The 52828-nt window shown below is 59.0% G+C and carries 62 protein-coding genes, 4 tRNA genes and 1 pseudogene (1 of these 67 only partly in view); 35 read left to right on the top strand and 32 right to left on the bottom strand.

Annotated features, from left to right (window positions below; all coding sequences use genetic code 11):
- Positions 1-419 carry the beginning of an NAD(P)H-quinone oxidoreductase gene (locus HMPREF2875_RS04995; RefSeq protein ID WP_070670870.1) on the bottom strand. It extends 538 nt beyond the left edge of the window, so only the first 419 of its 957 coding nucleotides appear in the window; it begins with the start codon at positions 417-419; its stop codon lies off the left edge, out of view.
- Between the two features lie 15 nt (positions 420-434).
- Complete coding sequence (locus HMPREF2875_RS04990) at positions 435-1331, bottom strand: NAD(P)/FAD-dependent oxidoreductase (RefSeq protein ID WP_070670869.1); 897 nt, start codon at positions 1329-1331, stop codon at positions 435-437.
- Positions 1332-1556: 225 nt separating this feature from the next.
- On the opposite strand from HMPREF2875_RS04990, the gene HMPREF2875_RS04985 reads away from it, so the two are divergent.
- Positions 1557-3278 carry a SulP family inorganic anion transporter gene (locus tag HMPREF2875_RS04985; RefSeq protein WP_070670864.1) on the top strand — a complete coding sequence of 574 codons (1722 nt, stop codon included), beginning with the start codon at positions 1557-1559 and terminating at the stop codon, positions 3276-3278.
- Positions 3279-3397: 119 nt separating this feature from the next.
- A tRNA-Ser gene (locus HMPREF2875_RS04980) sits at positions 3398-3485 on the top strand.
- Here the strand turns inward: HMPREF2875_RS04980 and HMPREF2875_RS04975 are convergent.
- The 5 genes from HMPREF2875_RS04975 to HMPREF2875_RS13470 form a co-directional block, all read right to left on the bottom strand.
- Entirely contained in the window at positions 3464-3784 is a 321-nt protein-coding gene (locus tag HMPREF2875_RS04975; RefSeq protein ID WP_083311856.1) for a hypothetical protein, read from the bottom strand. The genes HMPREF2875_RS04980 and HMPREF2875_RS04975 overlap by 22 nt on opposite strands.
- 35 nt (positions 3785-3819) lie before the next feature.
- Positions 3820-4074, bottom strand: a complete 255-nt coding sequence (locus tag HMPREF2875_RS04970) for a type II toxin-antitoxin system Phd/YefM family antitoxin (RefSeq protein ID WP_371327555.1) — start codon at positions 4072-4074, stop codon at positions 3820-3822.
- Positions 4075-4131: 57 nt separating this feature from the next.
- A complete protein-coding gene (locus tag HMPREF2875_RS04965) occupies positions 4132-4887 on the bottom strand; it encodes an NAD-dependent deacylase (protein WP_070670860.1) in 756 nt (251 codons plus the stop codon).
- Between the two features lie 4 nt (positions 4888-4891).
- A complete protein-coding gene (locus HMPREF2875_RS04960; RefSeq protein ID WP_070670950.1) occupies positions 4892-5623 on the bottom strand; it encodes a DUF1648 domain-containing protein in 732 nt (243 codons plus the stop codon).
- A gap of 78 nt (positions 5624-5701) precedes the next feature.
- Positions 5702-5842, bottom strand: a complete 141-nt coding sequence (locus tag HMPREF2875_RS13470; RefSeq protein ID WP_181815321.1) for a rhodanese-like domain-containing protein — start codon at positions 5840-5842, stop codon at positions 5702-5704.
- A 254-nt stretch (positions 5843-6096) separates the two neighbouring features.
- Here HMPREF2875_RS13470 and HMPREF2875_RS04955 point away from each other — a divergent pair, with 254 nt between their 5' ends.
- On the top strand, positions 6097-6411 hold the full coding sequence (locus tag HMPREF2875_RS04955) for a DUF4288 domain-containing protein (RefSeq protein ID WP_070670858.1): 315 nt from the start codon (positions 6097-6099) through the stop codon (positions 6409-6411).
- Here the strand turns inward: HMPREF2875_RS04955 and HMPREF2875_RS14130 are convergent.
- Positions 6408-6515: a type II toxin-antitoxin system RelE family toxin gene (locus tag HMPREF2875_RS14130; protein ID WP_343215974.1), complete on the bottom strand. Its 108-nt coding sequence runs from the start codon at positions 6513-6515 to the stop codon at positions 6408-6410. The genes HMPREF2875_RS04955 and HMPREF2875_RS14130 overlap by 4 nt on opposite strands.
- A gap of 139 nt (positions 6516-6654) precedes the next feature.
- Entirely contained in the window at positions 6655-7737 is a 1083-nt protein-coding gene (locus tag HMPREF2875_RS04945; protein ID WP_246817033.1) for a ThiF family adenylyltransferase, read from the bottom strand.
- A 132-nt stretch (positions 7738-7869) separates the two neighbouring features.
- Here HMPREF2875_RS04945 and HMPREF2875_RS04940 point away from each other — a divergent pair, with 132 nt between their 5' ends.
- Entirely contained in the window at positions 7870-8415 is a 546-nt protein-coding gene (locus HMPREF2875_RS04940) for a recombinase family protein (protein WP_070670857.1), read from the top strand.
- On the opposite strand, the gene HMPREF2875_RS04935 is transcribed toward HMPREF2875_RS04940, so the two are convergent.
- Complete coding sequence (locus tag HMPREF2875_RS04935) at positions 8412-8693, bottom strand: hypothetical protein (RefSeq protein WP_141754577.1); 282 nt, start codon at positions 8691-8693, stop codon at positions 8412-8414. The genes HMPREF2875_RS04940 and HMPREF2875_RS04935 overlap by 4 nt on opposite strands.
- A gap of 115 nt (positions 8694-8808) precedes the next feature.
- Between HMPREF2875_RS04935 and HMPREF2875_RS04930 the strand changes: the two genes are divergently transcribed.
- Positions 8809-9207, top strand: a complete 399-nt coding sequence (locus tag HMPREF2875_RS04930) for a hypothetical protein (RefSeq protein WP_070670853.1) — start codon at positions 8809-8811, stop codon at positions 9205-9207.
- Positions 9208-9947: 740 nt separating this feature from the next.
- Positions 9948-10121, top strand: coding sequence for a hypothetical protein (locus tag HMPREF2875_RS13910; protein WP_239187147.1), 174 nt, complete (start codon positions 9948-9950; stop codon positions 10119-10121).
- A 383-nt stretch (positions 10122-10504) separates the two neighbouring features.
- On the opposite strand, the gene HMPREF2875_RS04920 is transcribed toward HMPREF2875_RS13910, so the two are convergent.
- From HMPREF2875_RS04920 to HMPREF2875_RS04910, 3 genes are read right to left on the bottom strand one after another with little or no spacing between them, the layout of a single operon-like run.
- Complete coding sequence (locus HMPREF2875_RS04920; protein ID WP_070670849.1) at positions 10505-10924, bottom strand: molybdenum cofactor biosynthesis protein MoaE; 420 nt, start codon at positions 10922-10924, stop codon at positions 10505-10507.
- Positions 10914-11384 carry a MogA/MoaB family molybdenum cofactor biosynthesis protein gene (locus HMPREF2875_RS04915; RefSeq protein ID WP_070670846.1) on the bottom strand — a complete coding sequence of 157 codons (471 nt, stop codon included), beginning with the start codon at positions 11382-11384 and terminating at the stop codon, positions 10914-10916. Before HMPREF2875_RS04915 ends, HMPREF2875_RS04920 begins: the two co-directional genes overlap by 11 nt.
- Complete coding sequence (locus HMPREF2875_RS04910; RefSeq protein ID WP_070670844.1) at positions 11381-12532, bottom strand: molybdopterin molybdotransferase MoeA; 1152 nt, start codon at positions 12530-12532, stop codon at positions 11381-11383. The genes HMPREF2875_RS04915 and HMPREF2875_RS04910 overlap by 4 nt, the downstream gene beginning before the upstream one ends.
- Positions 12533-12572: 40 nt before the next feature.
- Here HMPREF2875_RS04910 and HMPREF2875_RS04905 point away from each other — a divergent pair, with 40 nt between their 5' ends.
- The gene (locus HMPREF2875_RS04905; protein WP_039673307.1) at positions 12573-12827 is read left to right on the top strand and encodes a MoaD/ThiS family protein; all 255 of its coding nucleotides are present in this window, start codon (positions 12573-12575) and stop codon (positions 12825-12827) included.
- Here the strand turns inward: HMPREF2875_RS04905 and HMPREF2875_RS04900 are convergent.
- From HMPREF2875_RS04900 to HMPREF2875_RS04885, 4 genes are read right to left on the bottom strand one after another with little or no spacing between them, the layout of a single operon-like run.
- On the bottom strand, positions 12824-13195 hold the full coding sequence (locus tag HMPREF2875_RS04900) for a phage holin family protein (protein ID WP_070670841.1): 372 nt from the start codon (positions 13193-13195) through the stop codon (positions 12824-12826). The two genes, HMPREF2875_RS04905 and HMPREF2875_RS04900, sit on opposite strands and share 4 nt — an antisense overlap.
- A gap of 21 nt (positions 13196-13216) precedes the next feature.
- The gene (hisC, locus tag HMPREF2875_RS04895) at positions 13217-14275 is read right to left on the bottom strand and encodes a histidinol-phosphate transaminase (protein WP_070670838.1); all 1059 of its coding nucleotides are present in this window, start codon (positions 14273-14275) and stop codon (positions 13217-13219) included.
- A 10-nt stretch (positions 14276-14285) separates the two neighbouring features.
- Complete coding sequence (locus tag HMPREF2875_RS04890) at positions 14286-15959, bottom strand: alpha-keto acid decarboxylase family protein (RefSeq protein ID WP_070670835.1); 1674 nt, start codon at positions 15957-15959, stop codon at positions 14286-14288.
- Between the two features lie 26 nt (positions 15960-15985).
- Positions 15986-17383 carry an amino acid permease gene (locus tag HMPREF2875_RS04885; RefSeq protein ID WP_083311855.1) on the bottom strand — a complete coding sequence of 466 codons (1398 nt, stop codon included), beginning with the start codon at positions 17381-17383 and terminating at the stop codon, positions 15986-15988.
- A 113-nt stretch (positions 17384-17496) separates the two neighbouring features.
- Here HMPREF2875_RS04885 and HMPREF2875_RS04880 point away from each other — a divergent pair, with 113 nt between their 5' ends.
- The 3 genes from HMPREF2875_RS04880 to HMPREF2875_RS04870 all read left to right on the top strand — a co-directional run bounded on the left by HMPREF2875_RS04880 (position 17497) and on the right by HMPREF2875_RS04870 (position 19714).
- Positions 17497-18651 carry a PucR family transcriptional regulator gene (locus HMPREF2875_RS04880; RefSeq protein ID WP_070670833.1) on the top strand — a complete coding sequence of 385 codons (1155 nt, stop codon included), beginning with the start codon at positions 17497-17499 and terminating at the stop codon, positions 18649-18651.
- Positions 18652-18696: 45 nt separating this feature from the next.
- Positions 18697-18785 (top strand) — tRNA-Ser (locus tag HMPREF2875_RS04875).
- A gap of 581 nt (positions 18786-19366) precedes the next feature.
- Positions 19367-19714, top strand: coding sequence for a hypothetical protein (locus HMPREF2875_RS04870; protein ID WP_141754576.1), 348 nt, complete (start codon positions 19367-19369; stop codon positions 19712-19714).
- Positions 19715-19777: 63 nt separating this feature from the next.
- Here the strand turns inward: HMPREF2875_RS04870 and HMPREF2875_RS04865 are convergent, their stop codons facing one another.
- From HMPREF2875_RS04865 to HMPREF2875_RS04855, 3 genes are read right to left on the bottom strand one after another with little or no spacing between them, the layout of a single operon-like run.
- Entirely contained in the window at positions 19778-20140 is a 363-nt protein-coding gene (locus tag HMPREF2875_RS04865) for a DoxX family protein (RefSeq protein WP_070670830.1), read from the bottom strand.
- Positions 20137-20712 carry a TetR/AcrR family transcriptional regulator gene (locus HMPREF2875_RS04860; protein ID WP_070670828.1) on the bottom strand — a complete coding sequence of 192 codons (576 nt, stop codon included), beginning with the start codon at positions 20710-20712 and terminating at the stop codon, positions 20137-20139. Before HMPREF2875_RS04860 ends, HMPREF2875_RS04865 begins: the two co-directional genes overlap by 4 nt.
- A 56-nt stretch (positions 20713-20768) precedes the next feature.
- A complete protein-coding gene (locus HMPREF2875_RS04855; RefSeq protein WP_070670826.1) occupies positions 20769-21158 on the bottom strand; it encodes an NUDIX hydrolase in 390 nt (129 codons plus the stop codon).
- Positions 21159-21350: 192 nt separating this feature from the next.
- Between HMPREF2875_RS04855 and HMPREF2875_RS04850 the strand changes: the two genes are divergently transcribed.
- From HMPREF2875_RS04850 to HMPREF2875_RS04805, 10 genes are all read left to right on the top strand, one after another.
- Entirely contained in the window at positions 21351-23891 is a 2541-nt protein-coding gene (locus HMPREF2875_RS04850; protein WP_046648871.1) for a YhgE/Pip domain-containing protein, read from the top strand.
- The gene (locus tag HMPREF2875_RS04845) at positions 23891-25939 is read left to right on the top strand and encodes a YhgE/Pip domain-containing protein (RefSeq protein ID WP_046648870.1); all 2049 of its coding nucleotides are present in this window, start codon (positions 23891-23893) and stop codon (positions 25937-25939) included. Before HMPREF2875_RS04850 ends, HMPREF2875_RS04845 begins: the two co-directional genes overlap by 1 nt.
- Before the next feature lie 92 nt (positions 25940-26031).
- A complete protein-coding gene (locus HMPREF2875_RS04840; RefSeq protein WP_046648869.1) occupies positions 26032-27396 on the top strand; it encodes a TrkH family potassium uptake protein in 1365 nt (454 codons plus the stop codon).
- Between the two features lies 1 nt (position 27397).
- Positions 27398-28081, top strand: coding sequence for a potassium channel family protein (locus HMPREF2875_RS04835; protein ID WP_070670824.1), 684 nt, complete (start codon positions 27398-27400; stop codon positions 28079-28081).
- Between the two features lie 60 nt (positions 28082-28141).
- Positions 28142-28504, top strand: coding sequence for a YidH family protein (locus HMPREF2875_RS04830; RefSeq protein WP_070670822.1), 363 nt, complete (start codon positions 28142-28144; stop codon positions 28502-28504).
- Complete coding sequence (locus HMPREF2875_RS04825; protein ID WP_070670820.1) at positions 28501-28800, top strand: DUF202 domain-containing protein; 300 nt, start codon at positions 28501-28503, stop codon at positions 28798-28800. Before HMPREF2875_RS04830 ends, HMPREF2875_RS04825 begins: the two co-directional genes overlap by 4 nt.
- 237 nt (positions 28801-29037) lie before the next feature.
- Positions 29038-30612 carry an SLC13 family permease gene (locus tag HMPREF2875_RS04820; protein WP_010188388.1) on the top strand — a complete coding sequence of 525 codons (1575 nt, stop codon included), beginning with the start codon at positions 29038-29040 and terminating at the stop codon, positions 30610-30612.
- 42 nt (positions 30613-30654) lie between these two features.
- Positions 30655-31722, top strand: coding sequence for a GTP-binding protein (locus HMPREF2875_RS04815; RefSeq protein WP_070670818.1), 1068 nt, complete (start codon positions 30655-30657; stop codon positions 31720-31722).
- A gap of 164 nt (positions 31723-31886) precedes the next feature.
- Positions 31887-31959, top strand: a tRNA-Arg gene (locus HMPREF2875_RS04810).
- Between the two features lie 146 nt (positions 31960-32105).
- On the top strand, positions 32106-33236 hold the full coding sequence (locus tag HMPREF2875_RS04805) for a tyrosine-type recombinase/integrase (RefSeq protein WP_083311854.1): 1131 nt from the start codon (positions 32106-32108) through the stop codon (positions 33234-33236).
- 581 nt (positions 33237-33817) lie between these two features.
- On the opposite strand, the gene HMPREF2875_RS04800 is transcribed toward HMPREF2875_RS04805, so the two are convergent.
- On the bottom strand, positions 33818-34837 hold the full coding sequence (locus HMPREF2875_RS04800; protein ID WP_070670814.1) for an AAA family ATPase: 1020 nt from the start codon (positions 34835-34837) through the stop codon (positions 33818-33820).
- Positions 34838-34933: 96 nt separating this feature from the next.
- On the bottom strand, positions 34934-35524 hold the full coding sequence (locus tag HMPREF2875_RS04795; RefSeq protein ID WP_070670811.1) for a hypothetical protein: 591 nt from the start codon (positions 35522-35524) through the stop codon (positions 34934-34936).
- Positions 35525-36426: 902 nt separating this feature from the next.
- Here HMPREF2875_RS04795 and HMPREF2875_RS04790 point away from each other — a divergent pair.
- Both HMPREF2875_RS04790 and HMPREF2875_RS13695 read left to right on the top strand, forming a co-directional pair.
- Entirely contained in the window at positions 36427-36978 is a 552-nt protein-coding gene (locus tag HMPREF2875_RS04790; protein WP_070670809.1) for a recombinase family protein, read from the top strand.
- 68 nt (positions 36979-37046) lie between these two features.
- Entirely contained in the window at positions 37047-37217 is a 171-nt protein-coding gene (locus HMPREF2875_RS13695) for a hypothetical protein (RefSeq protein WP_158407802.1), read from the top strand.
- A 219-nt stretch (positions 37218-37436) separates the two neighbouring features.
- Here HMPREF2875_RS13695 and HMPREF2875_RS04785 read toward each other — a convergent pair whose 3' ends face one another.
- From HMPREF2875_RS04785 to HMPREF2875_RS04750, 7 genes and pseudogenes are all read right to left on the bottom strand, one after another.
- Positions 37437-37676, bottom strand: coding sequence for a hypothetical protein (locus HMPREF2875_RS04785; RefSeq protein WP_070670807.1), 240 nt, complete (start codon positions 37674-37676; stop codon positions 37437-37439).
- A gap of 970 nt (positions 37677-38646) precedes the next feature.
- Positions 38647-39468, bottom strand: a pseudogene (locus HMPREF2875_RS13690) (tyrosine-type recombinase/integrase).
- Between the two features lie 601 nt (positions 39469-40069).
- Positions 40070-40300: a hypothetical protein gene (locus tag HMPREF2875_RS04770; protein WP_070670805.1), complete on the bottom strand. Its 231-nt coding sequence runs from the start codon at positions 40298-40300 to the stop codon at positions 40070-40072.
- Complete coding sequence (locus HMPREF2875_RS04765; RefSeq protein WP_083311852.1) at positions 40269-41225, bottom strand: LAPAL motif-containing putative phage structural protein; 957 nt, start codon at positions 41223-41225, stop codon at positions 40269-40271. The genes HMPREF2875_RS04770 and HMPREF2875_RS04765 overlap by 32 nt, the downstream gene beginning before the upstream one ends.
- A gap of 298 nt (positions 41226-41523) precedes the next feature.
- The gene (gene rhuM, locus HMPREF2875_RS04760) at positions 41524-42576 is read right to left on the bottom strand and encodes a RhuM family protein (RefSeq protein WP_070670803.1); all 1053 of its coding nucleotides are present in this window, start codon (positions 42574-42576) and stop codon (positions 41524-41526) included.
- 103 nt (positions 42577-42679) lie between these two features.
- On the bottom strand, positions 42680-43099 hold the full coding sequence (locus tag HMPREF2875_RS04755; protein WP_070670800.1) for an ImmA/IrrE family metallo-endopeptidase: 420 nt from the start codon (positions 43097-43099) through the stop codon (positions 42680-42682).
- A 21-nt stretch (positions 43100-43120) separates the two neighbouring features.
- Positions 43121-43618: a hypothetical protein gene (locus HMPREF2875_RS04750; RefSeq protein ID WP_083311851.1), complete on the bottom strand. Its 498-nt coding sequence runs from the start codon at positions 43616-43618 to the stop codon at positions 43121-43123.
- 151 nt (positions 43619-43769) lie between these two features.
- Between HMPREF2875_RS04750 and HMPREF2875_RS04745 the strand changes: the two genes are divergently transcribed.
- Positions 43770-44009: a hypothetical protein gene (locus HMPREF2875_RS04745; protein WP_070670796.1), complete on the top strand. Its 240-nt coding sequence runs from the start codon at positions 43770-43772 to the stop codon at positions 44007-44009.
- Between the two features lie 173 nt (positions 44010-44182).
- Here the strand turns inward: HMPREF2875_RS04745 and HMPREF2875_RS04740 are convergent, their stop codons facing one another.
- Positions 44183-44524 carry a hypothetical protein gene (locus HMPREF2875_RS04740; protein WP_070670794.1) on the bottom strand — a complete coding sequence of 114 codons (342 nt, stop codon included), beginning with the start codon at positions 44522-44524 and terminating at the stop codon, positions 44183-44185.
- Positions 44525-44670: 146 nt separating this feature from the next.
- Here HMPREF2875_RS04740 and HMPREF2875_RS04735 point away from each other — a divergent pair, with 146 nt between their 5' ends.
- The 3 genes from HMPREF2875_RS04735 to HMPREF2875_RS13685 are packed head-to-tail and all read left to right on the top strand — an operon-like array spanning position 44671 to position 45527.
- A complete protein-coding gene (locus HMPREF2875_RS04735) occupies positions 44671-45003 on the top strand; it encodes a hypothetical protein (protein ID WP_070670792.1) in 333 nt (110 codons plus the stop codon).
- Positions 45000-45323: a hypothetical protein gene (locus tag HMPREF2875_RS04730; protein ID WP_070670790.1), complete on the top strand. Its 324-nt coding sequence runs from the start codon at positions 45000-45002 to the stop codon at positions 45321-45323. The genes HMPREF2875_RS04735 and HMPREF2875_RS04730 overlap by 4 nt, the downstream gene beginning before the upstream one ends.
- A 60-nt stretch (positions 45324-45383) precedes the next feature.
- Positions 45384-45527, top strand: coding sequence for a hypothetical protein (locus tag HMPREF2875_RS13685; protein WP_168165565.1), 144 nt, complete (start codon positions 45384-45386; stop codon positions 45525-45527).
- On the opposite strand, the gene HMPREF2875_RS04725 is transcribed toward HMPREF2875_RS13685, so the two are convergent.
- On the bottom strand, positions 45524-45772 hold the full coding sequence (locus tag HMPREF2875_RS04725) for a hypothetical protein (protein WP_070670788.1): 249 nt from the start codon (positions 45770-45772) through the stop codon (positions 45524-45526). The two genes, HMPREF2875_RS13685 and HMPREF2875_RS04725, sit on opposite strands and share 4 nt — an antisense overlap.
- 223 nt (positions 45773-45995) lie before the next feature.
- Here HMPREF2875_RS04725 and HMPREF2875_RS04720 point away from each other — a divergent pair, with 223 nt between their 5' ends.
- The 5 genes from HMPREF2875_RS04720 (at position 45996) to HMPREF2875_RS04700 (ending at position 49598) form a co-directional block, all read left to right on the top strand.
- Complete coding sequence (locus HMPREF2875_RS04720) at positions 45996-46697, top strand: type 1 glutamine amidotransferase domain-containing protein (RefSeq protein WP_070670786.1); 702 nt, start codon at positions 45996-45998, stop codon at positions 46695-46697.
- 51 nt (positions 46698-46748) lie between these two features.
- On the top strand, positions 46749-47228 hold the full coding sequence (locus HMPREF2875_RS04715) for a hypothetical protein (RefSeq protein ID WP_070670940.1): 480 nt from the start codon (positions 46749-46751) through the stop codon (positions 47226-47228).
- Between the two features lie 116 nt (positions 47229-47344).
- Positions 47345-48250: a DUF418 domain-containing protein gene (locus HMPREF2875_RS04710; protein WP_070670784.1), complete on the top strand. Its 906-nt coding sequence runs from the start codon at positions 47345-47347 to the stop codon at positions 48248-48250.
- A complete protein-coding gene (locus tag HMPREF2875_RS04705; RefSeq protein WP_070670781.1) occupies positions 48250-49398 on the top strand; it encodes a trypsin-like serine protease in 1149 nt (382 codons plus the stop codon). The genes HMPREF2875_RS04710 and HMPREF2875_RS04705 overlap by 1 nt, the downstream gene beginning before the upstream one ends.
- Before the next feature lie 11 nt (positions 49399-49409).
- Positions 49410-49598, top strand: coding sequence for a hypothetical protein (locus HMPREF2875_RS04700; protein ID WP_070670779.1), 189 nt, complete (start codon positions 49410-49412; stop codon positions 49596-49598).
- Positions 49599-50002: 404 nt separating this feature from the next.
- Here the strand turns inward: HMPREF2875_RS04700 and HMPREF2875_RS04695 are convergent, their stop codons facing one another.
- Positions 50003-51031 carry a prephenate dehydrogenase gene (locus HMPREF2875_RS04695; RefSeq protein ID WP_070670776.1) on the bottom strand — a complete coding sequence of 343 codons (1029 nt, stop codon included), beginning with the start codon at positions 51029-51031 and terminating at the stop codon, positions 50003-50005.
- Positions 51032-51070: 39 nt separating this feature from the next.
- Between HMPREF2875_RS04695 and HMPREF2875_RS04690 the strand changes: the two genes are divergently transcribed.
- From HMPREF2875_RS04690 to HMPREF2875_RS04675, 4 genes are all read left to right on the top strand, one after another.
- Complete coding sequence (locus HMPREF2875_RS04690; RefSeq protein WP_070670774.1) at positions 51071-51574, top strand: tRNA adenosine deaminase-associated protein; 504 nt, start codon at positions 51071-51073, stop codon at positions 51572-51574.
- 34 nt (positions 51575-51608) lie between these two features.
- On the top strand, positions 51609-52052 hold the full coding sequence (locus tag HMPREF2875_RS04685; protein WP_070670938.1) for a nucleoside deaminase: 444 nt from the start codon (positions 51609-51611) through the stop codon (positions 52050-52052).
- Positions 52053-52144: 92 nt separating this feature from the next.
- Entirely contained in the window at positions 52145-52342 is a 198-nt protein-coding gene (locus HMPREF2875_RS04680; protein ID WP_070538445.1) for a CsbD family protein, read from the top strand.
- Between the two features lie 91 nt (positions 52343-52433).
- A tRNA-Ser gene (locus HMPREF2875_RS04675) sits at positions 52434-52524 on the top strand.
- The last annotated feature ends 304 nt before the right edge of the window (positions 52525-52828 follow it).

Raw genomic sequence — 52828 nt, 5'->3', positions numbered from 1 at the left:
GTCTGGCCTTGAGTAAGACCAGCTTCCATAGCGATGTTGGACCAGACCGTGCAGGCCACCTCGATGACGGATGCGGCCTCGGCAAAGGAATAGCCGGTGGGGATGGGCAGCAGCTGGCCTTGGGGCACGGCCACGTACTCGGCGTAGCCGCCGCCGGCGAGCAGCGCGCCGACCTTGGAGCCCACCTCGACGTCGGTGGTGCCTGCGTCGACGACTTCGCCTGCGACTTCGAGGCCGATAGTTTCCGAAGCACTCGGTGGTGGCGGGTAGTGCCCGCGGGCCTGCAGCAGGTCGGCGCGGTTTACGCCGGCGGCTTTGACCTTAACGAGGACTTCGCCGTCGTGGAGTTGAGGTTTGTCGGTGTCTCCCAGCTCCAGCGAGCTCGGGTCTTCCGGATTGGTCTGAATGATGGCTTTCATGTCACACCACCGTACTTAAATCCAATCATCCTCGACGAGGAAGGCGTTGACCGTAATAGCAGCAGCATTGGCCTGGCCCATGGCCATCGCCACCTGTGCGCCTGGATTGACCACGTTGCCCACCGCCCAGACGCGCGGGTGGCTGGTGGCACCGGTGAGATCAGCCTCGATCAGGCTGCCGCCCATCGCCGGCGGCGGGCTGTGGCGCTTGAGGTTGAGGTCAGCGAGGAACTCATCGTGGGGGCGGGGAATGGGCATGTAAAACAGTGCATCGACGGCATGCTCGTCGTTTTCCAGCAGGACTTTTCCGTCCCGGAAGGCGGTGACGGGGCCGTCGATAAGCGCAATGCCCCGCCGGGTCAGATCCGCGCGCTGCTCGTCGGTGAATTCCATTCCATTGGTGAAGAAGGTGATGTCCTTCGACCACTGGCGCAGAACCGCGGCATGGTGGAAGGAGAACTCGCCGATGTAGAGCACGCCGAGCTTCTTGTCCGCCACCTCGTATCCGTGGCAGTAGGGGCAGTGGAGAACCGTATTTCCCCAGTTTTCTTGCAGGCCCGGGATAGCTGGGTGCTCGTCGTCCACGCCGCTGGCGACGATGATGGAGCGGGCAGCGACGGTCTCACCGTTGCTCAACGTGGCGGTGAGCGTGCGGTCATTATCGGTGACAGCATCCACGGTGGCGTTCACGATTTGTGCGCCATAGCTGCGCAGCTGTTCCTTGCCGCGCTCCTGGAACTCAAGGGGTGGCGTGCCCTCGAGGGCAATGACTCCATGAATTTCATGGGCGAAACGGTTGCGGGGAGTGGCGGAATCAACAATGAGCACGCTGCGGCGGGCGCGGACCATGACTAGGGCTGCCTGCAGGCCGGCCGCGCCACCGCCGATGATGAGGGTATCTACTGTCTGCATGGCCCCGAGCAAACCAGAGGAGGGTTTATATGGCAATGGTTTTCAGTAGTTTGTGGCAGGCGTCACGCCCAACCCTGACTTGGCCAAGTTAGTGCCGAAGGGTTGGGGTGTGGTGGGAATTCGTCAACATGAGGCATCGGCCAGAATCGGGAATCCGGCCGTCGAAGGAAGGCGCCTTGTGTATCCTTTGGATGTCGTTGAGCCTCTAAGGAGCAAGAAAGTAGCATGACCCACCCCTCCACCGTCTCTAAGGTGGGCATCCGATCCCGTGCCCTGCGATTCGCACCGCGCCGCTCGGACTGGTCCCGCGCGACTATCGGGCGCGACCTTTCGGCCGGCCTCATGGTGGCCCTAGTCGCACTCCCCCTGGCGCTCGGCTTCGGCGTTGCTTCTGGTGTCGGCGCGGCAGCTGGAATTACGACGGCCATCGTCGCGGGCATCCTGTCCGCAGTCTTCGGCGGTAGCAACGTCCAGGTAAGCGGCCCGACCGGCGCAATGACCGTGGTGCTCATCCCCATCGTGGCCGACCATGGTGCCGATGGGGTGCTCGTCGTTGGCGTGCTGGCGGGGCTCATGCTGCTCTTGCTGGCATTCACCGGCGCTGGCCGCGCGATGAAATACATGCCGTTGCCTGTCGTCGAAGGTTTCACAGCCGGTATTGCGGTGATCATCGCCCTCCAACAGCTACCTGCAGCACTCGGTGTTGACGTAGATGGCGAGAAAGTCCTCGGGTTGGCGTGGGACGCAATCAAAGCTTGGCTAGATGCTCCGGTATGGCAGGCGCCCGTTATGACCCTCGCGGTGGCGGCCGGAATCGTGGTTGCTGCCCGCATTCGTAGTGGCTTTCCCGCGGCGCTGGTGTTGGTAGCTGCTGCGACGGCCATCAACATGCTGGCAGACAGCGGTCTGAAGACTATCGGCTACATCCCGTCGACGTTGCCTGCCCCGCGCTGGCCGCAAATCCCGTGGGAGCACCTGGATTCCTTGCTGTTGGCAGCGGTCGCCGTCGCAGCGCTCGGAGCATTGGAATCGTTGCTGTCAGCGACGGTTGCCGACGCAATGACTGTCGGCGACCGGCACGATCCTGACCGCGAGCTCTTTGGACAGGGCGTGGCCAACGTCGTCGCGCCCCTGTTCGGCGGGATCCCCGCAACAGCCGCGATCGCCCGAACTGCTGTCAACGTGCGGGCAGGCGCAGGCACACGCCTGGCAGCGGTGTTCCATTCGCTGCTCCTGCTCGTCGCCGTACTCGTTGCGGCCCGGTGGGTGGGCGAGATCCCTCTCGCCGTGCTCGCCGGTGTGCTGATCGCCACTGCGATCCAGATGATCCACCCGCGGAACATCCGCTCGGTGATACGCGCCACCAAGGGTGACGGGGCTACCTTGCTCATCACGGCTGCCGCCACCGTCGTGTTCGACCTTGTCGTCGCCGTGCTCATCGGTCTTGTTATAGCGGGCTTCTTCGCGCTGCGCGATACCGCCCGCACGGCGGTGTTAGAGGCCGCTCCACTGGAGACAGGAGACCACCGCGACAAGGAACGCGAACTCCTCGACGAGCACATCGCCGCCTTCCGCTTGGAAGGCCCACTCTTCTTTGGCGCAGCGCACGATTTCCTCCTCGATCTCGCTGATGCTTCGTCGGTCAAGGTTGTCGTGCTCCGCATGCGCTACGTCACGACGATTGACGCCACTGGCGCCCAGATGCTCGCTGACACGATCGGGCGCCTTGAACGTCACGGCACCCGAGTCCTACTCTCAGCCACGAAGCCCGAACATGTTCCGGTGTTGCGCGAACTCGGCGTATTCGACCGGCTTGCGCACGAGAATCACGTTTTTGACGACACTCTCGACGCCATCGCCCACGCCCGACTGCATGTCTCGCGCATTCAGTATGAGGAGTCGGATGGCGCACCCGCGGCGTCGCAAAGTAATCAGCAGGACGAGTAGCACTGACGAACCTGCGGTTGTGAGGCCATTATCGGTGACGTATTGAGCCGAATTCTTTTCCCGCGGCGGAGTCTAGTACTCTGAACGTGTTGCGCGCGGTGCATGCTGACGCGTGACGAGGAGGCGTGGCAGAGCGGCCGAATGCACTGGTCTTGAAAACCAGCGTGGGGAAACTCACCGCGGGTTCAAATCCCGCCGCCTCCGCCAAATTTTTTGGGGGGGTCATTTGTAGCGGCTTTGCTCCTGTCCCATGCGGCTGTAACGAAGCTCAGAACGCATCCTGCCAGTAGGAACCCGCTGATTTGCAGGTGGGTGGCCGAGTTTCCTCCGCCGCCAGCCATGACGAGGAAAATAGAAAATGCAATCGCGACAAGGCAGTGGATGACCAACCGGCTATGCGCTCCAAGGTGGCATTGCGGCCAAGCTTTCTCGATAGCCCAGCTCACTGCTGCGAGAATGACATAAAAGACGATTCCCGCTAATGCTCCTGGAACTAGGTAGAGCATGGGGTCTTCTCCTCTCGGGGGAATAATGGTTGTGGTTAGGTGAGACCGAGTTCTTTTTTAAGGTCTTCATGTGAAATCTCTACGGACTCTCCTCGGGCACTCTCTGCGGCTTGAATATCTTCGCGATCTTCTAGTGCTTCAACTGCGCGGGCGAAAAACGAAGGAGAGACGACAAAAGCGCGAACACGGCTTCCACGACTAGTGATGGCGACGGGTGTGTGCTGTGCCTCGTCAAGAAATTGGCTTTGGGATTGGCGGAATTGGCTGGACGCCACTGACATCGTTTTCATACTGAAAATGTACATCTTGTACATTTCGGTGGGCAAGGGACGCGGGATTTCTGGTTGCTACTCGTCTTTGCCACTGATCCGCCCCGCCAGGATGCGAGGCAGCGCCTCCGCCGCGGTGGCGGTGACCACCACGCTGGCAAGCGGTGAGAGGTCCGTGGGCTGCGGGGTGACTTCCACGATGGGGATGCCGCGCGCGTGGGCAATCTGTGGCAGGCCGGCGGCGGGGTAGACCACGCCGGAGGTTCCCACGATGAGCAGCGCGTCCGCGGTGGACATGCGGCGTTCGGCCTCGGCCCATTCGTCGTTGGGCAGGGCCTCGCCGAACCACACCACGCCCGGGCGTACGAGCCCGCCGCACACGGGGCACTCGGGTGGAGTAATCGCTTCGACAGGTTCATTCGGCAGCGCGATGTCCTCGTCATAGGGTGTATCGCAGTCGGTGCAGCGGAAGGAAAAAAAGGAGCCGTGCAGGTGGACCACGTCCTGGCTACCGGCGCGCTCGTGCAGGTTATCGATGTTTTGCGTGGTCACCGTCATGCCGCGTGCGGCAGCAATCGCGCGGTGCCCGGCGTTGGGCTCGGCCCGCTGCGCCAGCCGGGCGCGCCACAGATACCAGGCGAACATCGGCTCAGGATCGTTGCGCCATGCGCTTATCGACGCCATCGCTACCGGATCCACGTTCTCCCAGATGCCCGTCTGCGCATCGCGGTACGTGGCGATGCCGCTGTCCGCGCTCATACCCGCGCCGGTGAAAACTTCGACGTGGGTGGCATCAGAAAGAATCGAGTGCGCGCGCTCAAACAGGTGCTCCATACATCTAGAGTACGGCGATGAGCACGCAGAACGCCATCGATGCGGCGAGAGCGATGCCCATGCGCCACAAGTAGCGGCGGCCCGGTTCGTGCGCGGTGTTGATCTGCAGCTTCGAAGGATTCATGGAAAAGACTGCCATGCACATGGGGTCTGTGGGTTCGTTATAGATGCCCATGCCGCCGGCAAAGCGAAGTGCTGTGTTCCGGACTTGTTCATCCTGGTCGGTGGGTATGGCTTTCACGTCCTTCGCGGATCGCAGTGTTAATCGGACGCCCTGAATCATGATGAACAGGGTGAAGCCTACCCACGCGGCCACGAGGAGAAAGCCCGAGAAGGGGATGTCCGGTACCACCGTGCAGACCGCGGTGAGGCACACGCAGGTCGTCATGGTGAGGACTGTCTGGGCGATGAACGTGGCGGTCTTTTCGGTGAGAAGCTCCGCGCGCTGTGCCGTGGCCTGCGAGAACGGAAGTGACTCACTGGCCGGAACCCGTGTTGTCTTTCGCGCCAGCGAGACCGGTGGCACGCACAACGGCAGCGCGATGGCGAACACAACGCCGATCCACACCAGGGCCGTTGCGTTGAAGAAAGACTTGGGTTCGAAGCGGTCCGGGTTGCCCGAGCCATCGAAGTGGACGGGGATGGGAGCGGGGACCGAATCCCAGCGCAGCAGCATGTACACCAGCGTGAGAGCGCACACGATAGCGGTGGCGACGTAATAGTGGCGGATCCTCATGGCAGTGAGCTTACAAGGCATGCGGATGGGGCCTTTTGCAAGATGCCATGTGGGGTGGAGGATGAGCAAAGATTTGGGCTAAGGGGTGTTGTGGTCTTGCCAGGCGTCGATGCCGCCGCGCAGTGAATAGACGTTGCTGAAGCCGCGGGCGCACAGGGCGTCGACTGCTTGCGCGGAGTAGAAGACGGTGACACCTGCAGCGGTAGCGCTATGGTGCACATCAGGGTCGTTGCGTTGAGGAAAGACTTCGGATCGAAGCGGTCGGGGATGGGACCTGGGACCGAGTCCCGGCGCTGCAATTTTACCCCTGGCGTGAGAGCATACACAGCAGTGGTGGCGACGTAATACTGGCGGGTCCGCATGGCGGTGAGCTTTCAAGGCGACGGGCTGAGTTTTCCGCGTTACATGGTCTGGGGTGAGCAGGTAGAGTCGAGTCTAAGCTGACGAAGAACCGGAAAGGACAGTAGCCGGCAATGGAACCTTATGTTGGAATTGTCGTGATGGAGCTTGCTAAAAAGTCCAATTCACCTGCCCAAAGCTTCTTCCGCGAGGACTTTTACATTGTGTATGCGGAGTCGGACGAGAAGGCCCGAGAGCGCGTCGAGTCCATGGCGAATGAGCAGGCTGATGGTGTGGACGTGAAGGTACGGCACATCGTGGATGTCGCGCCAGCTCTCTATGGTTATGTAGACCGCGATTGCGATCTTTACTCGCGGCACTTTGCGAACCTAGAGGACTATGAGCGTTTCGAGATGAAGCTCGGCGGAACTGACCCGCTGGCTGATTAATCGTAGACTTCGCGTCGGTGACCTAGGTCAACAACGGTGATCGCGACCGTGTTTTCGTATATTGGCGCGATAACGCGGTAGTCCCCGACTCGCCAGCGCCACAGACCGGATTAATCTCTCATGAGACCCTTGCCGCTCGAGCGCGGCTCTTCGAGTTCTGCCACTTTGCGAAGAAACCTGCTGACTCTCTTCTGCGTTGGCTTGTCTAACTTTCGGAAGGCCTTCGCACCGCGCGGCGTGAAGCTAATCTTCCACGCCACATTCAGCCTCTAGTTCTTCAAGAGAAATGGTCTCCAGATCGCCTCGGTGGGCGGCCGCGGCCTCGGTCTCGAGCTCGGAAATGTGTTCTTGCCAGGCGTCGATGCCGCCGCGCAGCGAGTAGACGTTGCTGAAGCCACGGGCGCGCAAGGCCTCGACGGCCTGGGCGGAGCGCAGGCCGCTGGCGCAGTAGAGGACGGCGAGGTCGGCGGGGTCGATGGGCGGGTTGTGGCCGGCGAGGATGTCATCGAGCGGGAGGTGCTGCGAGCCGGGGATGAGGGAAGCGGCGCGCTCGGGGGATGTGCGGACGTCGATAAGCGTGGCGTTCTCAGGGATCTCGCGGATATCCGTGGGGTTGTCGGGGCGTGCCGGGGTGGCGCCGTTCGCGCGCACGGGGATGTATTCCCAGGTCCCGGCGAGGGAATCGTAGTAGCCCAGCGTGCCGATGAGCGGGGTGCCGATGCCCGTGAGGAGCTTAAGCGCCTCCACCGCCAAGGCGGAGCCGGCCACGCCGACGACTGGGCCCATCACGCCGGCCTGCGAGCAGGAGGGTACCTGCGGGTCGGTGGGGAAGAGATCCTCGTAGACCGGGCCGTGGCCGGAGTGGAAGACCGTGAGCTGTGCGTCGTACCCCAGAAGCGAGGCCCACACGTGCGGAATGCCCAGCTCATGGGCGGCCCAGGAGGCCAGGTGGCGGGAGTAGAAGTTATCGGTGCCGTCGATGATGAGGTCAGCGCCGTGCAGTTGCTCCAAGGCGGTATCAGGCGTGAGGCGCGAGAATTGCTCGACGGTGCACTCGGGGTTGAGGGCGTTCAAGGCCGCGGCGGCGGAATCGGTTTTGGGCTGGCCTACGGTTGCTGTGCTGTGGATGACCTGGCGGTGGAGGTTGGAGAGGGAAACGGTGTCGTCGTCGAAAAGCAGGATGCGCCCCACGCCCGCGCCTGCCAGGTAGAGCAGGGCAGGCGAGCCCAGGCCGCCGGCGCCGATGACGGCGACTGTGGAAGCGCGAAGCCGTTGCTGTGTGGAGGTGCCCCACAGAGTTTCTTGGCGTGCGTAGCGTGAACTCATTCTGAAGTGCTCCGACCTTTTCCTGGGTTTGCCTTGATTCCTACTATTGTCCTGTGACGGGTCTGATTCCAAAATTCGGTCTCAACCTCGGTTGGTGTTCGATGCCCTAAACTCTGGTGGAGTGTCTCCACGGTGATACAAAACGACAACCGGCAACACGAACAACTCCACGCCTCAGGAACCATTGACCGCATCTTTGAGGACAAGATTTCCGGACGCACCCGCGCCCTGCGCCCAGGGCTTACCGAGTACATGACCTACCTGCGCGACGGGGACGAACTCGTTGTCTCATCCATTGACCGTCTCACCCGCTCGCTGACAGATCTGCGCGCCCTGGTGGACGGACTCACCGACAAAGGCGTAACCGCGACCTTTCTGCACGAGCATCTCTCGTTCTCGAAGGACAACAGCGACCCACGCGCAGATTTGATGCTGGGAATTTTGGGGTCGTTTGCCGAGTTTGAACGCGCAATCATCCGTGAGCGCCAGGCCGAAGGTATCGCCTTGGCGAAAAAGGCCGGCAAGTACACAAGCCGCAAGCGCGCCCTGACACCCGAGCAAGTCGTAGACGCGCGGAAGCGTATCGCGGCGGGGGAGCTGAAAGCATTGGTGGCTCGCGCCTTCGGGATTACCCGCCCCGCCCTCTACCGAGTACTAGAAGATAGTGCTGAGCGTTAGCGGCGGGGCAGGGGCGGGCGCTGCGGAAGCTGCCAGCACTGGGCGTGGGTGGCGTTGAAGAATTGGGCCTGGTCAAGAATCTGGCGCCCGAGCTGTGCAGCGTTGCCGTCAAGGAGTATGTTAAACAGCATTCCTGTGGCGGTGGCGCCGGCTAAGGCCGCGTGAGCGTTCGGATTGACCAGGCCGACAAGTTCAAGCAATGAGGACAGTTTGTAGGACGGCACATCGACAAGCTGCTTAGCTAGTGCGACAGTGTCGACGATAAATAAATGCCTCACATAGGAAGCAATTTACAGCCTCCCCTGCCGCTAGGTGGGGAGATAGAATCTCACGTGACAAATCCTGACGGTATACAGGACGTTGACAAGCTTTATCTGTTTGGAAAGGATTACAATGCGTATGTTTTTTGCTTTAGACACTTTTTTCGTGGCCGATCAGTGTGTTGTGGAATCGGCATATAAAACGTATTCGCAAGTAGTGCGTAAAGCAGCGCGCCTGCCTGGAGTCGACGTACTTTTTATTTGCTCCGAACCAGTTGAAGTGGATTCCGAAGAGATGAAAAGAGATCTCATTACTCAGTTCAGGGTTGAAAGGCCCAACGAGGATTTTGAGAGTTTACGGTTATACCTTTGCGAATCAATCGTTTCTGCTGAACAAGAGCTTTTTACAAAGGCTGAGGGGTCTTTAGCGTCATTTTTTCTAATGGATGAGGAATATGCAAAGGCTGATGTTTTTCCTAGTAGTGTTGGAGTAAGGGAGTTTATTTCTTCGCCGGTTTCTACAGGTAAATAGAGTGAGGCGCTCCACTTACGCGGAGCGCCGGGTAATAAATAAGGAAAGGATTGGCTAGGGAAATTACGAAAAATCGTTGATATAGAATCTTCCTCGATAAGTTTCCTTGTCGTCGCCGATGATGTGATTAAAAGCTGCCCCCTCTAAATCCTCCTCCCCCTCCCGGAAAGTATCCAGAAGGATGTTGGCCGACCCCTCTGCAATGGCGCTTGTAATGCCCGTTGGGAACGTATTTATTAGCATATTTCTTGGCGTCATTCAATGTTGACGCATTGCCATATACGTGACCGACTATATCTCCCCCTAGTCCAATTTTGATGACCTGGCATTGAGCTGTGACAGTGGCTGCCGAAGCAGACGGTACTGCAACTGAAACGGCCCCTAGGGCAACAAGCGCAGCTGCTGCAGCTCGGCCCCCTTTTTTGTAAATTAAGCTTCAAATCAAGCCCCTTAAATAAACTGCGAAACCTACATGCCGCCCCAGGCTGTTAGCTCTATAGCGCAAAACGTGAAGAGCCGGTTTATCAAGTCATATGCTACGATCCCGCAGGAGCAGTTTGCCGACTTACGGGTGAATCTTTTGCATACCGTGCGATTGTTGAGCCGAAACCTCGTAAAAACGCTTCAGAGCCACGCGGAATTACAACTATGTATCCCGTTCACAATACAGGCACTCATGGACCGAGCGACAAGGCGCCCAGCTGGTTTAGTACAGATGTTCCCACTTTGGACTTATGGAAATGGCAGTAGACCCAGAGCATCATTTTGATCTAAAGGCCGCAGCGCTCTCTTTGGCGGAAATCCTTAATAAGGATGCTTTGAGTGAAAAAGGTTTAGGGATGAAGCTGCCATTTCATCACCGAAGTTTCATGGCACCGCCGCTTGGATCGATAACTTTTTATATATTATTTTGAAAGTAGAGACACTTAACGGGTCAGCCTTTGTTGGGTTTGAAACCATTTTCTACCCTGAGGGAACTTTTCAAGAATACTCGGTTGAGTATGAAAATGTCCATGACTTGTGGGCGTATGAAATTGCTGGAGATTCATTTCTTAAAGAACTCGACTTTGAGGATTCAGATCGTATCACTTGGCTGAAAAAAGATAGGAATAGTTTCGTTCCCTCTACATGGAACGATTTGCTCGATTCTAACAATGCTTCGAATGGAATATGGATCCAGGATTAAAAGGTTTCCCTTTCGACTCTTGTTGCAATGAAACTTGACCATTAACTGTCCCACTTGACCGTGAATCAGGCATCTAAGCCCAAACCGAATACTGACAGTGCATACAACTGTTCATTCCAGGCCGACCCACGTGGTGGTGTCATCGGTGTGAAGCTGCTCTTTCCAGATGGGGACTTCCGCCTTGACGCGGTCGGCGCAGGTAGAGGCTGCCTCGAAGGCGTCCTTGCGGTGTGCGGAGGCAGCGGCGACGATGAAGGCGGATTCGCCGATTTCTAGTGGACCAGTACGGTGCGCGCACCAGAGGCGCACGGCGGGGAAGGAAGCAGCGACTTCAGCGGCGACGCGCTCGATTTCTTGTTGGGCGCTAGGATGCGCGGTGTAGGTCAGGAGTTTGACCCCGCGGCCGGAGTCGTGGTTGCGCACGATGCCGTCGAATAAAACGACGGCGCCGGTTTCAGCGGTGGCGATGTCCGGGGCGGAGATGGGCTCAGCGCTGATGCGGGCGCCGAGTAAGCCGAAGTTAGTGCTCATGAAGGCCTTCCAACTGGTTGATGATGTGGTTAAGCACCGGTTCGAGGACCGCGCAGCCGTCTTTGGCAGCACCCGTGGAGCCGGGCAGGGCCATGGCGAAGGTTTTGTGCGATACGCCAGCAACGGTACGCGAGAGCGCCGCGGTGGGAATGGCGGCCGAGTGCGCGTAGAAGGCATGGGCCAGGCCGGGCAGTTCGCGCTCGAGGTGTGGGGTGAGCGCTTCGACGGTGCGGTCATCCGGTGTGATGCCGGTGCCGCCGGAAGTGAGGATGACCGAGGGGGCATCGGCGAAGGCAGTGGCCAAGGCGGAGTCGATGTCGGCGTCTGCGACGACGACAGGCTCCGGGGTATCGAAGCCCTGCTCACGCAGGAAGTTCACCAAGATGGGGCCGGAACGGTCCTCGTACTCGCCGGCGGCGGCGCGGGTGGAGGCAACGATAACGAGTGCGTGTCGGGTCATGAGAGCGGGAACACCTCCACGAGGTCGCCGGCTGAAAGCCGTGTGTTCGCCGGGATGCGGATGAGGGCAGTAGCACCGATGGCCTGGGACATCAGGTGGGAGCTGGTGCCGCCCAGGAAGGAGGCTGTTGCTGAGCCATCGGAAATACTGATAGTTCCACGGCGGAACTGCTCGCGGTTGTTGAGTCCGTCTGCGGGTTCAGTGAGGTGTGCACGGACCGGTTCCGGGGCATGGCCAAGGACGGGTGCCAAATAGAGGCAGAAGCTCACCAGCGTGGAGATGGGGTTGCCGGGAAAGCAGACCACGGGGACGTCGCCAAGGCGGGACAGGCCCTGTGGGCCGCCGGGCTGCTGGGTCACATGACCGAACCAGCCATCCTCTTCAAAGATTTGGCGGATGACCTCGAATTTTCCGTGGGAGATGCCGCCGGAGGTGACGATGACATCGGGGCGGTGGGTAATGACTGCTTCGGCGAGGTCGGAGCGAAGAGTATCGGGATCGTCGTTCGTGTGCACGAAGCCAGCCACGTCGATGCCAAACTGCGCTGCCAGGGCCGCGAGCATCGGCGCATTGGAATCGGGGATGGTGGCCTCGCCGTCGCCACCTATTTCAGCGCCACCGGTACAGATGAGGATGCGGGCGGGCGCGAAGGTGAGGACCTCGGTCAGGCCCTGGGAGGCGAGGGTGGCGATGGAGGGGGCGTCGAGAAGCGCGTGCTCTGTGACGAGAGTGGTGCCGGCTGTGACATCGGAGCCCGCGCGGCGAATGAACTGCTCAGGAGCTGCCGGCACCGTGACGGTAGCGCCTTCCTCCGGGAAGCGCGGGGGCTCGCAGTGCTCGACGGGGACGATGGTCGCGGTGCCCTCAGGGACTTTCGCTCCGGTCATGATGGGAAGGGCGGTGCCTTGCTCGAGCGAGCCCGGGGGATCACCCGCCGCGATAGTGCGGCCGACGGTGAAGGTGCCGCCGTCACATGTGGGAAGCGCATAGCCATCCATCTGCGAATTATCGAAAGGCGGAAGGTCCTGCTCCGCATGGTACGTCGCGGCGGCGCGGCGGCCGAAGGCGCTGGTTAGGGGAGTGGAGACCGCGCGAGGCTGCGGAAGAGCCGCGCGAACGGCGGCGAGGTGCTCCTCATAGGTGCGCATCAGATTCCTTCCTGTCACGGAGGCTGGCATAGTGGCAACCATGGTTGACATACACTACTTTGCCGCAGCCCGCGCCGCCGCAGGGCGCGCGCAGGACACAGCGCAGGCAGCGACGCTGGGGGAGTTGCTGGACGTGTTGCGTGCTCGACACACCGGCAGCACCGAGGCCGGCATGAGCTTCGCGGAGGTGCTCGAGCGCTGCACCTTCCTGGTGGATGGCGCGAGCGCTACAGAGGACGCCGTGCTTTCCGACGCCTCCCGCGTCGACGTCCTCCCACCCTTTGCTGGGGGTTAGTTTCGGCTGCGCAGGGGACTAGTAAAGAAGTTCACCACGCCGGAAACGATCGCGAGAACAATCGCGCCGATGATGGCAGCACCCCAGCCGTCGATGACGAGTGAGTCCATCAGCGCGCTGACGAGGAGCAGAACCGCGCCGTTGATGACGAGCGCGAACAGTCCCAGTGTCAGGCAGGTCAGCGGGGCGCCGAGGAAGCGGAGCACCGGGGTGACGACCTCATTGACGATGATGAAGACCGCCGCGATGAGCAGGAAATTCTTGGTGCTAGCGGGGACGATGTCGATTCCGGGGACAATCGCCACCACGGCCCAGAAGGCCACCGCGACGGCAATGACGTTGAGTGCAAAATTGATAAATGTCTTCACAACTGCACTCTAGCGCGGAAACTACTCCTCTGCAGCGAAGGCAGCGTCCCACGCCTTAAGCAGGATGTCGGTTTCCTCCGCCGTGGTGACGGTTACGCGCACTCCCTCGGGAAAGGCGCGGACGAGGACGTCCTTCTCCGCGAGCTGTGCAGCGACTTCCTGCGGGGATCCCAACTTCGCAATGGAGTCTGCGGCGAACCAGATGTGGTTGGCCTGGGATTCCGGAACGCCAAAGTCCGCGAAGTGCTCCACTAGGCGGTCACGCTGCTCCACGGTTTCGTCGGTGCGCTCACGCAGCTCCTTCTGGGCGGCCAACGAAGCCACAGCGCCAGCTTGTGCCACCGAGTTCACGGAGAACGGGATGGACACCTTGCTCAGCGCCTCGATGATCTCGGCGTTGCCGAAGGCATAGCCCAAGCGGACACCGGCCAGGCCATAGGCCTTGGAGAAGGTGCGCAGGCCAATGACATTGTCGTGAGTGTGGACATAGTCGGTGGCCAGCGGGACGGCGTCGTTGCGGTTGTACTCGATGTAGGCCTCATCGAGCGCCACGATGACGTCCTTCGGGACCTTGGCCAGGAAGGCGTCGAATTCTTCCTTGGTGATGATGGAGCCGGTGGGGTTATTCGGGTTGCACACGAAGATCAGGCGGGTCTTGTCCGTGATGGCCGCCGCCATGGCCTCCAAGTCGACGCGGTGATCTGCGGTGAGCGGGATCTTGACCGGGGTAGCGCCCACGACTTGCGCGAAGATGGGATAAGCCTCGAAGGAGCGCCAGGGGAAGACAATCTCATCACCGGGCACCGAGGTGATCTGCACCAACTGCTGGCAGATGGCAGAAGAACCCGCACCCGTGGTGACCTGCTCCGGAGTGACGCCAAGGTTTTCTGCCAGCGCCTTGCGGATTTCCACCGCGCCCATATCCGGGTAGCGGTTAACGTGCGCGGCAGCTACCTCCATGGCCTTGAGCGCGCCGGGCAGCGGCTCCTGAGTTGCCTCGTTGGAAGAAAGCTTCAGGGCGTGCTCGGCATTCTTACCGGGGACGTAGACGGGCAGGGAGGAAAGGTCTGGTCGAATCATGTTCTCCACCTTAGGCGTTGCGCGGGCCGCGGGGCCCGAAGTCGAAATCAGCGGTCTGCGGGCCGAAGGCCTGAAGTCCCTTCGGTGCATCGAAAGGATCGAGGCGCACCTCAAGGAAGGCGCCGCGCTCTGGATGAGCGGCGATGTCCTCCAGGGCCTTCGACAATTCGCCTTCGGTCGAGGCCACGTAGGACTCCATCGTGGTGTCCTTCATGAAGGCCTTCGGCAGTGCCGTGTAATCCCACATCTGGATCTCGTTGTATTCGCGCTCCATGCCCAGGATGAAGCGCTCGATGGTGTAGCCATCGTTGTTGACCAGCACGATGATGGGCTTCAAGTCCTGGCGCAGGATGGTGGAGAGCTCTTGGGCGGTGAGCTGGAAGGAACCATCACCAATGAAGAGGACGTGGCGGCGCTCCGGGGTAGCCAGCTGCGAGCCGAGCACGCACGGCAGGGTAAAGCCGATGGAACCCCAAATGGTGGAGTTAATGTACTGCACGCCCTCGGGCATGCGCTGTTGGCCCAGACCGATATTGGAGGTGCCAGCCTCGGCGATGACCACGTCATCTTCCTGGATGAAGCCGAGCATCTGCGGCCAGATGCGCTCCTGGGTCAGCGGGGCATCCGGGTTCGGCTCGAAGGGCTCGGGCTCGAAAGCCGTGCTTGCCGACGTCTCCGCTGCCGGAATGCGCTCCAAGAGGACGTCGAGAAGCTCCAGCGTATTGATGCCCACGAAGAACTTGCCATCGGCGTTGACGTGCTGGTCACCGAAGTTGTAGACGCGGGCCTCAGCCAGGTTGTGGGTGAAGGAACCGGAGTTGACTTCGATGAAGCGCGGGTTCGTGGTGACCAGGAAGTCGGACTTTTCAATGCGCTCCTGCACGCCCGGCGCCGATGCCGCGCCGTTGTAGGTTCCGATGAACAGCGGGTGGCGCTCAGACAAGATGGCCTTGCCGGAGGAGAGCTGGGAGTAGGGCAGCTGGGCCTTGTCGATGATGGCGCGGAACTTCTCCGTGAAACCGTGGCGGTTGGTGTCCTGGTCGATGAGGATGATCGGGTCCTTGGCCTTCGCGAGGTGCTCCAGCACGTAGTCCGCAGCGGCGTTGAGGCGCTCGGGATCGGAGGGTGCGAGCTCGGTGGAGAAAGGCTCGTCGGGGACCTCGATGGTCAGGTGCGTGATATCGGACGGGATCTGAATGTGGACCGGGCGCTTTTCGCGCAGGCAGGTGTGCAGGGCGCGGTCGAATTCCTCGACCACGTTCATCGGCGACACACGCGTGGCAACTTCCGTGAACGGTGCGATGGAGTCGAGCATGTTGGCAAAGTCGCCGTCGGCAAGCGAGTGGTGCAGGTTCCAGCGGAACTCCGTGGCGTACTGCGGCGGCGCGCCCGCTAGTGACACCAGCGGGACGTGCTCGGCGCGGGCACCGGCGATGCCGTTGAGGGCGGAGAGCTCGCCCACGCCATACGTGGTGAGCAGGCAACCCACACCTTTCTGGCGGGCGTAGCCGTCGGCAGCATAGGCGGCGTTGAGCTCGTTGCAAGCGCCGACGAAGCGGATGCCCTCAGCGGCCTCAATCTGCTCGAGGAAGCTCAAGTTGAAGTCACCGGGCACGCCGATGATTTCAGAAATACCGATGGCTTTCAGCCGGTCAATGATGAAATCACCAATGGTGGTCTGCATAGGGGAGGAGTCCTTTTCTTCTTTAGTTACTTAGTGCGGGCGTCGTGGCGCTTCTTGCCCAGCCAGATGAGGGCCAAGGTCACAATCCAACAGGGTAGGACAATCGCGCCGGTACGGTAGTCCGGCAGCATGAACATCAAAGCGATGACGAGAGCGAAGAAGGCCAAGCACAGGTAGTTGGCAATGGGGTAAAGGGGCGCGCGGAAAGCGGCGTTCGGGCAGCGCTTGCGGAAGTTCAGGTGGGCCACGGCGATAGCGGACCAAGAGATGAGCTCCGCGCCGACGATGATGGCGAGGAGAACAATCAGGATCTTGCCCTCGAAGAGGAAGTTGAGCAGCACGGCCGAGCCCATGAGCAGGGCGTTGAAGAGGAGGGCGCGGACAGGCACGCCCTTGGCATTGACGGAATCAAAGAAGGGCGGGGCCTGGCCGCCGCGGGAAAGATCGCGCAACATGCGCGCGCCGGAGAAGGTCATGGTGTTGAACACGGAGACAGCCGCGACCAGCACGATGAGGTTGAGGCCCGTGGCGGCGGCAGTAATACCCAGGGTGCTCAGGGCGCGGACAAAGGGCGAGGTGGAGGTGTCGAGTTCGTTCCATGGGGCGAGCAGCACGATGATGCCGATGCCGCCGATGTAGAAGATGAGAATGCGCCAGATGACGTTGTTGATGGCCTTGGGCAGGCTCTTGGCGGGATCCTGGGCCTCGCCCGCGGCAGTACCAATGGAGATGATGCCGCCGAAGGAGAAAATCACCGCGACGAGGGAGAAGAGCACACCGGCGATACCATTCGGGAAGAAACCGCCGTGCTCGGTGATATTGCTTAGCCCAAGGGCAGGCTCCGGGGTGAGGCCAAAGACGATTGCCGCGCCAACGACGATCATGAGGATGAGCGCGGCGACCTTGATGAGGGAGAGCCAGAACTCCGCCTCGGCGAAGGCGCCGACGTGCACCAAGTTGATGGCGGTGACGATGACGAGCGCGACGAGAGCCGTGAGCCAATGCGGGATGCCGGGGAACCAGAAATCCATGATGGTGCCTGCGGCGGTGAGTTCCACCATGCCGACGACGATGGTGGTAAACCACCAGTTCCAGCCGGTGACAAAGCCAGCGATGGGCCCGATGTATTCGCGGGCGTAGGCGCTAAAAGAGCCAGCGACGGGGTGCTCCACGGCCATCTCACCGAGCATGCGCATGATGAGGAAGATGATGAAGCCGCCGATGGCGTAGGCGGCGATAACACCGGGACCGGCCTCCTGGATGGAGGCGCCGGAGCCCAAGAAGAGGCCCGTGCCGATGCACGAGCCAAAAGCGATCATCTGCAGGTGGCGCGATTTCATGCCGCGCTGCAGGCCGTCGTCTGCACTGGTGTTGTCGCTGGCGACAACGTCCTGTGCCCTGACGGATTTGTTGGTTGTGGTCATGTAGACGCCCTTCGTGAACGTATATCTGTGACGTGAGTCATTGAACTGTAGGAGATTATGGCGCACCACAGTTTTGTTTGTCACTAGACAATATTCGGAAGTATCTTTGACATATGTCAAAAGTGACACCCCCGCAGCTGACGAGCATCCAGGATATCGTCGACGAATGCGCCCAGATCCTGCAGCGCTCCGTTGAGGTGACTACCCCCGCCATCGCGGTGATTGCGGCTAGTGCGCAAATCGGTGCCATCGATAAGAACAGGGCTGCCTCCATTCTCAACCGCACCCCGCCCCCGGAACCCATCCCGTGGATGCTCAGCTTCGGCATTCAGGAGGCGACCCTACCGGTGCGCCTGCCTGCTAATCCGCGCTATGACATGCTGCCCCGCGTGGTCATTCCCCTGCGTCACGAGGACGGGCTGGTGGGTTACCTGTGGATCATCGATGAGCCCGCGCTGGGCGACGCCCCCTTGGCCCGCCTGGACTCGTTGCTTGCGCCCCTGGCCAGGCTTATCGACGAACGCGATGCTCCCCTCGCCGCCCGCGCCCAACAGCTCGGCGAGTTGGCCCGCGAGGTGCTCACCGGCGATCCGGCCGCGCTGGCGGGTGCCCGGGAGCGCGATCTCCTGCCTAACGATGGTGAGCTGACGGTGCACCGCGTGCTGGTGGAGGGAGATCAGCGCGCGGTGGCCGTGGAACTTGCCCGCCCGCTGGCCCGCCGACCTTTCTTGGTGGCGGATTCTCACGATTCCCTCGTGCTCATTGAGTGCCGCCGCGATGACAAGGACACCGAGGCCCTCATGGAGGAGCTTCAGAGTGCCGCGCTCGTCGCCGGCGCTGAGGTAGTCGCCCGCGGATCGGCGCCGACGGCCCCGCAGGCGCGGCTCATGGCGGACGTGGCCAAACTCTGCGGCCAGGATTCGCTGCGCTGGGAGGAGGCCGGCGCGTGGCGGCTGCTGCGCGGGTGGGAGCTGACCCCGGCAACGGTGGTGGAGATGAGCCCCGATGCCGCCGTGCTTCTCGACGACCCCCGCAACTCCTACTGGCAGACCCTGTTGACCTATTTTGAGCATTCCCGCAACGTCTCTGCGACCGCCGCTGCACTCTACATTCACCGCGCCACGCTGCACTATCGCCTAGACCGCGTCCGCGAGACTCTCGGGCCCGGCGTGCTGGATGATGGCTGGCGCTGCGCGGCGCTCTACGTTGCCCTTAAGCTGCATGCGGCGCTTCAGGGAAAGAATAGGGAAGCCCCATTTTGTCCCTAGGGGAAGCGCTCAGGTAGAGTGATGGACGATTCATTGCGAATCGCTGGAGACGTGCCAGAGCGGCCGAATGGGGCTCCCTGCTAAGGAGTTGACTTACTTGCGTAGGTCCGGAGGTTCAAATCCTCTCGTCTCCGCAAACTACAGAACCCGAGTCATCGTTTCATCGGTGGCTCGGGATTCTACGTTTTCGGAGCCGAGGCCGACATTCAGGCTAAAGGCGACATTCACGGTAGATAAGGGCCAGAAACTTGGGATTTTTTAGCCACTATCTACCGTGAATGACAGTGACAGGTGTGCGCGACCCAGGGCTGTGGGCTGGAGCCCGAATATCGGGTTGCCGCAACGTCACGGATATTACGCGGGACAGGGAACTGTGCGGGCCGAGAATGTGCCCCGTATGCGGACTTTGAACACGATAGCTGAGACCTAGTTCCGACCTCAGCTGTTGTTCATAGGTTGAGATAAACTCCTAGAACTGCTCCTGAATGCGTTAGAAGCGGCAGAGCTGCGCCTCGCACGGGCTTATTTTCAGCAGCCGTCACTTCGGTGCGGACGAGTCGCAGACACTCTCGTCTCCGCAAACTACAGAACCCGAGTCATCGTTTCACCGGTGGCTCGGGATTTTGCGTTTCCAGTCGCTTCGAATGCCGGCAGCCCGTGAGCAGAGAACTTAGAATGAAGGCACTGAGCTTAATCTGTGCTGGCTGGGAGCGTCATGGAGTTACTAAAAGAGCCAATTTGGGATGTGGAAAGTAACGCGAACATCGATCCCGATGAGAGCTTTGTTCGAATTAGGCTGCATGAAGATTGCGTTGTAGCTGAATTTACTATTGCCGAGCTGTGTAGTTTCTTTGGAATTGACGGTTTCGATTGCCTGCAGCGACAATTCAAGGCTTGGTATGACTTGAACGCTTTCGCGTGGGATTCAAAAGGTAAGGTCCATTGTGAGCAAATCCCTTTCTCCGAATATTTTGCTCTTTCCAAAATTCATGAGTGCTATTCCCCGCAGCCACTTCCCGAAGCAACGAACGGCATAGTGAGATGGGGGATGAAAAAGAAGTAAATATCGGACGAATGTGCTTGATGGCGAAAAGGGGCAGGGCAGAACCGAAGAATTATTGGTCACCTAGTTCAGCACTAGCGTTAGGACCAATACGCCGGTGGAGAACGCGAGCATTCCCAAACAGTTGGCCCAAAATGCGCTGCCGAGGAAGTGGGCGCGGACATGGGCTGCTGCGGCTGCGCAGAAATATGCGATGACGCCAACCATGGCTGCGATTCCTACGCCGGGGAACCAGAGGCCGGCGATGAGTCCTGTGGCTGCAAGGCACTTGATGACAATGAGTGCCCACCACCAGTCTTTGGGGAGTTTGACGCCGCTGAGGCAAGCTTCGATAAAGGGGACTGGTTTGAGGGAGAGGGCGGCGTCGCCAAGTAGAATGGCTGCTAGCAGTAGGGAGGGCCAGGCCGGGGAGGATTCTAGGATCATTGGGTTACTCCAAATGCGGTGTTGAGGCGTTCGATCGATGCGGCGGCTTGGGATGTGAGGTGCTCGGTGTCGTAGATTCCGGCGGCCCAGCCGATGAGCAAGCCGAGGTAGACGTTGTACAGCAGGTTGGAGTACTCGGCCGAATCGTCGCTGCTGAGTCTGGTGCCGAGACGCAGGGTGATTTCATCCGTCAGGAGCGTTTTGAGCGCGGTGAGCGCTTCGCCTTGGTTGCCTTGTTGGATGAGTGCCGCGCCGAACGCACGAGAGAGTTCTTCGTGGCCGGTGAACATCTGGAGGAATGGCTTGAGGACATCGAGGAGGCTATCGGATTGCCCCCGAATGTCGTCGTGGAGCTCTGAAATGTGTTGGCCAATGGTGCGGATGAGCAGCGTTTGTTTGTCGCCGACTCCCATGACGGTTCCCACGCTGACGCCAGCCTCGGATGCGATGGTCCGGATGCTGGTGGTGGCGTAGCCCTGGGTGAGGAAGAGGTCATAGGCGGTGGCCAGGACCTTGCTGTCGGTGCCAGCTTTGGCGGCCGAACGCGATGAATGAACGTGTTCAGTGAACATGTTCAAAAGAGTAGCTCTTGATGGTTTCGGGGTCAATGGCGCCGGGCAGGCGGCGGCTAGATTAGCGCGGGGAAGACGCGGTCGCGCAACAGGTGCGCAAGTTCGCGGTCGGGGGCTACTGGGTCTACCCAGGCGGTGTCCCCAATTTCGGCGGCGGCGTGGGGTTCGTCGGTGGTGACGGTGCGGGTGCAGGTGAAAATCGTGCCGACGACGACCTCGCCCGGTTCGTTAGCGGCAGGAGCGTCGAAGGTGCCGAGTTCGTTGAGGTTCTCGGCGTCGAGAGTGAGGCCTACTTCTTCGGCGACTTCGCGCAGGGCGGCGTCGACAAGCGCCTCGCCCGCCTCAGGCTTGCCGCCGGGCAGCTGGTACTTGGTGGAGGATTTCTTGCGCACGGTGAGCACGTGGCCTTGCGGGTTGCGGATGACGACGGCTGCGACTTCAATCATGGCCGCCGATTGTAGTGGGGTAGCGAAAGCGTTAGAAAATTTTTGTTTGTCGATACAAGTTGGCGGGGTGTGTGGGGGGGCAAGGGTTTTGTTTCAGCAAACCATATCAACCTTTAAGTATTAATCATGGAAGTTACTTTATTGGTTTCGGCAGGTTAGAGACTCGCAGCTTCAACGGGTATACTGCCTTCAGTGCGCCAAAGTTGGAAGATTTTTATCAGAGATGTAGCCAGGCTTGGCCGCGTCCCCAGGGCGTGGATCATCCTCATCGGACTCATCATCACTCCCGCGTTGTATTCATGGGTGAACATCGCGGCTTTTCGTGACCCTTACGGCCATACCAATAACATCAAGGTGGCCGTGGTCAACGAGGATAAGGGTGCTAACAACGAGCTGACGGGGAAGATAGATGTCGGCAGTGAGGTCATTGAGAAACTCAAAAAGAATGACCAGCTAGGCTGGCAATTCCTTGAGCGCGACGAAGCCGAGAAAGCCCTTTTAGAGGGGGACGTGTATGCCTCGGTGACGATTCCGGAGGACTTTAGCGAGAACCTCGTGAGCATGCTCGACGGGAAGTTCACGCAGCCCCAGTTGGTCTACCGCGTCAATGAGAAGAACAATGCCATCGCCGTGAAGATCACGGATGCCGGTGCCAAAGGTCTGGACAAGCAGATCACGGCGGCCTTCAAGGAGCAGGTGGCCACCGTCGCGGCGGAGAACATCAAGGACACCGGTACCGACTTCGAGCGAAAAGTCACGCGCGCGATGAACAACACTAGTTCGGCCTTCGGGGAGACCGCGCAGGAGATTGACGGCAACCGTGAGAACCTCGCGCGCATCCAGGGAAAGCTTGACGCCGCCGCTGATTCCACGTTGGGCGCCAAGTCCACGGTGGCTGATGTGAGTGCTGCGCTGGGCGACGCCCAAACCGCCCTCGCCGAGGTCTCCTCCCTAGTCGAGCAGGCCCAAGGGGGCATCGGTGACTTCACCGACCAGACCACCGGTGCCTTCGTCAGTGGTGCAAGTGCGGTGGCGGACGGTACCGCCAAGGCGCAGGAATCCATCGCGGATGTCACAGCTGGCCTGAACCAGGCCGGTGACCGTTTCGATTACGCCACGCAGCGGGCGAACACTGCTATTGACGCGAGTGCGGAATCGATTGCGCAGCTTAAAGCCCTGCGCGATTCCGCAACGCTCTCACCGCAGGTGGCCAAGGAAATTGATGACGCCATCCAGCGCCTCGATGAGGGCAATGAATCCAACCGTCAGCTGGTGGGGAACCTGACTGCGCTGAGCAAGGATACCCAGGCCGCAGCGGACAACGTGCAGGCTAGCGCGGAGGCCATCAACCAGGCAGCGGCCGATACCAAGGCCACGTCGCAGACGCTGCGCGATACCGTGACCACCGCCGTGCCGGAAATCAACCGTGCCATGAGCAATCTGAGCTCCATGGCGAGTGCTTTGAGCTCCACCCTGGAAGCTCAGAAGGGAACCATGCAGGAGGCCAATGGTCTCCTGGACGGCGTGGCCCAGCAGCTGCGCGCCACGAAGGACACCTTGTCCGATTTCGATACCAACCTCCTGGCCCTGCAGGACAGCCTGCGCGCTATGCAGGGCGATGTGGGTTCGCTGCGGGCTGCGATGAACTCCAAAGTTGTTCAAAATGTCACCGGGCTGGACGCGGAAGAAATCGGTAAATTCTTTGCGGAGCCCATCGAGCTGAAGACCGAAACCGTGTACCCGGTGGACAGCTACGGCTCCGCCATGGCGGCGCTGTTTACTAACCTCTCTCTGTGGATTGGTGCCTTCGTCCTCATGGTGATCTTCCGGGTTGAGGTCGATAAGGAGGGCTTCGACCGCATCACGGTGGGCCAGGCCTACTTGGGCCGCTTCCTCCTCATGGCCCTGATGGTCATCATCCAGGCCGTCACGGTGACCGTGGGTGATCTGCTCATCGGCGTGCAGACCGTGAACGCGCCTGTCTTCATCCTGACGGGCGTGCTCGTGGGACTGGCCTACTTGAGCATTATCTATGGGTTGTCGACGTCCCTGGGTCACCTCGGCCGCGGCCTCTGCGTGGTCTTTGCCATCATTCAGATTCCAGGTGCGTCGGGCCTGTACCCGATTGAGCTGCTGCCCAGCTTCTTCCACAGCATCTACCCGCTGCTTCCGTTCACGTACGGCATTGACGCCATGCGCGAAACCATCGGCGGGTTCTACGGCGACCATTACTTCAAGAAGATGGGCGTGCTCGCCTTCATGTTCATTCTCTTCTTCGTCTTCGGCCTTCTACTGCGCAAGGCGTTGGCGCACTTCAACGTCATCTTCAACCGCGAGCTGAAGGACACCGAGCTCTTCGACTATGAAAACGTGCAGGTTGTGGGCTCCGGCTACCGCATCGCGGACGTCATCCAGGCGCTGGATAGCCGCAGTGGCCTCAAGAGGGATTTGGACCGTCGCGCTCATAACTGGGGGTATTGGCTCAAGATGGTGGCCATCGCGGGCGTTGTCGGCGTGGTCATCCTCATTGTTGTCTCGGGCCTCTTGCCCGACCAGAAGCCGTTGCTCTTGGGCATTTGGACGGCGTGGTGCTTCCTCATCATTGTCGCCGCGGTCACCCTGGAGTACCTGCGCATCAGCTTGAAACAGTCCGCGGAGCTCGTGACGTTGGATGAAGATGACCTTATTCATCCGTCCAGCATCGGCGCGGAGTCCACGGAGGGGGATAACTAATGCGTGGAACACTTGATCTTTTCCTCAACGACATGCGCACCGCATGCCGCAACGTGATGGGCGCTGTGATGCTCGTTGGCCTTATTGTGATCCCGATGCTGTTCACGTGGTTCAACGTGTTGGCTAGCTGGGATCCCTTCGATAACACCAGCCAGCTCAAAGTGGCGGTGGCCAGCAAGGACACCGGCTATGAGAGCGATCTGCTGCCGGTGCCCATCAACGTAGGCAACCAGGTGCTCAATGAGCTGCGAGCGAACGAGCAGCTGGATTGGGTTGTGACCACCTCCGATGAGGCGATTGAAGGTACCAAGTCCGGTGAGTATTACGCAGCCATCGTGCTCCCGGAAGACTTCAGTACCGACATGATGAACTTCTACACGGATGGTTCCCAGCCCGCGGATTTATCCTTCTATATGAATGAGAAGAAGAACGCGCTGGCGCCGAAGATCACCGGTCAAGGCGCAGAGGGCGTGTCGGCTCAAGTGGCTGAAGCTTTCACCACGACGGTCGGTGACGTCTCCTTCGATCTGGTCACCTCACTCTCCGATTTCTTGAGCCAGGGTGATACCAAGGCTGTGTTGGACCGGATGCAGGCGCGCGCGGATGGCGTGCAGACCCAGCTCGATATGGCCGCCCGTACCGCGCGCTCCCTGGCTGGACTCGTGGATACCGCGGTTCCGCTCATGGAAAGCGCCCAGCGCATTGCGGACTCGGCGGACCTGCAGCTTCCGGAGATTCAGTCTTCCTCACTGAACGTGTCCACGGATGCGCTGCAGCAATCGCTCGATGCCACCAGCGCTAGTTATGACGTGGTGCGCCAACGCATTGATGCGCTTTACGCCGACGCCTCCGCCTCCCGCGCCGACCGCGTCGCCGCGCTCAACACCTTGGCCGGCCAGGTAGAAGGCACCATTGCCCAGTATCAGAACCTGCACGGCCACATTGAGGCCCTGCCAATTCCTGCCGGGGATAAAGAGAAGGCGCTCAGCCGTATCGAGGAGGCCATCGACGCGCAGCGCACTCTCCACGCGCGCCTCACTGCGGCCGCGAATGCTCCCGAACCCACGAAGCCGGATCTCTCCAGCATCGACAATGCCAAGAAGGCAGTGGAGGGAATCTCCACCTCTGGTCTGCGTGAATCCCTGCGTGCGCTGCAGGACTCCCTGGGCCAGGTGAGCGCGGATCTGGATACCGCGAAGACTCCCGTCACCATTGATTCCTCTTCCCTGACGGATGCTCGGGATGCGGTACAGAAGCTCGCCTCTGGCCTGCAGGATAAGGCCAACAAGTTCGGCGACCTGCGGAAGGATATCGACTCCGCTGCGGCATCTGGTGACCTGAAGAAGTTGGCGGACCTCATTGGTTCCGATCCGGATGCCTTGGCGCGTGCGATTGCGGCGCCGGTGGACGTCGACAGGCAAGCGGTCTACCCGGTTAAGAGCTTCGGCGCCGGCATGACGCCGATGTACACGGCGCTGGCGCTGTGGGTGGGTGCGCTGCTGACTGCGGTGAGCGTGCGCACGGATGTGGTGGATAAGGATACATATTCGCCGATGCAGCGCTTCTTCGGCCGCTTCGGAATGTTTGCCGCGGTTGGCCTCGTGCAGTCGACGATGCTGATTCTGGGCCTTATCTTCTTCGTGGGCATCGAGCCCGCGCACCCGATTCTCATGCTGTTGGCGGGCTGGGTTAGCTCGCTCATCTTTATGCTGATTTGCTACACCTTCGTGGTCTCCTTCGCCAACGCAGGCAAAGCCTTGGCGGTGCTCATGCTGGTGGTCCAAGTATCGTCGTCGGGCGGTGCCTACCCCTTGCAGGTGCTCCCGGACTGGTTCCAGAACATTAGCCCGTGGTTGCCGGCGACCTATACCATCCGTGCTTTCCGCGCGGCCATCGCCGGAACCTACCACGGTGATTACTGGCTGGCGTTGCTGTGCTTGCTGCTCTTTGCTGTACCGATGCTGGTTCTGGGCGTGGTCTTCCACAAGCCGTTGGAGAAGTTCACCAACGGCTGGGTGGAGACCTTGGACAAGACCAAGCTGATGTAGCGCTCCGCCGATGCTATTTACATAAAACTGTGGAGATATTCACAGGTTTGTGGGGTCCCGTGAGACGGCATCCAGCGGTAGGCTGAACCGCTGTGAATCGCGGTCATTTCCTGGGCCCGGCTCGGCTCACCGCCGTGGGCTTTATCCTGCTCATCCTCGTGGGAACGCTGCTGCTGATGCTGCCGATTTCCGCCAACGTTCCGCAGTGGACACCGTTCCTGCCGGCGCTGTTTACGGCGACCTCGGCGGTCTCTTTGACGGGCCTCGTAGTGGAGGACACGGGTACCTATTGGACCTCCTTCGGCCAAGCGGTCATCATCGCGCTCATCCAGTTGGGCGGCCTTGGAATCATGAGTTTGGCGTCGCTGTCGGGCATGCTGTTGACCGGCCGTATCAGCTTCAAAGCCCGCCGGACCATGGCTGCGGAGGGCCGCGCCGTGGCCTCCGGCGGCATTCGCCGCGCGCTCTTGCTTACCGTGGTCATGACCCTGATTTGCGAGGCCATCGTCGCTGTGTTCATCGGCGTGCGCCTAGCCACCGAACACGGCGTGGCACCAGGGCGAGCAGCGTGGGAAGGAGTGTTCCACGCCATTTCGGCCTTCAATAACGCAGGTTTCAGTACCTATTCAGACAGCGTTATCTCCTTCGCTGCTGATGGCTGGATCCTCCTTCCCCTTGCCTTCGCCCTGATCATCGGTGGCTTGGGTTATCCCATGCTGGCGGAGTTCGTGCGACGGGCCCGCGCACGGCTAACGCGCTGGCGCGGCGGCACGCCCCGCATTCACCGCATGTCCATGACCGCCCGGATGACGCTGGGCGCCACCGCGTTCTTGTTGCTGGGTGGCACCGTGGTCTTCTTCCTCTCCGAGGGTTCCGGTGTGCTGCATGGAATGCCGCTGGGCCAGAAACTGATCAACGCCTTCTTCATGAGCGCTTCGCCCCGAACGGCAGGTTTTAACGCCATCGATTACGGTGAGGCGCACCCGTTGACGCTGATGGTGACGGACATCTTGATGTTCATCGGCGGCGGCTCCGCCGGTACTGCGGGCGGCATCAAGGTCACCACCACATGCGTTCTGGGCGCCGCGATGATCTCGGAATTCTTGGGCCGGGAGGACACCTCCATTGGGCACCGGCGCCTGCCGCTGTCCACCTTCCGCCAAGCCCTCGCGCTCACGGCCGCCGGAATGGTGGTCGTGGCCCTCGGCGTGGCAACGCTACGCATCTGGGACCCCGAGTTCACCGCGGACCAGGTCACTTTCGAAGTCATGTCTGCCTTCGCCACCGTGGGTTTGTCCACGGGTATTACCGCAAGTTTGTCAGCACCATCGCAGCTCATGCTGTGTCTCATCATGTACGTTGGCCGCGTAGGACCCACCACCTTCGTGGCTGCACTGGCCGCCCGGACCATTACCCTGCGCTACCGCTACCCAGAAGAAAGGCCGTTCATTGGCTAACATGTTCAGCGCCCTGCGGCGTGAAAAGTCTTCCATCAATATCCCACCGGTCGTCGTCATTGGTATGGGCCGGTTCGGTTCTTCCCTGGCCCGCGAGCTGATGGAGCATGGCGTGGAGGTCCTCGGCATCGATGCTGAGGAGAAGCACGTGCGCGAGCACGCCGCGTTCCTCACTGAAGCGGTGACCGCGGATACCACGGACGCTGAGGCGCTTCGCCAGCTCGGCGTCGATGAGGTAGAGCGAGTGGTCGTGGCCATCGGTTCAGATTTGGAGGATTCCATCCTTACGGCCTCCAACCTTGTGGAGCTCGGGGTGAGCGATATCTGGGCCAAGGCAGATTCAGATGCTCATGCCCGCATCCTGCGCCAACTGGGAGTGCACCACGTGATCCGCCCGGAGCGCGATACGGGTCGCCGCGTGGCGCACCTGCTGGGCGGGCGTTTTGAGGATTTCGCGGAGATCGCCACCGATTATGGTGTGACGGCGATGACCCCGCCGGCGTCGATAAGCAAAGGCCCTCTCAACCTTCACCAGGTGTGGGAGGAACACAACGTCCAGCTCATCTCCCGTTGCGAGGGACCCGGCCAGTGGCGCCCGCTTGACGACGGCACCGAGCTCACCCACCGCGACCTCATCGTCGTCGCCGGTAGTCCCGGAGATCTCGAGGCCTTCTCGCAGTCTTAGAGGGCGCGCTCGGGGTGCCTCGCGCTGTGGAGTTAGGAGCGGGGCACTACAGTAGCACCTATGACGAAGGCACGTTTCCCGGGCTCGGTGTATGGAACAGGGGAGGAACCCGACCCGCGCTTCAGCATGGCTAATGAGCGCACCTTTTTGGCGTGGATCCGCACGTCATTGGCCTTTATCGCGGGTGGTGTGGCTCTGGAGACCTTCGAGCTGCCGCTGAACACCACGCTGACTCGCGTCGTCTCTGTCATCATGCTGCTCGTGGCCATCATCCTGCCGGCGGTGGCGTGGTTTCACTGGGGTGCCTCCGAGCGCGCGATGCGCCATGGGCGTCCGCTCCCGGCCAGTCCGGCGTTGGCGTTGATTGTTGGCGTGGTGATCATCATCGGCCTGATGATTCTGGTGGGCGAGCTGCTAGCGTGAGCGAGCTTTTTGATCCCGGCCTCCAACCCGAGCGCACCCGCCTAGCCTGGCAGCGCACGGGTCTCGCCGGCCTCATCGCGGGTTTGCTCGTCGTGCGCTCCGTTGCGCCATGGGCCGCCGTGATTGTTGGGGTAGTGGTGGCCGTTGTGTTGTGGTTGGCCACCGCCAAGCTCCGCGATGCTGACGAGATCCTGGCCCGGGCCGAATCACCCGCCCTGCCCGGGGCCCCGGCGCTTGCCGCCGTTGCGCTGGGAACGATGCTTCTCGGCGCGGTGGCCTTCGCCGCTATCTGGTAGCGGTGCTCAACGCGAATCTTAAAGGGGTTGCCCACACATTGGTGAGAATTCTTTGCAGCTAATCTGCAAAAAGTTTTGCAAACAGGGGTGAATTTGGTTCTTTAGTGGGGGTAATGAGACGAAAGTGTTTGTTGGTTGTCTGTGGTCTCGATAGCCTGAACGTGTAGGCCCATTCGGTGATCCCGATAACTCTCTCGGCTGAATGGGGGCTGGTTAACCAGGAAAAGGAGGGGGCAGATGACTACCCCGCAAACTCACGTCTCAACCGCGCACACGGAGGGCGAGGACGATCGCGGTGTCGACCGCAAAGACTGGCGCCGCATGGCCATTGGCCTCATTGTCGGTCTCGCATTGGCCATTCTCGTGTGGTTCATCTTCCCCAGCAACGCTGTCGACACGGTATTGGAATCCCCCGGCGCCAAGGATGACGCCGAATACACCCAGGGTGCATTGCGTGCTGTAGCCGCCGTGACCATTCTGATGGGCGTGTGGTGGATGACGGAGGCCATTCCGTTGGCCGCTACGGCACTGTTGCCGTTGGTTATCTTCCCGCTAGCTGGTGTGGGTGCCATCAAGGAAGTCGGTGCACCGTATGCCTCCGCCACTATCTTCCTGTTCATGGGGGGCTTCCTTATTGCCCTTGCGCTTCAGCGCTGGAACCTTCACCGCCGCCTTGCACTTTACGTGGTGAAGCTGATTGGTACCTCGCCCAAGCGTCTCATTTTGGGCTTTATGGTGGCTACTGGATTCTTGTCCATGTGGGTCTCTAACACTGCAACCGCCGTGGTTATGCTGCCGATTGGTACGTCAGTCCTGGCGCTGACTGCGGAGACCGTTGGTGGTTGGGATAAGCAGAAGAAGTTCGCCACTGCTCTCATGCTTGGTATCGCGTACTCGGCGTCCATTGGCTCGCTGGGCACGCTCATCGGCACCCCGCCGAATGCCTTCCTCAATGCGTATATGGCGGATACCTGGGGTGTGACCCTGGGCTTTGGTCGCTGGATGGCTGTAGGTGTGCCGCTGGCCGCCATTTTCCTGCTCATCGCGTGGTTCCTGCTCATCACCATCTTTCAGCCGGAGATGAAGGAGATTCCGGGTGGGCGCGAGCTTATTGATGAGGAAATTGAGGCCCTCGGCCCGTGGACCCGCCCCCAAATCATGACGGGTATTATCTTCCTGCTCGCCGCCGCTTCCTGGGTGACCCTGCCGCTCGTGCTTAAGGAATTCGACAACTACGATGACGCCATAGTAGGTATTGCAGCCGGTATTCTGCTTTTCATCTTGCCGGCGGACAACGAGCGCCGTATCCGCCTCCTGGACTGGGAGACGGCGAACGAGATGCCGTGGGACGTGCTCCTCTTGTTTGGTGGTGGCCTATCGCTTTCGGCAATGTTCAATCAGTCTGGCCTGTCCCTATGGATTGGTGAGATGGCTAAGGGGCTTAGCGTTCTGCCGGTCGTGCTCATCGTGGCTGCCGTGGCTGCGCTGGTGCTCTTCCTTACGGAAATCACTTCTAACACCGCAACTGCCGCGACCTTCATTCCGATCATGGGCGGTGTCGCGGTGGGCGTTGGTCTGACCGCTGACGGTGACGTCAACGTCCTCCTCCTTACCATCCCGGTGGCGCTCGCGGCAACGTGTGCATTCATGTTGCCGGTGGCTACCCCGCCGAACGCCATTGCGTACGGCTCTGGCTACGTCAAGATTGGTGAAATGATTAAGGGCGGTCTGGGTCTCAATATCATCGGCATCTTCCTCATTACCCTGACCGTTTACCTGCTGGCGGTGCCTATTTTCGGCCTCGCGGTCTAGCTGACGTAGCCGTCCCTTGATGAAAAACGTTATCATTACGGGATGGCTACACCCGTTACCGTGCTGTCCGGATTTTTAGGCAGCGGAAAGACCACCCTTCTCAACCACCTGTTGGCCAACCGCGAGGGGCGCAAGCTGGCAGTCCTTGTCAACGACTTCTCCGAGGTCAATATCGATGCCGCCCTCGTCGCTGGCGAGGGCCATCTTGAACGCGGCGAGGACCGCTTCGTTGAACTCTCCAACGGCTGCATTTGCTGTACGTTGCGCGAGGATCTCATTGAGTCCGTCGGCAAGCTGGCTCGTTCCGGCCGCTTCGATCAGATTGTCATCGAGTCCACCGGCATTTCTGAACCCATGCCTGTTGCTGCCACTTTCGAGTGGGAGTTTGAAGATGGGACTACGCTTGCCGACGCCGCCCCCATCGACACCATGGTCTCCCTCGTGGACGCCTCTACGTTCCTGACTAATCTTCGCCGCGGTCGCAGCCTGGTCTCTGAGAACATCGAGGCCACGCCTGACGACGATCGCACCATCGCCGACCTCCTCGTGGACCAGGTCGAATTCGCCGATCTCATCCTCATCACCAAGACGGACCTAGTGGAGGCCGCCGAAACCGAGCGCGTCATCGCCACCGTGCGTGCCATGAACCCTCGCGCCCGCGTCGTGCCCGTTACCAACGGTGTCATTGACCCTACGCTGGTTCTTGACGCCCACCTCTATGACACCGCCACGGCCGCGACCTATCACGGCTACGCGGAGGAGCTGGCCAACCCACACACGCCGGAAACCGAGGAATATGGCATCTCCTCCGTGGTCTTCCGCGCTGACCGTCCCTTCAACCGCGAATGCCTGCTCAAGGCCTTGCGTGCTAGCACCGGCCTGGTGCGCTCGAAGGGTTATTGCTGGATTGATACTGATCTGCGCGTGGCCCACGCTTGGCAGCAAGCTGGACCTAACCTACAGATTATGCCGGCCTCCCTGTGGGCGGCCAATGGCGTCACTCCCGGCACCGAGCTCGTGCTCATCGGCGTCGACTTCGACCACGAGTCCACTCTGCAGGCTTTCCGTGACGCCGTGCTTTCCGACGCCGAAGTGGCCGCCCTTGTCTAGCTCTTCGTTAAGGTGAACACAGGGTGAATTGCTATACCCATTCGCGAGGATAAAAACATGCATTGACATCGTGATTTGTCAGTTTTCTGGCGTGTGGGTATAGTTATTCCTCGTTGCACAGCAGCGCGCGCATTACAGCGTCACGCACTGCAAGCCAACGGACTGCGCCCGTAGCTCAACGGATAGAGCATCTGACTACGGATCAGAAGGTTGGGGGTTCGAATCCCTCCGGGCGCACAAATAGGCAGGTCAGGACGTATTTTTACGTTCTGGCTTTTGTCGTTTTGCAACGTCTTCGCTGGTAGGGCTATTAAAGACTATCACGACGAACGAACAACCAACACACAGCCCGGCGTTGGTTTTCGGGAAGTATTGGGCACGAATTGGGCACGAAATTTGGCAGCACACGCAAGCTTGCCAGTGGAAGAATCCAAGCACGCTACACCGGGCCGGACGGCAACCGGTACAAAGCTCCTTCCACCTTCGCAGACGAACTAAGCGCGCTGGCGTGGCTTGCCAGCGTTCGCAAGGCCATTGACCTAGGCACCTGGGAACCTCCCACGGTGGAACCTGCTCAGGTAATCCCCACGGTAGGTGAAATGGTGCAGCACTGGTTAGACAGCGTGAAGCTCAGCGTTAGGACTTCTACACACCGCAAGTACGTTGAAATCGTCTCAGGGCGAATCCTGGGCAACGAAGGGCTATGCGCTGTCCAGGTGGATAAGCTCACCCCGGCAATGGTTGGTGTGTGGTGGCAAGAAACCACGAAGGCCTATCCAGAATCGCCGTATCGGAATCATGCGGCGTACACGAAACTGCGCACCTGCATCGGTATCGCCGTCGAATACGGCTACATTCAATCGAACCCTGTCATTGTCCGGGCCGCGTCAAAGCGTCCACAGACGAAGCGCAAGGAACTACCGGCTACCGCTGAGCTGAAGGCAATCCTGGCGCACGTCCCGGCGCGGTACAAACTGGTTACCGTGCTGTGTTTGTTCCATGGCTTGCGCGTTGGTGAAGCTCTGGCAATCAAGACCGGAAACATCACCGTCGAAGGCCCTCAGGCCTTCGTGAAGGTGGAAGGGACGTTAGCCCGCGTGCCTAACGGCGCGGGTGGCATGATGATGGAACTTCACCCGCCAAAGACGATGGCCGGTTATCGAACCGTGCCAATCTTGCCTGAGTTCGTCGGCTACGTTGCTGAGCACCTGCGCAGGTTCGGCACCGCCCCACGGGACTTCGCAACCCTCACGGACAAAGGCTGTGCGGTCTTCGATACGTCGTACCGCTCCATCTTCCACCGCGCTCGCAAAGCGGCGGGCGTGGATAAAACTATCACACCCCATTACGGCAGAAACTACCTGATTACCCGGCTCGCTGAAGCCGGGGCAACTCCTAAGGAGATAGGCAGAATCCTAGGTCAGGAAGATACTTCTACCATCGTGGATACATACATGAAAGTGCGTGAGCACCGTCCCGTAGAACTCATGCTGAGGGTCAATCTGAGGGATTGACACTCTGCGTATGAAGGTTGTCAACCCGGTGGACTGGCAAGTGTCCAGGACACCGGCCTTCGTCTCATGCTCAGGCCGTGGTAGATAATCCACGCTTCGGCTCCTTCGGGCCGTCGCTGTGAGGTGGACTGAGGGCAGCTCAGGACACCGGAACTACAACAATCAGCCTTCACCTCATGGTTCCGGCTTTGGTGGACACCGCTCAGGCTCCTTCAGGCCTTCGCAGCGGACACCGTGAAGGTGGACGCGGTTATTCCACCCTTCAGGCTCCTTGCGGGCCTTCAGGGGGCGGGCACCAAGTCCCGGCCCCGCTACGCTCTGCGTGCTCCTATCGGAACCGCCTATGCCGGTTCCTCAATCGCTAGTGTGTTCACCCGCCCTAACGGCGGCTGTCCACCTAACGGCCTTCGCTTAAGGCGTTCAACCAGAACGCCGTTAATCTTCGGCAGCCTAAGGGAGCGTAGCGACAAGAACGAAGTGAAGTGGGGGATATATAAGGGGGGTGCAGATGCAAAATGCAACGCTGTGACCAGCGGAAACACTGAGCATTTGCACCCGTCTGCATCGGATACGATGCAAATCTAGCCCTTTAGTTTTGGCCCTGGTGAGTACATTCCACCGGCGGCGCTGGACTTCTTCACCAATAATCCGGCCTTAGTAAGATTGGTGAGTTTGTTCCTCATGCCGCCCTCTGTCATGTCGAACTCTGCGCAAATCTCACCGGCAACGCCTATGTTGGTGGTCTCCGAAGACTCGCAAGCCCGGCGCGCAATCGCCGCGTTGGTGTCCAGGGTTTCGCGGTTCCTGTCCCTGGTTTTCGTGGTTTCATCGTATTCGTCAACGACGATAACGCCAGGGTCAACAATCCAGAACTTGCGTTCAATCCCATCGCCGTAACGTGAGCTGCTTCGTAGAACCTTATGGCTCTGGTCGAACTTGTTGTTTGACGGATTGAACACCTCTACTTCGCAGCGGGTGAACTGGGTTGCTGCTGAGTTGCCCAGCGGGCGGTGCGACTGCTTGCCTTCGTACGTGGCATCAGAACTGTGAGCCACAACCAGCACGGGCAGGTTGAACGGCGCTACCGCTTCCTGCCAGAACCTACGCCACGGTTCACGTTCTTTTTCGTCACCGGCCAACACGCCGGTGGCGTGGTCAATCACGACGTAATCGAAGTTTCCTAGCTGAACAGCCAGGTGTAGCAACCCCCACGGCGTTTCTACATCGGCGTTGGTCAGGAACTCTACGGCGCTATCAGTAACACCTAGATTGACTAACCTGCCTTTGTATTCCGCTTCAGCGGCGGTATCAGCGCAGACAACCAACCCGCGCAACCCCTGCGCCAGCGGGGCAATCCTAAAGAACTCGCGACCGTCCCACAGGCTCGCAATCAGGCTTGCGACCACCATCGACTTGCCCACGCTGGCCTGTCCGTACAGCATGGTGTTGGTTTTGGTGAGTACACCGGGAATCAACCACCTATCTTCGTCGGTGGGTTCTTTTACATCCTCAAGGGGGACGATGCCCAGAATCTCCTTCAGGAACTCATAACTTTGCGCTCTATCACCTGCGAGCGCGGGGGTATCAATCTGTGCTGTCAAACAATTCTCCTTCCTCTGTGGGGCTGTATGCCCCTCTAACGGTTTGTGGGGTGGTTAAGGCCCACCCCTTCGCCTTTATCGCCTTCTACAGCACCATTAATCTTCGTCAACCGGGACAAACACGGTGATTGGCTCGCTATCGCCTTCGCTCCACTCAGCCCGCGCAGGGATTAGCGGATTACCGTTTTCGTCAACACTTGACATGCCGTCGGCAATGCCTGCGTAGCACATGGCCTGAAGCTCAGTCGGTGTGCGTTTCCACGCTTCCAGCAATGAACCCTCGCGCTTGTAGTCCTGATTGACCACAGCGGACATAGGGACCAAATTGTTCTTTGAGTGGCGCGAACGCGGCGAATTTACACCGCGCACGTGGTCAAGGTTGAGGAAGGTCACGCGGTCGTGCGGGTTATCCCATTGCAGTTGCTGGCCTGTGATTAGGCACCTGTCCGGCTCAGCTTTGAACTTCCTTCGAACGGTCTTAATCACGTCCTGGGCGCTGAAGGACTCCACGCGCTTACCGGCCCTTCGCCAATCCTGGCGGGCGTTGTGGATACGGCTTGTGTACGCCCCTACAACGTCCTTCGGCTCCTGTCGTTTGGCCTTGTCCTTCGCACGGCAGCACTCAGCACAGACGCTTTTGTGCCCACCGTAAGCCGCGTAATCAGCGTAGAAACAATCCAGCGGCATCACATCGCCGCAATCCTTGCACTCGCGCTTACCCTGAAGCGCGTAGACCTCGCGCCGGGTGTTGTAGTCGTTTACAGAAATAGCAATCCTCCTTAGATTGACTGGGAAAAATGAACGGGTTTGCCTTCTTCGTGAAGGCGGTGTAGCGTAGCGGCTACAGCAAATTGGTAACTCCTTCCTTTGGTGAATCCAGATACAGCGCATTGCAGTGCGCAGCACAAAAAAATAGAACAGAACAGCCCAGCGGTTGAGTGTTCAGTTCTCACACAGCGCTCGCGAATCGTGCGCAGCCACCCGGTTGAAGATAGACTTCTTCCAGGGTTCTTTCGCCGTTTTCCGCGCAAAGCATCATCTTTCCACTTTCGAACAGCTGTGTCAAATCCTGGCCTGTTTTTATTCATTTAGTTTTCCAGTGGGCAAATAACCCCGGGAAATGAATCCCATCGACTTCGCAACCCCGGCGCGGGTTTGCGGGCGCTATACGTTCCGGTCACAGTGCACGGGGTGGGCTACACCCCCTGCCCCTATCGGGTGTGTGCGTTTGAAGTGCTAGATACGTCCGCAGCTTTGTAAACCGCACAAGGGCGCTGTGCTGCTAGCAGGGGGACGCTAGGGGTGTGGCGGCTCCGTGTCGTTGTTGTCCGTGCCAAAGCGCAAGCCTAGGCGTAGCAATCCCAACTCAGCCACAAACCAGCGGCAAAGCCCGCCTAATCCAAACCCAGTGTGTGTGCGCGGTAGTCCCTGCGAGGATGTCCGATAGGCTATACCCCTGCGGACACCGGGGACGGTGCACGTATCCCCTGTACGATAGGGTGCCAATCCCTATTTATTGACACGGTGTACGCCGGGTTATAGACTCCAACGTACACCCCGGTACACTCTCACAAAAGGAGACAGGCGCAATGTCAATAATCGGTTATCAACGCGTTAGTTCTTACGGCCAGAACGAAGAACGCCAACTTACAGACGTAGACGTAGACGAAATGTTTACGGACAAGGCCAGCGGCAAAGACACAAACCGCCCGCAGCTTAGTGCTGCCATCCGCTACGCCCGCAAGGGGGACGTGTTCGTGGTGCACTCCATGGACAGACTCGCCCGCAACATCGTTGACCTTCGCGGGATAGTGGAAGAACTAAACGCCAAAGGTGTTGCCGTGCGGTTCGTGAAAGAGAATCTTGTCTTTAATGGCGAAGATTCTGCTATGAACAATCTTTTGCTCAACATGCTTGGTGCAGTAGCGGAATTCGAGCGCTCACTAATCAAAGAACGCCAACGCGAGGGTATCGCCATTGCAAAGGCCAAAGGAAAATACAAGGGTCGTAAACCATCGCTAACCTCGGCACAGGTTGATGAAGTTGTAGAGCTTAAAGCCAGCGGCGTATCAATCGCAGAAATCGCCCGTCGTTACGGTGTTTCACGTCCTAGCATTTATCGTGCCTTGGAAAATAGCTAAAACGCACCGTGCCCGGGCTGTGTTGGGTAATATGAGCAAGTCTCTGTCTCCAAAGCAAAGGAACTTACATGCTCACTAACCTAATGGAACTACTTATCAATAATCCGGAAATGCTTAATCCGGAGAGTCTCAAAACTCTCGCTGGCGTCTTTTTCGGTGGCCTAGCGGCAATTGTCCTTGCCGTTGGTTCCAGCGCAGCAGGCCCGGCCCTTCTTATGTCGTCTATGGCAGGCGCATAAGCCTACAAAGCCAGAAACGCCCCGGTACCTTGAAAAAGGCCGGGGCATTCGTATTCCTAAGCTACGTAAACTTGTGTCGCTGTAGTTCCGGAAACACTGGTACTAATCCGCGTCATATCTTGGCTAGCTATCCATTCGGTTACAGACGCTGGTACATGCTTTGGATACGGCAATTCGTAGGTGAGGCGAACACCGTTGGCTAGTGTTTCAAGTTCGTAGTTAAACACCGGGAACAAACCACCTCTCGCGCTCACGGCCAGAAACGAAGTAGTCGTTATCGCCTTCGTCATCGTGTAGCACGCACAGCCCGGCGCGCCGGGTGTATTCCAACACCGGAGCCACCAACGGGTGCCAGTCTTGCAGCACGGCATCATGCGATAGCTGTAGCCGTCCCTCCACGTTGTTCACGCTCACCAAGAACGGGATATTCAGCCCGTCTATCTTCGTCGCTGTATCCATTACAAGCGCTCCTTATTCGAGTTATTGGGCACGTTTTGGGCACGCGCCCTGTCTGGTATCGTCAACCGCAACCAGAAAAGACGTTGACCAGTGCGTTATCGAAGGAATCCGACTACTTTGTTCGAATCCCTCCGGGCGCACCATGTCATGAGTCGCGACATGCTTGACAGGTGAGTCGCGACATCGTTGACAAACCGGCATCTCAGTTTCTTTTGTTCTGGGGTGCCGGTTTCGCTTTGCCAAGAGCGCTGGAAAGGTTGATTCTGTTCCCGGAGCCCCTCCTTGCAGGAACCCTGCCGCGTGCACGAGAAGCATTGGGATAGTCCAAGCATGAGCACGATGGCGCCTACGCTGAGTGGTGCAGGGGCTTCTTAGTTTTACGGCAACACTGAGGCCTTAGCCTGCTTTGATGATGGCGAGGTTGCGGTTGGGACTGTTCATGGTGTCAAACATGTCCCGACTCACCTGTCAAGCATCATTCGACACGGTAAGGGTGGGCTAAGTGTCAAGTTTGTCGCGACTCACCTGTCAAGCATCAGGACTGCTTTTGCAGGAACAGGGTGTCAAATATGTCGTGAACTCAGACACCTCCGGGCGCACCATCTAAACCCCCAGGTTAAACGGTATAAACACCGGGTAGTCTGGGGGTTTATTTGCGTTTATGGGCCTTCCCCAAGTGCTGGGGGTTGTTGCAGGTCATTAAGTCGTGTTCATTCTGTGTGTGAACGAAATGTGATCACCGTGTGAACGGATTACTGTCACCACAACCGTGGGACGCCACGGTACCCCGTAACGTTAGTCACAGGTGTTGGCCACAGGCCCGACCTTTCCTCGAGATGGTTAGAGCGGTTTGCGCATGACCATGAGGCTTGTGGCCAATGCCAAGACTCAACATCATCCGCACACATGAAGACTCCGCCGCTTGCTGACTTCTCGGCGGGGTCTTCGTGTTGCTCTTTGTGCTTTCACGCTAGATTATTCGGAACGCTGCGCGTCGGCGCTCGGCTTCGGAGGCGTCTGCCATTCGCTGGCTAATCGCTCTGGATTCTCGCTCTGCGGCCATCTTTGACTCGATAGCGTCAGGAATCGCGTCGAGGCCTTCTTCCCATAGGTGCGCGTAGGTGTCTAGCGTCATGGCGGCCGAGGCGTGGCCAAGCATGAGTTGTACCGTCTTCACGTCCGCACCCGCCGCGATAGCCAACGAGGCCGCGGTGTGCCGCAGCTCGTAGGTGTCTAAGCCCTTGATGCCGGTGTACTGGAGCATGTTGAACCAGACGGTCCTCCAGCGCGCGGTAGTCCACACGTGGCCACGCTCGTCGGGAACAAGCCATGACTCAGGTTACTTACCTTCAGCGTTGGCCATGGGCTCTCGCAGCAATGTTCCTCCGATGGGCACATCACGGTGCTTGCGCGTCTTGGTCGCATCCACACGCCCTAAATCGTCGACGTCACGGCGAATCATCAGCCGCGCGCGGTTGTAGTCCAGGTCCTTGACCTTCAAGGCCTTGGCCTCGCCTGGCCGCAGGCCCGTCATGACGAGCACTCGCAGCAGCAGGCGCGCGGCATCTGTCGGCGCCGCATCTATGAGTGCGTCCACCTCGTGAACCTTGAGATACCGACGCTCCGAAGGGCCCGGCTTCTTGGTCACGGCCTTCTCCAAAGGGTTCGACGCTACTGCGCCGCGCTCTTTGGCCAAGTCCATGAGTCCACGCATGACCACGCCGACTTTGTATTTCTGCGCATCCCCGAGCGGCCTCGGCTCCTGGCCTTCCTTGACGGTCTTCGTATTCACCAACGTGGCAATCCATGACGTCACCACCGAGCGCTGCACCGTAGCGCACGCCTGCTCGCCCCACGTCGGCCGTACGTGGGTTTCCCACACCGACAGATAGTCACGCCGTGTCTTCTCTGAAATGCCAGCCTTCGAGGCGTACCAAGGCTCCCATAGGTCCTCGAAGGTGATCGCTTTCTTCTCCTTGGTGATCCACGTCCCTTCGTCCTGGCCCACCTCCACGCGCGAGCGGTGTAACTCGGTAGCGTCCTGGGACACGAACGTCTCTGAGACCCACTCACCGCCTTCTTGCCAGCGCACCTGCCAGCGCCGGCCAACGCCCCACCGGGCACTCGGAATCTTCTTGGGCGCCGGGGCTTTTGTCGGGGTTCTTCTTTGTCCAGAGGTCTACAACGTAGGCCATGGGATACACTTCTTTCTTGTCAGAACTCATGCGAAAAACGCAAGAGTTGCTTTGATGGAGCCTCCCTTCACCTGGTCCGCGACCAAACTTTCCAGGTGAGGGGAGCATGCTTATAGCGGAGCCACGCAGTACAAGCTGCGGGCATAACGGGAATAGGCAATCTACGGTGTAATTGCATATTCGGGGGTTTATCTGTGTTTACCGCGGCCCTTTTGTGGTCGTGAGGTTTAGGGCGCCGGTGGTGGCGGCTACGACCGATGGGATGAGGACTAGGGCGTTCAGTTCCGTAGTGAGGGTTAGTCTGAACGCGACAATTCCAGAGACGATGCCGAGGGCTAGGAGGATGACGCTGTAGATGTCGATGACCTTTTTTGGGCGCGGTGAATCGGGCTTGGGCCTATTGGCCTGAGTCCGGTTCTTGAGCGTCACGGGTCTTCTCCTTCTTTTGGATTTTCAGAATAGTCCACTTTTTGTTGGTGCGACCATTCTTTGTGACTTTGTCCTCACGGATTTTGAGGTCGTATGAATCAGTTCCATTGAGGTTAAGACCTTTACTAACTTCCGTTAGAAAGTCCTCGTCTTCGACTGTGGCTACGCGTGTTTGGAAGGCAGTTTTGATTTTCCACCGGTCCGGGTCATCGAAGTCGATAGCTGAGAGCTGGCCAGTCGTTTCGAAAATGTCGAAGTCTTCTTGTTCATCTTCGTTTGGCTCTACTGCTTGGTAGTCTGCCTTGGTAAAGCTTGCGAGTGGTTCATCGTTGAGGCTTGAATTATCTCGAGCCTCTAATGAGGTAACACGTCCATCTTCAAGAGGGCGCATGATCTTGCGGAGCTGCTTTTTCCTTCGTCGTTCACGCTTATTGAGTTCGGCCCAAACATCAGCAGATACCTCGGAAGCAGTGCCGTCTGTCCAGTAGATCTTTACGTTGCCATCGTCGAGCTTATCGAAATCTTTCACTTGGTCCTTGAAGATTCGAATTGCGGACCATACGATTTGCCCGATTGTTGGTACTCCTAATGCCGTTGCCACCCCTGCAGGGTCTTCGGCCGCGGCTTCTGCGAGCGGGCTATCGACAATTACTTGGATGAGCTCGATTATGAAGGAGCCTTCTTTGGCAGGTCGGACGAAAAGATCCCTGTTGTTGGGGCCTGCATTGTGGAAAGCACCTGCTTTATCGAAGTCCTGGACCAGTTCTGAGATTCCTTCTAAGACATCGGAAACGTGTTCTGCCCGTAGCTCGTGAAGGGTTTGTCCATCTGGGTTGCTGCCATTAAATCGGAGCGTTAGGACTTGCTGTTCTTTGATATTTGCGCCTGGTTGGATGAGGGCGTCGTTGTATTCTTCGGAGTTCATTTCTTCGTCTTTCTCTGGTTGGGGTAAAGCATTGCTAAATGCGCGTTGAGCTGGCTGTTTCAAAAGATGTTTGAAGTTACGTCCTGACTCAAACGTTTGAAGCGGTTGCGGGTCGTTTGTGGCGCTGGGGTTGATTCGGACTCAGAGAATCATGCAGCTGTATGGGCTATGGGTTGGGATTCGGCCGGCTTCGTAGAGTTGCATCCAGATTCGTAGCAGTCGTGGGGTAATTCCTAGCTCGGCCTAGGGCCTCTCTCCCGTCGCGTCGCCAAACTTGCCGGGGGAGGGGCTTTTCTAGTTACTTTCTTGGGGTTAGCCGATCCCTATCGGCTTCCAGGATTTGTTGTGTCTTGGTGAGTTCGTCGAAGTATTGCGTCTCGAGTTCGTCGAGTTCCTTGGCTTTTCGACCTGCATTGAAAAGTTCATAACGTTTGTCGGCAAGTTCGTTCGCTCGTTTACGTGTAATACGTCCGTGGTCGAGAAGGTCATCGTATCCGTTGAAGGAAATGAAACCTGCGGTGCGGTCGACCCAGTCTTGAACATGGATAACGCGCCTTCGTTCCGCCTGAAGCTGGGCGTATTCCAAGTAGCTTGAAACGAGGAGATTGAGTTCTCGTATTTCGTTGTCATCTAGGTAGTTCTTGGCTGTGCGTACGTCACTCTTTCCGACCTTTTTACCTCTCCAGGTCGTCAATCCCATATTGTCAGCTTGGGGGTTACTTCGCGTAGAGATGATTTCCGCAGCTGTGAGTCCAGTGACTGCTGCGAGCAGGCGGTCTTGGATGTTCGCGAAGATCCGAGTATTTCGTGGATCTTTCTTGTCGTAGTCGTCAGCCAGCGCGATGATATTGCGAAGTTCAAGATAGAGCCGAGCCTCGGACGAGCGGATATCGCGAATCCGGTCGAGCAGCTCGGAGAAATAGTCCTTGCCACGTGGATCTTTTAATTTCTCATCATTCAGGGCGAAGCCCTTGACGAGGTACTCCTTGAGGACCAGGGTTGCCCATGCTCTGAATTGGATGCCGCGCGGACCTCGAACTCGATAGCCTACGGCCATAACGGCGTCGAGATTGTAGTGGTCGAGGGAACGTCCTTGTACGCCTTGACCTTGTACCTTTCGGAATTTCCGAACAACCTCATTGCGCTGTAGCTCGCCAGAGTTAATGATGGCTTTTATATGTTCGCTAATGCTTGAACGTGAGACTGCGAAAAGTTCCGACATTTCAGCTTGGGTCATCCAAACGGTTCCATCGATGACGCGGAGGTGAATTTCCGTTTTCCCGTCTTCGGTGGAATACATGACAAACTCATTTGAGCCGTCATAAATTGGCTCTAATTGCTGGTTATCCATAGTCGTCCTTATTCGAATTGCTTATGCTGTTTGACCTGGCTGTTGTAAAGGTTATTTACCTCTAGGCGAGGGGTATTAGGTGGTTCCTTGGGGGTGAGAATGGTTAAAGGATCATGCAGCTGTATGGGCTGTGGGTTGGGATTCGGCCGGCTTCGTAGAGCTGCATCCAGATGGTCAGGAGCCGCGGCGTGACGCTTAGCTCGGCGGCGATGGCGCTTGGTGCTCTGCCGTTGTCTGCGGCGGCGTCTTCGACCAGGTCGATGTCAATGAGGTTCCGCGCGGCCCATTCATCTGCGAGGCGTTCGGCCTGCGCGGTGGAGCAATCATCACCGTTGGCGGCGTGGCCAAGCTCGTGGCCGATGGCGCAGATGCGGGTGGCGGGATCTAGTCCGCTGCGCATGATGATGGTGCCGGTGGCGTGGTGGTAGCAGGCGTTGTAGCGGACGTCGAGTCTGCCTGTTTCTACGAGCTCCACGCCGGCCTGGTCGAGCAGGTCGTGTAGACGCTCCTCGATGGGGGACATCGGGCGCTCCTTTCTGACTTTCTACGGATGGTGTTCCTCTAGCGGCTCCGTCGCTTCCTGCGCGGCTACCGGTTCAATTCCGGCGTTGATTCGTTCAATCAGGTCGTCGTGAGAGCGGCTGTCCAAATCGTAAACGTCTGCCTGGACATCAGTTTTTTCGGCTGGGGAGGCGGCCTTCGATGTTTCGTTTACAACCGTTCCAAATGCTTGCGACCAGATTTCTTCATCCGGATTGATGCGTAGTGCCAGGGCCCGTATGAGTTCCTGGTCTGAAAGCAGCTCAGCTATTTCCTGGCCATTGCCAGCGGCCTCTTCTGCTGTGATGTATCCGGTTCTTGCCAGTGCATCGACGGGGTTTGCTCCGTATGCGCGTGCAATGGCAATGACATTTCCTTCTGATAGGTGTCCTTTGGCCAGCTGACGGTTGAGGGTGCTGGTTGTGATGCCGGCGCGGTCGGACGCCGCTTTTTCGGTATCGGATCCAACCAGTGATTTATACCAACTGATGTGATTGCTCATGCAGCCCATTATGCACAATGTGTTAAATGATTGCAATATGCAGATGCTTAATTAACTGGGGTAATAGCGGATTGTGCAAAACGAGTTGTGCATTCTGCTTTCCGTGTGTATAAGGGGATTTGTAAGCATATTGCACAGGGGGGAGCTGGGTATGGAGTACCGCATCAAGCCAGCACTAATCGACCAGATTCGCGAAGCGCGGGGAGTTAGTTCAGATGAAGCGGTTGCGGCTTCGGTGGGCATCTCTCTCGGAACGGTAAGTTGTGTTCGACGCGGCTTTGACGTCAAGTTGGCAACTGCGATCAAGCTCATGGAGGCAGCGGGAGTCACCGACATTAAATCTGCAGTCCAAGCCATAGCTGAAGGACCGACAGAAGAACCCGCCGCCTAGGCGCGCCGGGCGTCGGAAAGCAAGGAAGAACAATCATGACCATTGTTTATGAGGTCAGGCGAGCCACGGATAATCGCCAACCGCTGTGCCGGCGGAGGATGCCGATTCCAACCCGAGACGTTGGGGAAACCACTCACCGCACTGTCCCATTCTGGATAGAGGGTAAGCCCCATTTAGCGCCCCTTAACGTCTTGCGCTCTGGGGAAGTAAATGTCATTCGACTCGACGTCAACGAGCCTGTAAACGTGCTTCTTACCGGAGTCGAAAAACTCCATAAACTCCTCGTATTCGGACTCGTTTAGTGTCTCGGTGAAGTCGGACTCATGGCCCTCCGGTATGAGGAAGTCAACATTCGATTCGACGTCCAGCCACAACGGCTCAGCATGCTCCACCCGCAGGTCGAAAGGTACACCATCTTTTTTGACCTGGCGCCAGCAGGCCAGGACGAAGGGATAAGCCCAGTCGAGCATCTTGCGCAGGTGACCATCTACATAAAGCGTCCACGTTTCGCTCATATCAGAAGCGTGCTTCGGCGCTGGAAGCGCCGCCGGAAAATCAAGAAGCTTACCGTCCAGGACAAGCGTGCAGCATCGGCTGGAAGCCCTAGAAGCCCGCTGGTTAAGCGCGACGGGCATCGGAACATAGACAAAGGGGAACGCTAATGCCCTGGATGAGAGTCAACGATAGGGCACCGGACAACCTCGGAGAAAGCACCGCAAGCCTGCGCAAGGTTAGCGATGAATTCGTCATCAGCATCGAGAACCAAAAAGCAATTGAGTTCATCCATGAGCTCAACCAGTTAATCGACAAATTCAATATCGACATCCATGCCGTCGACGGCCTAGAAGGAATGAACCTCGGCGGCAAGAGCATAGCCCTCGGGTCTAATCTTCTCGCCGCACTTAGAGACGTGACCAGGCAAGGAGAAACAAAGCTCCACTGCCAGATAACAAATCTGCGGCAGATGCCAAGAACAAAGCTCGGCAAGCCATGAAGAAACACATGCACGAAGAAAGAAAAGGAGCCCACAAGATGGATGCATTGAGTTGGGAGGAGCAGCAGTCGCGCTCGATCCGCGACATGATGTGCAGCGGAATTGATGTGCGTTGTCGCACTGAGTTCAGTTTCGAGCCGGGCTGGCAAGACCAGGCGGAATGCTTCACCGAAATGATTATTGACGGCATTTACGGACAGGGATATCGGACAGCGCGTGAAGTGCCGTCTGAGGCCTTCGCATCGCTGGTTCTGTCGAGTTGTATGAGCTTGACCGCGGCCCAGAAAGCTGTGTTGGAACAGGCCCTTCTGGTGCCGTAACGGATAGCAACTCTCCTGTGGCAGGGGATACCGCAGGAGGGAATCAAGAGGGGAAAAACTATGAGTAATCACGAAGAAACCCCCGGCGCTGCAACGCCGGAGGAACTGGCTGAAAAGTCAATCGCTTTCTCCAAAACAGCCATCGAATACGCAAAGAAAATAAAAGAAGAACTGCAGAAAACTGGCGACGACGAGCCTGGTTAGAACGGCTTTTCTCCGTACTTCTGCTCAAACGCAGTAACTGCGGCGTTGAGAGCATCCTCGGCAGAGCTGTATGTCGTCTTGGCTTGCTGGTAGAACTCTTCAGCCTTGTCGAAATTCTCGGCGGCTGCCTTCTTGGATGCCTCGGCCTGATCCAGGTTGAAACGGGCCCTACTGACAGAGATAGCCGCCTGGTCGAACATCGACTTCGCCAGCTGCAATTGGGCTCGTTGTTGTTCCTTGCTCATCTTCACTTCACCTCACTTTCCAGGGAAAAGTCCCTACAGAAAGTGAACCACATTGTTAACCCCACAGCAGTGGAAAATCAGCATAAAACGAAAGGAGCCCCGGATGTGCCCCGGAGCCTTAACCGGGCGTTCCGTAGTCGCGCTCCCGTACTAACGGCACAGATTCGAGTTTTCTGACATAGTGGGGCGCCTAAGCAAAGACCTGATGTGAAGGAGATTAAAAATGACTAGCGTATTGTTCGTCGTCAGTGCGGCAGATGGCTGGACCCAGAAGGATGGTTCTGTGCACCCGACTGGGTACTGGGCCGAGGAACTTGCCGTTCCACACCGCCTGTTTAGCAATGCTGGCTGGGATATCACCGTGGCAACCCCCAACGCAGTGGCGCCGACGCTGGATGAGATGAGCCTTGGCGAAGGAGCCGGTGACCCCAAGGAGCTTCAGGAAATTCGTTCCTATCTTGAGTCAATCAAGGATGAGCTCGATAATCCAAAGGCCCTAGCGGATGTTAAAGAGGAAGACTATGACTTGGTCTTTTATCCAGGTGGCCACGGACCTATGGAGGACTTGGCAGTCGACGCTGTCTCTGGCGCACTGTTGAAGCGGCGCCTTGCGTCCGGCGCGCCCCTCGCATTGCTGTGCCATGCGCCGGCCGCAATCCTGGCGGCGAAGAACGAAGATGGCACCAACGCCTTTGCCGGCAAGAACGTGACTGGCTTCTCCAACACTGAGGAAGAGTCCAATGGGCTTGCGGAGAACGCGAAGTGGCTTCTGGAGGATGAGCTCGTTGAAGCTGGCGTGAAGTACGGCAAGGCTGCTGAAGACTGGAGCTCCCATGTTGTGGTGGACGGAAATCTGTACACCGGCCAGAACCCGCAGTCTTCGGCCGATCTGGCTGAGCGCATCCTGGAGGACCTGGGCAAGTAATTACTGGAGGATCGCACGATGGGTCCGCCGGTGGCGGATATAATGATGCCCATGATTCAAGCGATTCTCTCCGCTATCCTGCTTTTCATTTCCTCCCTCTTCTCGGGCGCCGGCTCCTCGGAGCTGCCGGGGAGCTCGGGCATAGCGGAAGTTGGATCCTCGCAGAGCAACATCGTTACTGACGTGCCCGCAGGCTTGGTCACCGCCAATGCGCAGCAGATGGAGTTCGTGGTGAATTCCGAGTGGCAATCAGCAAAACAGCCGGATTCCTTTCGCGTGAACTTTAAGGATCGGGTCGTGCAGTTCTCCTGCGATATCTTCAGTTTCCACTTTGAGAGCAACGGAGATGGTCAACTAGAAATCACTCGGGATTTGAGGTTGGACAAAATCTGCTTTGGCGCGCAACCTGACGGGGCCATCATGAAACTTCTTGCAGGTCCAGTAACGGTGAAGGTGGACCCCGATGCCTCCACAACACCTGAGCGCATTTACCTCGTGCGCGATGGAAAAGCTATCGCGCTTACCCGCTGAGACGCACATCACGCAGCGCAGCGTGAAACGCAGAGCTGAAAACGACCACAAATAAGAAGACCGGCCAGAGCCACTGGTCGGTCTTTCGACGTTTTCGACTGCAAGGAGATGAATAGGTGTCAGCGCGTGCCCGAATAGTGGGCCTTGATATTGCACGTTCCTTGGCCATCATCGGGATGATTATTCTGCACATGGCCAACCTGGTGTGGAGCGCCAAAGTGGTGCTCTCCGGGCTGCCGGCGGCGGGGTTCGCCATCATTGCAGGTACCACGATGATGATTCTTGCCCGCGATTACTCGCTGCGAGTTTTCCTCAAGCTGGTCGCGCGCGGCCTGCTGGTCATGCTCATCGGCGTGGCTCTACTGCCCGTGGGCGGTGAGATTCAGGTGGTGCTCGTGGTCATGGGCGCGGCCATGGCTCTCACCGCCTGGGTGCCGCCGCTGGCCACCGTCTGGAAGGTCCTGCTCTTTGCTCTGGCTACTGCGGGCGCCACGGTGCTCTACGCGCCCTACACCCTCCCGCAGGTCTACCCCCTCGTGGCGTTCCTGGCGTACATGGTGGCAGGCATGCTGCTTTACGACGTCTACCTCACCCGCCCCACCCGCACCCAAGCCATCACTACCGCGGTGGCTGTCGTCGTTACCGGCATCGGTCTGTGGCAGCGCTTCAACCCGGATATCCCTGGCTGGCTGCGTTTTACCGGCCATACGGGTGTGCTTGGTGAAATCCTTCTCTCCGTGGCGGTCACCGCGGTCGTGCTGCACCTGTGCTTGATCATTGGCCGTCAGCTACCGCACTTGGCTTTCCCTTTCGCAGCATTGGGCTCGATGTCCTTGACCATTTATATCCTGCACATTCTCACGGCTCGCTACTGGCAGGCTCACATCTCGCTGCACAACACCATGGCGGCAGTAGGCTTTGTGCTCGCGTTCCTGGTGCTCAGCGCGCTGTGGAAGAAGTTCTTCGGAAAAGGCCCGGCTGAAAGGGCCGTGGCCTGGGCAATCAAGGAGGTAGCCGCGTAATGAAGGCACGAAAGATAGCTGCTGTTGTGGCCAGCTCTCTGGTCGTGGGGCTAGGCGCTGCGCCGGCCATGGCCTTGGAGTTTGCGCAGCCCGCTCCGCAATCGGAGGAAAGCGCTGCCGTGGCTGCGTTGCGCATGGGCAAGATCGGAAACTTCGGCGATTGCACCGGCACGCTGGTGGCCGAGCAATGGGTGCTCACCGCCCGCCACTGCTTGGAGTCCGTCAACAACGAGGGCTCACAAGCTCGCTTTGGCCAGGGCAAGGATACCCGCGTCTATGACGTGGACTCCTGGGCTGTTTCACCGACTATCGACGCCGGCCTTATGCACCTGACCGAACCCGTCGAGGGCATCAAGCCCGCCAAGCTCGCGGATGCGGTTCCCACCGCTGGCGAGAAAGGCCACTTCTATGGCTGGAGTAGCAGCTCCCGCATGGCCCGCAAAGGCCAGCTGCCGATGGCCGAGATGGAAGTCGGCGAACTACTGTCTGGCGGCAACCCACCTGCGAGCCCTGACGAGTCGGGCGAGAAAATGACGCCGGTAGCTCCAGGAGGAGAAGCAACTGCTCCAAGTGATTCCGGTGGCATGGCTCCTGGCGGAATGGCCGTTCCCGCACCGAACGGACCTGGCGGAATGGTCGCTCCCGCCCCTGGCTCGTCTGACGCTCCCCAGGTGATGAAGGGCGGCGAGATGCCAGACATCACCTCGGGCCCAGGCGGCGCGGAAAGCATCCCAGCTGGCGAGCTTGGGGGAGTGGGGCCGATGATTGCCGCTGCCATCATGGACGTGAAGTCCCTCAATGGCGAGGGCATGCAGGGCGGCGACTCCGGCGGACCGTTCTTCGTCAATGGCCGCCTCGTGGGCGTGGCCACCGCTGGCACTTCGAATGCAGATCCGGACCTGCCTTCCCCGACTGCGGCCATCACGTCGGTGGTCGAAGTCCGCGATTGGATCGAGGACGTTATCAGCGGCCGCGATACCGACGGCATTCTTAATGCCGACAACTCCCCGGCGCCACCAACAACGATGCAAGTCAGTGCCTTTGTCGCGTGGCCAGCGGGCATTACCGCGGTAGTCGGACTTATCGCGATCGCCATCTTCTCGCGTGTGCTTAACCGCAAGTCTGGCGCTGAGAAGCGCACCAACTAGGCTGTTTCTCCATGAAGGAGAAACTTATTCCCTGTCTGATCGCCGGAGCCATCTTCGGCCTGGTGCTGTGGCTGGCCTCCGGCATGCCGTGGTTGTTGCCGGTGGGCCTAGCAGCGGGCCTCATGGGCTACCCGCTCCTCGGCATCACGCGCGATGAGTCCCAAGCTCGCAAGCGCCGCGACGACACCTTCCGCGACTAAACACCCCGCGCACCGCCGTGCATGCTACTTCACAGTCCGGCCGATGCCACCTGCAAAACTCTTTTTGAAAACTGTTTTATGGACAGAACTGCCCTCCGGCTGATGCTCTCCGCCAGATCGGGCGAGGCAAGCTGTTGCAGATGGTCCCTTTATATTGGTTCCTTTAGTTTGGTCCTTTCGCTGACTAAAGGGACCATCTGAGTAAGGAAAACTGCCCGTAAGTGGTCCCTTTGCACTGCAAAGGGGCCAGAGCAAGGGACCGTACTAAAGAGACCTTGTGCTGCAGCGGTGTGGGCACGGTGAAACCGCCGACCAAGGATAGGAATGTGCTCAGCGGGTCGAAAGAATTCCAGAGCAGGGCCCTTCTGGAGCTTAGAAGTTGGGCCTAGAAGCCCACCAGCCGGCTAGAAGATCTCGATGCGCCCACCCAAGGATTCCGTCTGGCGCAACTGCGCTACCCAATTCGGTGCACCCGGGTGCAGGCGCAGCACCGGGCGGGAAGAAATCTTGACCGGAGAAACGGATTCCTTACGAGCACCGGATCGGGCTTCGATGCGGGTGCGGGCTCTGTAGCCAGCGTCGGCAAGCTCGGCGATTGAAGGCTCATCTGAAGCCAGCGAGTCACGGGCAGACTGCATCAACTCAATCGCCTCATCCAAAGCAGTGACTAGGGCAGTCGCGTTGGTCTCGCACATCTGGCGAACCAGATCCGGGTGGGTACCGGCCACGCGCGTGCCGTCCTTGAAAGAGCCAGCCGCCAGGGACTGCGCCAGGATGCCGCCATTATCGCCCACTACCGCGAGGGTCTCTGCCAGCACGTGCGGCAGATGAGAAATGCGAGCAACCGCAGCATCGTGGTTCGCCACGCGCACCGGCACGGCCTCCGCGTGGACCATCTGCGTCATGCGGACAACATCAGCGAAAATATTCTCCCACTCGGCGGGGATACGCTCGCCACGAGCCTCGCACTCAGCGGCGTAGTCGTAGGTGATGACCCAGGCAGCGCGGTTGAACAGGCCGGTCTGAGAGTTCTCCCAACCGGACTTGGACGTACCCGCCATGGGGTGGCCACCCACGTAGCGTGGGTGCATGTTGCGGTCAACGACGAGCTGGCGGATTTCGGTCTTCACCGAGACGACGTCCGTAAAGCCGCAGCTCGGGGCGTGTTCCTGAATGGCATCGAGGACCGACGCAACCGCATCCATCGGCACCGCGATAACGATGAGCGCCTTGTCTTCCTCCGCGCGGCGAAGAATGGCGGGGAGGTCATCGGTGACGTCAAAGCCCTGCTTCACAGCAATGCGGGCACCGGACGTGGAGTGGTTGTAGCCGTACACCGGATGGTTGCTTGCAGCGAGGTCACGCAGCAGGGAACCACCAATGAGGCCGAGGCCGATAATGCAGACGGGGCGTTGAACATCTTGAGAACTCACGGTGACAATTGTGGCACAACCCGACTAATCTGACGAGGTATGAGCCACGACGATCTCTCTTTTTCCATCACCGTCGCCCGCAGCGAGCACGGATGGGTGATTCGCCCCTTCGAGGATGACTTCACTAACGTCAACACCTCCATTAAGGCGGTGCGCAACCTGCGTTCCGAGGGTGCGGCCTTTGCGCTGCTGTGCGTGGAGGATGACTATTTCGTCGTCGTGCGCCCGGTGCCGGGGGATGTGCGTATGCTGCTTTCCGACGCCACCTATGCCGCCGAAGACGACTTCGCCGCGGATTTCCTCGACCTGCGCGATATTGATATCCCGGATTTGGACGAAGACGAGTGGGAGGACGCCGATCCCTACGGCGATGGCGACTTCGACATCTTCGCGGACCTCGGCCTCGACGAGGACCAAGTGGGCTACATCATTGACAACGATGAGGACTGGCCTTCCGATATGCTCCTGCGCATCGCCGGCGAGCTGGGTTTTGGCGATGAGCTGGAGGATTTCATCGACGGCCTCGACTCGGATGACTCTTAAACCAGCAGCGGGCCTGGTGCGCTCGGAGTCTCGCATGCGCCGCGCCATAGAGGTGGCGCGCACCACGCCGGTGGGAGATATCCCGGTGGGCGCCGTGCTGTACGACGCCTCCGGTAAAGAACTCGCCACCGGCGTGAATCGCCGCGAGCAACTCAATGACCCAACAGCGCATGCGGAGGTTGAAGCCATCCGCCAGGCGGTGCGTGTGCGCGGTGATGGCTGGCGGCTGGAGGGTTGCGAGCTGGTCGTCACCTTGGAACCCTGCGCGATGTGCGCTGGTGCGATTCAGGCTTCCCGGGTGTCCTCGGTGGTCTTTGGTGCCTTTGAGCCGAAGACGGGGGCATGCGGCTCGCTTGTCGACGTCCTCCGCGCCCCCGGCGCCCTCCACGTGCCCGAGGTACGCGGCGGTGTGCTGGAGGAGGAGTGCGCGGAGCTGCTCACGAGCTTCTTCGGGGGGCTGCGCGGCAGCGGCGAGTAGCCCTGAGTTGGGTAGTGTCCCCGGTTCCTCTTTCCGATTCAGGTGTAGGCTGGGTGGCCCGCATTGAATGGACAAAGATTAAGGAGAAAATCATGGGTGATTTTGAGAACAAGAAGGACGAGTTCGTCGGCAAGGCTAAGGAAGCCGCTGGCAACGTAAGCGACAACGAAAAGCTGGAGAACGAGGGCAAGGCCGACCAGGTCACCTCCGAGGCCAAGCAGAAGGCTTCCGACGCTGTTGAGGGCATCAAGGATAAGGCCAACGAGGTCATCGGTAACCTCAAGGACTAATTCCTAGCCTCAAATAGCTGAATCGCTGTCCGTGCCGCCTGGCGTGGGCAGCGATTTTGTCGCTCGGGATGACTCCCGTAATCTGGAACGCGGTGGCGTGTCCGAGCGGCCGAAGGTGATCGCCTCGAAAGCGATTGTTGGGTAACCCCCAACCGCGGGTTCAAATCCCGCCGCCACCGCCAATGTCATGAGTCGCGACATCGTTGACAAACCGGCATCTCAGTTTGTTTTGTTCTGGGGTGCCGGTTTCGCTTTGCCCAGAGCGCTGGAAAGGTTGATTCTGTTCCCGGAGGCCCTCCTTGCAGGAACCCTGCCGCGTGCGCGAGAAGCATCGGGATAGTCGAAGTATGAGCACGATGGCGCCTACGCTGAGTGGAGCAGGGGCTTCTTAGTCCTACCGGCGACACTGAGGCCTTAGCCTGCTTTGACACTGGCAAGGTTGCGGTTGGGAGTGTTCATGGTGTCAAACATGTCCCGACTCACCTG

Source organism: Corynebacterium sp. HMSC078H07 (assembly GCF_001812805.1).
In the GTDB taxonomy this organism is placed as follows: domain Bacteria; phylum Actinomycetota; class Actinomycetes; order Mycobacteriales; family Mycobacteriaceae; genus Corynebacterium.
Note: the sequence above shows the minus strand (reverse complement) of the source record. Positions and strands in the feature narration are given on the sequence as shown.

What these genes read in the sequence shown, in the direction of transcription:
- HMPREF2875_RS04990 (WP_070670869.1), bottom strand. Translation starts at nt 1,331, where the DNA reads ATGCAGACAGTAGATACCCTCATCATCGGCGGTGGCGCGGCCGGCCTG.
- HMPREF2875_RS04985 (WP_070670864.1), top strand. Translation starts at nt 1,557, where the DNA reads ATGACCCACCCCTCCACCGTCTCTAAGGTGGGCATCCGATCCCGTGCC.
- HMPREF2875_RS04975 (WP_083311856.1), bottom strand. Translation starts at nt 3,784, where the DNA reads ATGCTCTACCTAGTTCCAGGAGCATTAGCGGGAATCGTCTTTTATGTC.
- HMPREF2875_RS04970 (WP_371327555.1), bottom strand. Translation starts at nt 4,074, where the DNA reads ATGAAAACGATGTCAGTGGCGTCCAGCCAATTCCGCCAATCCCAAAGC.
- HMPREF2875_RS04965 (WP_070670860.1), bottom strand. Translation starts at nt 4,887, where the DNA reads ATGGAGCACCTGTTTGAGCGCGCGCACTCGATTCTTTCTGATGCCACC.
- HMPREF2875_RS04960 (WP_070670950.1), bottom strand. Translation starts at nt 5,623, where the DNA reads ATGAGGATCCGCCACTATTACGTCGCCACCGCTATCGTGTGCGCTCTC.
- HMPREF2875_RS04955 (WP_070670858.1), top strand. Translation starts at nt 6,097, where the DNA reads ATGGAACCTTATGTTGGAATTGTCGTGATGGAGCTTGCTAAAAAGTCC.
- HMPREF2875_RS04945 (WP_246817033.1), bottom strand. Translation starts at nt 7,737, where the DNA reads ATGAGTTCACGCTACGCACGCCAAGAAACTCTGTGGGGCACCTCCACA.
- HMPREF2875_RS04930 (WP_070670853.1), top strand. Translation starts at nt 8,809, where the DNA reads ATGCGTATGTTTTTTGCTTTAGACACTTTTTTCGTGGCCGATCAGTGT.
- HMPREF2875_RS13910 (WP_239187147.1), top strand. Translation starts at nt 9,948, where the DNA reads ATGGCAGTAGACCCAGAGCATCATTTTGATCTAAAGGCCGCAGCGCTC.
- HMPREF2875_RS04920 (WP_070670849.1), bottom strand. Translation starts at nt 10,924, where the DNA reads ATGAGCACTAACTTCGGCTTACTCGGCGCCCGCATCAGCGCTGAGCCC.
- HMPREF2875_RS04915 (WP_070670846.1), bottom strand. Translation starts at nt 11,384, where the DNA reads ATGACCCGACACGCACTCGTTATCGTTGCCTCCACCCGCGCCGCCGCC.
- HMPREF2875_RS04910 (WP_070670844.1), bottom strand. Translation starts at nt 12,532, where the DNA reads ATGCGCACCTATGAGGAGCACCTCGCCGCCGTTCGCGCGGCTCTTCCG.
- HMPREF2875_RS04905 (WP_039673307.1), top strand. Translation starts at nt 12,573, where the DNA reads ATGGTTGACATACACTACTTTGCCGCAGCCCGCGCCGCCGCAGGGCGC.
- hisC (WP_070670838.1), bottom strand. Translation starts at nt 14,275, where the DNA reads ATGATTCGACCAGACCTTTCCTCCCTGCCCGTCTACGTCCCCGGTAAG.
- HMPREF2875_RS04890 (WP_070670835.1), bottom strand. Translation starts at nt 15,959, where the DNA reads ATGCAGACCACCATTGGTGATTTCATCATTGACCGGCTGAAAGCCATC.
- HMPREF2875_RS04885 (WP_083311855.1), bottom strand. Translation starts at nt 17,383, where the DNA reads ATGACCACAACCAACAAATCCGTCAGGGCACAGGACGTTGTCGCCAGC.
- HMPREF2875_RS04880 (WP_070670833.1), top strand. Translation starts at nt 17,497, where the DNA reads ATGTCAAAAGTGACACCCCCGCAGCTGACGAGCATCCAGGATATCGTC.
- HMPREF2875_RS04870 (WP_141754576.1), top strand. Translation starts at nt 19,367, where the DNA reads ATGGAGTTACTAAAAGAGCCAATTTGGGATGTGGAAAGTAACGCGAAC.
- HMPREF2875_RS04865 (WP_070670830.1), bottom strand. Translation starts at nt 20,140, where the DNA reads ATGATCCTAGAATCCTCCCCGGCCTGGCCCTCCCTACTGCTAGCAGCC.
- HMPREF2875_RS04860 (WP_070670828.1), bottom strand. Translation starts at nt 20,712, where the DNA reads ATGTTCACTGAACACGTTCATTCATCGCGTTCGGCCGCCAAAGCTGGC.
- HMPREF2875_RS04855 (WP_070670826.1), bottom strand. Translation starts at nt 21,158, where the DNA reads ATGATTGAAGTCGCAGCCGTCGTCATCCGCAACCCGCAAGGCCACGTG.
- HMPREF2875_RS04845 (WP_046648870.1), top strand. Translation starts at nt 23,891, where the DNA reads ATGCGTGGAACACTTGATCTTTTCCTCAACGACATGCGCACCGCATGC.
- HMPREF2875_RS04835 (WP_070670824.1), top strand. Translation starts at nt 27,398, where the DNA reads ATGTTCAGCGCCCTGCGGCGTGAAAAGTCTTCCATCAATATCCCACCG.
- HMPREF2875_RS04830 (WP_070670822.1), top strand. Translation starts at nt 28,142, where the DNA reads ATGACGAAGGCACGTTTCCCGGGCTCGGTGTATGGAACAGGGGAGGAA.
- HMPREF2875_RS04820 (WP_010188388.1), top strand. Translation starts at nt 29,038, where the DNA reads ATGACTACCCCGCAAACTCACGTCTCAACCGCGCACACGGAGGGCGAG.
- HMPREF2875_RS04815 (WP_070670818.1), top strand. Translation starts at nt 30,655, where the DNA reads ATGGCTACACCCGTTACCGTGCTGTCCGGATTTTTAGGCAGCGGAAAG.
- HMPREF2875_RS04795 (WP_070670811.1), bottom strand. Translation starts at nt 35,524, where the DNA reads ATGCCGCTGGATTGTTTCTACGCTGATTACGCGGCTTACGGTGGGCAC.
- HMPREF2875_RS04790 (WP_070670809.1), top strand. Translation starts at nt 36,427, where the DNA reads ATGTCAATAATCGGTTATCAACGCGTTAGTTCTTACGGCCAGAACGAA.
- HMPREF2875_RS13695 (WP_158407802.1), top strand. Translation starts at nt 37,047, where the DNA reads ATGCTCACTAACCTAATGGAACTACTTATCAATAATCCGGAAATGCTT.
- HMPREF2875_RS04785 (WP_070670807.1), bottom strand. Translation starts at nt 37,676, where the DNA reads ATGGATACAGCGACGAAGATAGACGGGCTGAATATCCCGTTCTTGGTG.
- HMPREF2875_RS04765 (WP_083311852.1), bottom strand. Translation starts at nt 41,225, where the DNA reads ATGAACTCCGAAGAATACAACGACGCCCTCATCCAACCAGGCGCAAAT.
- rhuM (WP_070670803.1), bottom strand. Translation starts at nt 42,576, where the DNA reads ATGGATAACCAGCAATTAGAGCCAATTTATGACGGCTCAAATGAGTTT.
- HMPREF2875_RS04755 (WP_070670800.1), bottom strand. Translation starts at nt 43,099, where the DNA reads ATGTCCCCCATCGAGGAGCGTCTACACGACCTGCTCGACCAGGCCGGC.
- HMPREF2875_RS04750 (WP_083311851.1), bottom strand. Translation starts at nt 43,618, where the DNA reads ATGAGCAATCACATCAGTTGGTATAAATCACTGGTTGGATCCGATACC.
- HMPREF2875_RS04745 (WP_070670796.1), top strand. Translation starts at nt 43,770, where the DNA reads ATGGAGTACCGCATCAAGCCAGCACTAATCGACCAGATTCGCGAAGCG.
- HMPREF2875_RS04740 (WP_070670794.1), bottom strand. Translation starts at nt 44,524, where the DNA reads ATGAGCGAAACGTGGACGCTTTATGTAGATGGTCACCTGCGCAAGATG.
- HMPREF2875_RS04735 (WP_070670792.1), top strand. Translation starts at nt 44,671, where the DNA reads ATGCCCTGGATGAGAGTCAACGATAGGGCACCGGACAACCTCGGAGAA.
- HMPREF2875_RS04730 (WP_070670790.1), top strand. Translation starts at nt 45,000, where the DNA reads ATGAAGAAACACATGCACGAAGAAAGAAAAGGAGCCCACAAGATGGAT.
- HMPREF2875_RS13685 (WP_168165565.1), top strand. Translation starts at nt 45,384, where the DNA reads ATGAGTAATCACGAAGAAACCCCCGGCGCTGCAACGCCGGAGGAACTG.
- HMPREF2875_RS04725 (WP_070670788.1), bottom strand. Translation starts at nt 45,772, where the DNA reads ATGAGCAAGGAACAACAACGAGCCCAATTGCAGCTGGCGAAGTCGATG.
- HMPREF2875_RS04720 (WP_070670786.1), top strand. Translation starts at nt 45,996, where the DNA reads ATGACTAGCGTATTGTTCGTCGTCAGTGCGGCAGATGGCTGGACCCAG.
- HMPREF2875_RS04715 (WP_070670940.1), top strand. Translation starts at nt 46,749, where the DNA reads ATGATTCAAGCGATTCTCTCCGCTATCCTGCTTTTCATTTCCTCCCTC.
- HMPREF2875_RS04705 (WP_070670781.1), top strand. Translation starts at nt 48,250, where the DNA reads ATGAAGGCACGAAAGATAGCTGCTGTTGTGGCCAGCTCTCTGGTCGTG.
- HMPREF2875_RS04700 (WP_070670779.1), top strand. Translation starts at nt 49,410, where the DNA reads ATGAAGGAGAAACTTATTCCCTGTCTGATCGCCGGAGCCATCTTCGGC.
- HMPREF2875_RS04690 (WP_070670774.1), top strand. Translation starts at nt 51,071, where the DNA reads ATGAGCCACGACGATCTCTCTTTTTCCATCACCGTCGCCCGCAGCGAG.
- HMPREF2875_RS04685 (WP_070670938.1), top strand. Translation starts at nt 51,609, where the DNA reads ATGCGCCGCGCCATAGAGGTGGCGCGCACCACGCCGGTGGGAGATATC.
- HMPREF2875_RS04680 (WP_070538445.1), top strand. Translation starts at nt 52,145, where the DNA reads ATGGGTGATTTTGAGAACAAGAAGGACGAGTTCGTCGGCAAGGCTAAG.